General features: G+C 62.8%; 53 protein-coding genes, 1 tRNA gene and 1 pseudogene (1 of these 55 only partly in view). 30 read left to right on the top strand and 25 right to left on the bottom strand.

Features of this window, described 5'->3' with window-relative positions:
• The 11 genes and pseudogenes from IG169_RS12795 to IG169_RS12845 all read left to right on the top strand — a co-directional run.
• Positions 1-475 (top strand): annotated as a pseudogene (locus IG169_RS12795) (hypothetical protein); the annotation flags it as partial.
• 142 nt (positions 476-617) lie between these two features.
• Positions 618-2,531, top strand: a complete 1,914-nt coding sequence (locus IG169_RS12800) for a potassium transporter Kup (protein WP_193176610.1) — start codon at positions 618-620, stop codon at positions 2,529-2,531.
• A gap of 83 nt (positions 2,532-2,614) precedes the next feature.
• Positions 2,615-3,301 (top strand): TetR/AcrR family transcriptional regulator C-terminal domain-containing protein, encoded by a 687-nt coding sequence (locus IG169_RS12805; protein WP_193176611.1) that lies wholly within the window; start codon positions 2,615-2,617, stop codon positions 3,299-3,301.
• Between the two features lie 16 nt (positions 3,302-3,317).
• Positions 3,318-4,337, top strand: coding sequence for a ketol-acid reductoisomerase (ilvC, locus tag IG169_RS12810; RefSeq protein ID WP_193176612.1), 1,020 nt, complete (start codon positions 3,318-3,320; stop codon positions 4,335-4,337).
• Between the two features lie 263 nt (positions 4,338-4,600).
• Positions 4,601-5,497, top strand: a complete 897-nt coding sequence (locus tag IG169_RS12815; protein WP_210325995.1) for a c-type cytochrome — start codon at positions 4,601-4,603, stop codon at positions 5,495-5,497.
• 165 nt (positions 5,498-5,662) lie between these two features.
• On the top strand, positions 5,663-6,877 hold the full coding sequence (locus tag IG169_RS12820; protein WP_193176613.1) for an aminotransferase-like domain-containing protein: 1,215 nt from the start codon (positions 5,663-5,665) through the stop codon (positions 6,875-6,877).
• Between the two features lie 84 nt (positions 6,878-6,961).
• On the top strand, positions 6,962-7,462 hold the full coding sequence (locus IG169_RS12825; RefSeq protein WP_193176614.1) for a heme-degrading domain-containing protein: 501 nt from the start codon (positions 6,962-6,964) through the stop codon (positions 7,460-7,462).
• A 96-nt stretch (positions 7,463-7,558) separates the two neighbouring features.
• Positions 7,559-8,284: a hypothetical protein gene (locus tag IG169_RS12830; protein ID WP_193176615.1), complete on the top strand. Its 726-nt coding sequence runs from the start codon at positions 7,559-7,561 to the stop codon at positions 8,282-8,284.
• Between the two features lie 16 nt (positions 8,285-8,300).
• Positions 8,301-9,209, top strand: coding sequence for a PhzF family phenazine biosynthesis protein (locus IG169_RS12835; RefSeq protein WP_193176616.1), 909 nt, complete (start codon positions 8,301-8,303; stop codon positions 9,207-9,209).
• Between the two features lie 46 nt (positions 9,210-9,255).
• Positions 9,256-9,331, top strand: a tRNA-Lys gene (locus IG169_RS12840).
• Between the two features lie 89 nt (positions 9,332-9,420).
• Entirely contained in the window at positions 9,421-10,050 is a 630-nt protein-coding gene (locus tag IG169_RS12845) for an isochorismatase family protein (RefSeq protein ID WP_193176617.1), read from the top strand.
• A 137-nt stretch (positions 10,051-10,187) separates the two neighbouring features.
• Here the strand turns inward: IG169_RS12845 and IG169_RS12850 are convergent, their stop codons facing one another.
• From IG169_RS12850 to IG169_RS24355, 4 genes are all read right to left on the bottom strand, one after another.
• Positions 10,188-10,976 (bottom strand): aldolase/citrate lyase family protein, encoded by a 789-nt coding sequence (locus tag IG169_RS12850; protein WP_193176618.1) that lies wholly within the window; start codon positions 10,974-10,976, stop codon positions 10,188-10,190.
• Between the two features lie 22 nt (positions 10,977-10,998).
• Positions 10,999-12,855: a TRAP transporter large permease subunit gene (locus tag IG169_RS12855; protein WP_193176619.1), complete on the bottom strand. Its 1,857-nt coding sequence runs from the start codon at positions 12,853-12,855 to the stop codon at positions 10,999-11,001.
• A 73-nt stretch (positions 12,856-12,928) separates the two neighbouring features.
• Positions 12,929-13,954, bottom strand: coding sequence for a TRAP transporter substrate-binding protein (locus tag IG169_RS12860; RefSeq protein ID WP_193176620.1), 1,026 nt, complete (start codon positions 13,952-13,954; stop codon positions 12,929-12,931).
• Between the two features lie 129 nt (positions 13,955-14,083).
• Positions 14,084-14,911, bottom strand: a complete 828-nt coding sequence (locus tag IG169_RS24355) for an IclR family transcriptional regulator domain-containing protein (protein WP_343225652.1) — start codon at positions 14,909-14,911, stop codon at positions 14,084-14,086.
• A gap of 99 nt (positions 14,912-15,010) precedes the next feature.
• On the opposite strand from IG169_RS24355, the gene IG169_RS12870 reads away from it, so the two are divergent.
• The 4 genes from IG169_RS12870 to IG169_RS12885 all read left to right on the top strand — a co-directional run bounded on the left by IG169_RS12870 (position 15,011) and on the right by IG169_RS12885 (position 19,466).
• A complete protein-coding gene (locus IG169_RS12870) occupies positions 15,011-15,943 on the top strand; it encodes a 3-carboxyethylcatechol 2,3-dioxygenase (RefSeq protein ID WP_193176622.1) in 933 nt (310 codons plus the stop codon).
• Between the two features lie 87 nt (positions 15,944-16,030).
• Positions 16,031-16,897: an alpha/beta fold hydrolase gene (locus tag IG169_RS12875; protein WP_210325996.1), complete on the top strand. Its 867-nt coding sequence runs from the start codon at positions 16,031-16,033 to the stop codon at positions 16,895-16,897.
• On the top strand, positions 16,887-17,714 hold the full coding sequence (locus tag IG169_RS12880) for a 2-keto-4-pentenoate hydratase (RefSeq protein ID WP_246717361.1): 828 nt from the start codon (positions 16,887-16,889) through the stop codon (positions 17,712-17,714). Before IG169_RS12875 ends, IG169_RS12880 begins: the two co-directional genes overlap by 11 nt.
• Positions 17,715-17,831: 117 nt before the next feature.
• On the top strand, positions 17,832-19,466 hold the full coding sequence (locus tag IG169_RS12885) for a bifunctional 3-(3-hydroxy-phenyl)propionate/3-hydroxycinnamic acid hydroxylase (RefSeq protein WP_193176623.1): 1,635 nt from the start codon (positions 17,832-17,834) through the stop codon (positions 19,464-19,466).
• Positions 19,467-20,347: 881 nt separating this feature from the next.
• Here the strand turns inward: IG169_RS12885 and IG169_RS12890 are convergent.
• The 9 genes from IG169_RS12890 to IG169_RS12930 are packed head-to-tail and all read right to left on the bottom strand — an operon-like array spanning position 20,348 to position 30,756.
• Positions 20,348-21,112: an SDR family oxidoreductase gene (locus IG169_RS12890; RefSeq protein ID WP_193176624.1), complete on the bottom strand. Its 765-nt coding sequence runs from the start codon at positions 21,110-21,112 to the stop codon at positions 20,348-20,350.
• Between the two features lie 3 nt (positions 21,113-21,115).
• Positions 21,116-22,012: a 2-oxo acid dehydrogenase subunit E2 gene (locus tag IG169_RS12895; protein ID WP_193176625.1), complete on the bottom strand. Its 897-nt coding sequence runs from the start codon at positions 22,010-22,012 to the stop codon at positions 21,116-21,118.
• A gap of 10 nt (positions 22,013-22,022) precedes the next feature.
• Positions 22,023-23,453: an NAD-dependent succinate-semialdehyde dehydrogenase gene (locus IG169_RS12900; protein ID WP_193176626.1), complete on the bottom strand. Its 1,431-nt coding sequence runs from the start codon at positions 23,451-23,453 to the stop codon at positions 22,023-22,025.
• Positions 23,454-23,469: 16 nt separating this feature from the next.
• Positions 23,470-24,807: a biotin/lipoyl-containing protein gene (locus IG169_RS12905; RefSeq protein WP_193176627.1), complete on the bottom strand. Its 1,338-nt coding sequence runs from the start codon at positions 24,805-24,807 to the stop codon at positions 23,470-23,472.
• Positions 24,797-25,795 (bottom strand): alpha-ketoacid dehydrogenase subunit beta, encoded by a 999-nt coding sequence (locus tag IG169_RS12910; protein WP_193176628.1) that lies wholly within the window; start codon positions 25,793-25,795, stop codon positions 24,797-24,799. The genes IG169_RS12905 and IG169_RS12910 overlap by 11 nt, the downstream gene beginning before the upstream one ends.
• A gap of 10 nt (positions 25,796-25,805) precedes the next feature.
• Positions 25,806-26,810, bottom strand: coding sequence for a thiamine pyrophosphate-dependent dehydrogenase E1 component subunit alpha (locus tag IG169_RS12915; protein ID WP_193176629.1), 1,005 nt, complete (start codon positions 26,808-26,810; stop codon positions 25,806-25,808).
• 10 nt (positions 26,811-26,820) lie between these two features.
• Positions 26,821-28,122 (bottom strand): M24 family metallopeptidase, encoded by a 1,302-nt coding sequence (locus IG169_RS12920; protein ID WP_193176630.1) that lies wholly within the window; start codon positions 28,120-28,122, stop codon positions 26,821-26,823.
• Positions 28,123-28,182: 60 nt separating this feature from the next.
• The gene (locus tag IG169_RS12925; RefSeq protein WP_193176631.1) at positions 28,183-28,989 is read right to left on the bottom strand and encodes an SDR family NAD(P)-dependent oxidoreductase; all 807 of its coding nucleotides are present in this window, start codon (positions 28,987-28,989) and stop codon (positions 28,183-28,185) included.
• Positions 28,990-29,010: 21 nt separating this feature from the next.
• Positions 29,011-30,756, bottom strand: a complete 1,746-nt coding sequence (locus tag IG169_RS12930; protein WP_246717362.1) for an ABC transporter substrate-binding protein — start codon at positions 30,754-30,756, stop codon at positions 29,011-29,013.
• Between the two features lie 291 nt (positions 30,757-31,047).
• Here IG169_RS12930 and IG169_RS12935 point away from each other — a divergent pair, with 291 nt between their 5' ends.
• The 7 genes from IG169_RS12935 to IG169_RS12965 all read left to right on the top strand — a co-directional run bounded on the left by IG169_RS12935 (position 31,048) and on the right by IG169_RS12965 (position 38,098).
• The gene (locus IG169_RS12935; protein WP_193176633.1) at positions 31,048-32,010 is read left to right on the top strand and encodes a sugar ABC transporter substrate-binding protein; all 963 of its coding nucleotides are present in this window, start codon (positions 31,048-31,050) and stop codon (positions 32,008-32,010) included.
• 74 nt (positions 32,011-32,084) lie between these two features.
• A complete protein-coding gene (locus IG169_RS12940; RefSeq protein WP_193176634.1) occupies positions 32,085-32,882 on the top strand; it encodes an SDR family oxidoreductase in 798 nt (265 codons plus the stop codon).
• 82 nt (positions 32,883-32,964) lie between these two features.
• Positions 32,965-33,957: an ABC transporter permease gene (locus tag IG169_RS12945; RefSeq protein WP_193176635.1), complete on the top strand. Its 993-nt coding sequence runs from the start codon at positions 32,965-32,967 to the stop codon at positions 33,955-33,957.
• 13 nt (positions 33,958-33,970) lie between these two features.
• Positions 33,971-34,993, top strand: coding sequence for an ABC transporter permease (locus IG169_RS12950; RefSeq protein WP_193176636.1), 1,023 nt, complete (start codon positions 33,971-33,973; stop codon positions 34,991-34,993).
• A complete protein-coding gene (locus tag IG169_RS12955; RefSeq protein ID WP_193176637.1) occupies positions 34,990-36,501 on the top strand; it encodes a sugar ABC transporter ATP-binding protein in 1,512 nt (503 codons plus the stop codon). Before IG169_RS12950 ends, IG169_RS12955 begins: the two co-directional genes overlap by 4 nt.
• On the top strand, positions 36,501-37,373 hold the full coding sequence (locus IG169_RS12960) for an NAD(P)-dependent oxidoreductase (protein ID WP_193176638.1): 873 nt from the start codon (positions 36,501-36,503) through the stop codon (positions 37,371-37,373). Before IG169_RS12955 ends, IG169_RS12960 begins: the two co-directional genes overlap by 1 nt.
• Positions 37,370-38,098 carry a ThuA domain-containing protein gene (locus IG169_RS12965; protein WP_193176639.1) on the top strand — a complete coding sequence of 243 codons (729 nt, stop codon included), beginning with the start codon at positions 37,370-37,372 and terminating at the stop codon, positions 38,096-38,098. The genes IG169_RS12960 and IG169_RS12965 overlap by 4 nt, the downstream gene beginning before the upstream one ends.
• Before the next feature lie 148 nt (positions 38,099-38,246).
• Here the strand turns inward: IG169_RS12965 and IG169_RS12970 are convergent, their stop codons facing one another.
• The 5 genes from IG169_RS12970 to IG169_RS12990 form a co-directional block, all read right to left on the bottom strand.
• Positions 38,247-38,699 carry a nuclear transport factor 2 family protein gene (locus IG169_RS12970; RefSeq protein WP_193176640.1) on the bottom strand — a complete coding sequence of 151 codons (453 nt, stop codon included), beginning with the start codon at positions 38,697-38,699 and terminating at the stop codon, positions 38,247-38,249.
• Positions 38,699-40,402 (bottom strand): dihydroxy-acid dehydratase, encoded by a 1,704-nt coding sequence (locus IG169_RS12975; RefSeq protein WP_210325999.1) that lies wholly within the window; start codon positions 40,400-40,402, stop codon positions 38,699-38,701. Before IG169_RS12975 ends, IG169_RS12970 begins: the two co-directional genes overlap by 1 nt.
• A gap of 16 nt (positions 40,403-40,418) precedes the next feature.
• On the bottom strand, positions 40,419-41,714 hold the full coding sequence (locus IG169_RS12980; RefSeq protein ID WP_193176642.1) for a TRAP transporter large permease: 1,296 nt from the start codon (positions 41,712-41,714) through the stop codon (positions 40,419-40,421).
• Positions 41,707-42,195 (bottom strand): TRAP transporter small permease, encoded by a 489-nt coding sequence (locus IG169_RS12985; protein WP_193176643.1) that lies wholly within the window; start codon positions 42,193-42,195, stop codon positions 41,707-41,709. Before IG169_RS12985 ends, IG169_RS12980 begins: the two co-directional genes overlap by 8 nt.
• 116 nt (positions 42,196-42,311) lie before the next feature.
• Positions 42,312-43,331 carry a TRAP transporter substrate-binding protein gene (locus IG169_RS12990; protein ID WP_193176644.1) on the bottom strand — a complete coding sequence of 340 codons (1,020 nt, stop codon included), beginning with the start codon at positions 43,329-43,331 and terminating at the stop codon, positions 42,312-42,314.
• 117 nt (positions 43,332-43,448) lie between these two features.
• On the opposite strand from IG169_RS12990, the gene IG169_RS12995 reads away from it, so the two are divergent.
• Both IG169_RS12995 and IG169_RS13000 read left to right on the top strand, forming a co-directional pair.
• Positions 43,449-43,742 carry a hypothetical protein gene (locus IG169_RS12995; RefSeq protein WP_193176645.1) on the top strand — a complete coding sequence of 98 codons (294 nt, stop codon included), beginning with the start codon at positions 43,449-43,451 and terminating at the stop codon, positions 43,740-43,742.
• A 16-nt stretch (positions 43,743-43,758) separates the two neighbouring features.
• On the top strand, positions 43,759-44,226 hold the full coding sequence (locus tag IG169_RS13000) for a DUF3237 domain-containing protein (RefSeq protein ID WP_193176646.1): 468 nt from the start codon (positions 43,759-43,761) through the stop codon (positions 44,224-44,226).
• Between the two features lie 287 nt (positions 44,227-44,513).
• Here IG169_RS13000 and IG169_RS13005 read toward each other — a convergent pair whose 3' ends face one another.
• From IG169_RS13005 to IG169_RS13035, 7 genes are read right to left on the bottom strand one after another with little or no spacing between them, the layout of a single operon-like run.
• Positions 44,514-45,044, bottom strand: coding sequence for an NADH-quinone oxidoreductase subunit B family protein (locus IG169_RS13005; RefSeq protein WP_193176647.1), 531 nt, complete (start codon positions 45,042-45,044; stop codon positions 44,514-44,516).
• Positions 45,045-45,051: 7 nt separating this feature from the next.
• The gene (locus IG169_RS13010) at positions 45,052-46,566 is read right to left on the bottom strand and encodes a hydrogenase large subunit (RefSeq protein WP_193176648.1); all 1,515 of its coding nucleotides are present in this window, start codon (positions 46,564-46,566) and stop codon (positions 45,052-45,054) included.
• Between the two features lie 19 nt (positions 46,567-46,585).
• Complete coding sequence (locus IG169_RS13015; protein WP_193176649.1) at positions 46,586-48,037, bottom strand: hydrogenase 4 subunit F; 1,452 nt, start codon at positions 48,035-48,037, stop codon at positions 46,586-46,588.
• Positions 48,034-48,699, bottom strand: a complete 666-nt coding sequence (locus IG169_RS13020) for a hydrogenase-4 component E (protein ID WP_193176650.1) — start codon at positions 48,697-48,699, stop codon at positions 48,034-48,036. Before IG169_RS13020 ends, IG169_RS13015 begins: the two co-directional genes overlap by 4 nt.
• Complete coding sequence (locus IG169_RS13025; RefSeq protein ID WP_193176651.1) at positions 48,699-49,655, bottom strand: respiratory chain complex I subunit 1 family protein; 957 nt, start codon at positions 49,653-49,655, stop codon at positions 48,699-48,701. The genes IG169_RS13020 and IG169_RS13025 overlap by 1 nt, the downstream gene beginning before the upstream one ends.
• Positions 49,646-51,664, bottom strand: a complete 2,019-nt coding sequence (gene hyfB, locus IG169_RS13030; protein ID WP_193176652.1) for a hydrogenase 4 subunit B — start codon at positions 51,662-51,664, stop codon at positions 49,646-49,648. Before hyfB ends, IG169_RS13025 begins: the two co-directional genes overlap by 10 nt.
• The gene (locus tag IG169_RS13035; RefSeq protein ID WP_193176653.1) at positions 51,654-51,962 is read right to left on the bottom strand and encodes a helix-turn-helix domain-containing protein; all 309 of its coding nucleotides are present in this window, start codon (positions 51,960-51,962) and stop codon (positions 51,654-51,656) included. Before IG169_RS13035 ends, hyfB begins: the two co-directional genes overlap by 11 nt.
• 266 nt (positions 51,963-52,228) lie before the next feature.
• Here IG169_RS13035 and trxC point away from each other — a divergent pair, with 266 nt between their 5' ends.
• The 6 genes from trxC to ligM all read left to right on the top strand — a co-directional run.
• Complete coding sequence (gene trxC / locus IG169_RS13040) at positions 52,229-52,675, top strand: thioredoxin TrxC (RefSeq protein ID WP_193176654.1); 447 nt, start codon at positions 52,229-52,231, stop codon at positions 52,673-52,675.
• Between the two features lie 157 nt (positions 52,676-52,832).
• The gene (locus tag IG169_RS13045; RefSeq protein ID WP_193176655.1) at positions 52,833-53,207 is read left to right on the top strand and encodes a hypothetical protein; all 375 of its coding nucleotides are present in this window, start codon (positions 52,833-52,835) and stop codon (positions 53,205-53,207) included.
• A gap of 229 nt (positions 53,208-53,436) precedes the next feature.
• Positions 53,437-53,937 carry a hypothetical protein gene (locus IG169_RS13050; protein WP_193176656.1) on the top strand — a complete coding sequence of 167 codons (501 nt, stop codon included), beginning with the start codon at positions 53,437-53,439 and terminating at the stop codon, positions 53,935-53,937.
• A 120-nt stretch (positions 53,938-54,057) separates the two neighbouring features.
• Complete coding sequence (locus IG169_RS13055; RefSeq protein ID WP_193176657.1) at positions 54,058-54,693, top strand: nucleoside triphosphate hydrolase; 636 nt, start codon at positions 54,058-54,060, stop codon at positions 54,691-54,693.
• Between the two features lie 191 nt (positions 54,694-54,884).
• Positions 54,885-55,643 (top strand): GntR family transcriptional regulator, encoded by a 759-nt coding sequence (locus IG169_RS13060; protein ID WP_246717365.1) that lies wholly within the window; start codon positions 54,885-54,887, stop codon positions 55,641-55,643.
• 117 nt (positions 55,644-55,760) lie between these two features.
• Positions 55,761-56,865: the 5' portion of a vanillate/3-O-methylgallate O-demethylase gene (gene ligM, locus IG169_RS13065; RefSeq protein ID WP_193176658.1), read on the top strand. The gene runs 305 nt beyond the window's last position; the window shows 1,105 of its 1,410 coding nt (coding positions 1-1,105); it begins with the start codon at positions 55,761-55,763; the stop codon falls past the right edge of the window.

The raw sequence follows: 56,865 nt of genomic DNA on the forward strand, positions 1-56,865 counted from the left end.
AGACGGCGATGAAACCGCCACCGCCACCGAAGGCTATTTCAGCGTAAGCGAGCCACTGCGCGAACCGGACGCCATGGAGGCCGAGACGGATTATGCCGCCGAGGGCCTGGCCGGCATGACGGATGCGCCTGCGACGGATTTCGGCGACATCGATCCCGAAGCGGCGGAAACGGATTATTCAGAAGCCGCCAGCGCGGCGCCGGCAACCGGTTACGAGGCGGGTTTCGCGGAAACGACCGGCTATCAGCCGGAACCCACTCCCCCGGCCTCGGCCCATTCTCTCGCCGAGGAAGACCCCGAGGTCTACGAACAGATCCGCCGGAAAGCCGAGGAAGCGCGCGCGCGCATCGCGGCGCGGCTGGAACAGATGCAGGCCGGGGAGGGCGGCGAAGCCCACCAGGAGACCGAAGAACGGCTCGATCTCGGCGAGGATGCGCCACCGATGTATGACGACGGCGAGGACCAATCCGACTAACCCCCTGCCGACCGGGCATGGCGTCAGGGTCTTTGCCCTGACGGCATGCCGGCATCTTCCGAACCCTGCCGTCGCGCGGCACTGCTGCATTGCGAAATGCGATGCGAGGGGGTAATGAGCGGCTGCTCGCATTCGACCGAAGATGACGGCGGAGTTCATGGACGCGAAGACAGAGACCGCCGAGGATCATGGCGGACCGGGGGGCCATTCGACCGCGTTGCTGGCTCTCGGCGCCATCGGCATCGTCTATGGCGACATCGGCACAAGCCCGATCTACGCGCTGCGCGAAACCGTCCGCGCCGCCGCCGGCAGCAAACCTCCCTCCGAAGCCGACATTATCGGCGCTCTGTCGATCATCGTCTGGGCGCTGACCATCGTCGTGACGATGAAATACGCGCTCATCGTGCTGCGCGCCGACAACAAGGGCGAGGGCGGCACGCTGTCGATCATGGCGCTGGCGCGCGGCGTCCTGCCGAAGCACGCGGCGCTGATCGGCGGCATCGGCATGGCCGGCGCGGCGCTGTTCTTCGGCGATGCGGTGATTACCCCGGCGATCTCGGTGCTGTCCGCGGTCGAGGGACTGCACATCGCCGCGCCGTCGATCTCGCATTATGTCGTGCCGATCACGGCGGCGATCATCGTGACGCTGTTCATGGTGCAGCGTTTCGGCACCGGCAAGGTGTCCTCCGTGTTCGGGCCGGTCACGCTGATCTGGTTTTTGACGCTCGGCCTTTCCGGCGCGGCTCATCTTCTCGACGACCTGTCGATTTTCCGCGCGCTCAATCCGTTGCAGGCGGCGGCCTTCATTTCCAATCATTCGGGCGTTGCGCTGGCGGTCATCGGCGCGGCCTTCCTGGCTGTGACCGGCGCGGAGGCGCTTTATGTCGATCTCGGGCATTTCGGCCGCAAGCCGATCCTGCTCGCCTGGTTCGCCGTGGTGTTTCCGTGCCTGCTGCTGAATTATTTCGGGCAGGGCGCGTGGCTCCTGAAGAACGACGTCACTGTCGACCAGCCGCTGTTCCAGATGATGCCGGACTGGGCGTTGCTGCCGGTGGTGGTGCTGGCGACGATCGCGACGGTGATCGCCAGCCAGGCGGTGATTTCCGGCGCGTTCTCGCTGACCCGGCAGGCGACGCAATTGCACCTGCTGCCGCGTTTTGACGTCGTTCACACTTCGGCCACGCAATCAGGGCAGATCTACCTGCCGCAGCTGAACTGGATGCTGATGATCGCGGTGCTGCTGCTGGTGTTCGGTTTCGGATCGTCGGAATCGCTTGCCGCTGCCTATGGCATCTCGGTGACGGGCGAGATGATGATCACGACGATCCTGCTGGCCGTCGTCATGGTCGGCATCTGGCGCTGGAAATGGCTCGCCGTGGCGGCCATCATCGGCGCCTTCCTTGTCGTCGAAGGCGTATTCCTGGGCGCCAATTCGATGAAGATCCCCGACGGCGGCTGGGTGTCCATCCTGATCGCCGCATGCCTGTTCACGCTGATGGTGACGTGGACGCGCGGCAGCGCGCAGCTGTTCCAGAAAACCCGCAAGACCGAGATCCCGCTCGACGACCTGCTGCGGCAACTGGAGGACGCCGAACCGGAATTCGTGCCCGGGACCGCGATCTTCCTGACCAGCGATCCGTACAGCGCCCCGACCTCGATGATGCACAGTCTCAAGCACTACAAGGTGCTGCACGAGAACAACATCATCCTGACGATCGAGACGGCGCCGCAGCCGAGAGTGCCGGCGGCCGAACGCGCCACGATCGAGCAGGTCAATCCGTGGCTGACCCGCCTGATCCTGCGGTTCGGCTACATGGAGGACCCGAACGTGCCGCGCGCGCTCGGGCAATGCCGCAAGCAGGGGCTGAAGTTCGACATCATGCAGACGTCGTTCTTCCTGTCGCGGCGCTCGCTGATCGCCTCGGCGGATATCGGCATGCCGTTGTGGCAGGACAAGCTGTATATCCTGCTGGCGCGCAACGCGGCCGACGCGACGAGCTATTTCCGGCTGCCGACCGACCGCGTCGTCGAGATCGGAACCCAGGTCATCATCTGATTACCCTTCAGGCGGCTTGACGCCGCACCGACAGATCTCTAGAAGAGCCGAACCGTACCGTACGGTACTCAATGGATCCGTTGATGCTGACAGCCACCCAGACAGATAGCCAGACGCCGGGCGATACCGGCGAGGAGCCGTTCGGCGAGCGCCAGACGGCGGTGCTGGAGGCGGCGCTGGCGCTGTTGGTCGAGGGCGGCGACAAGGGTTTCACCACGGCGCGGCTGGCGCGGGCGGCGAATTGCTCCAAGGAAAGCCTCTACAAGTGGTTCGGCGACCGCAACGGCTTGCTGGCCGCGATGATCACCTACCAGGCGAGCAAGGTGCGTGTCGCCGGATCGAGCGACGCGAAACCGAGCGCGGACGGTTTCCGGCGGCAGCTGACGGGCTTTGCGCGCGATCTGTTGACCGTGTTGTCCGGCGCGACGTCGCTGGCGCTCAACCGGCTGGCGATCGGCGAGGCGGGGCGCGAGGACGCGCAGCTCGGCCACCTGCTGATCGAACGCGGACGGCGTGCGATCGAACAGCGCGCCAAGCGCCTGCTCGACGCCGGCAAGACGGCCGGGCTGATCCGTTTCGGCGACCGGGAGGAGGCGTTCAACACGCTCTACGGCCTGATCGTCGGCGACCTGCATGTGCGCATGCTGCTCGGCGACGCCGTGCCGCTGCTCACCGGCACAGACGGCATCGGCGCCCAGGCGGCGCGCGCCATCAACCAGTTCCTGCGGCTGTATGAGGCCGCGGATTCATCCAGGACAATCAACACGTAAAGGGAAGGAACCGAACATGCGTGTCTATTACGATCGCGATGCCGATCTCAATCTCATCAAGTCCAAGAAGGTGGCCATCATCGGCTACGGATCGCAAGGCCGCGCGCATGCGCTGAACCTGAAGGATTCCGGCGCCAATGATGTCGCGGTCGCGCTGCGCGAAGGCTCGGCGACGGCCAAGAAGGCCGAGGCCGACGGTTTCAAGGTCATGAGCGTGGCCGAGGCCGCCGCGTGGGCCGACCTGATGATGATGGCGACTCCGGACGAATTGCAGGCCGGCATCTACAAGGAGCATATCGCCGGCAATATCCGCGACGGCGCCGCGATCGCCTTCGCGCATGGTCTCAACGTGCATTTCGGCCTGATCGAGCCGAAGTCGACCGTCGACGTCGTGATGATCGCGCCGAAGGGCCCGGGCCACACGGTGCGCGGCGAATACCAGAAGGGCGGCGGCGTGCCGTGCCTGATCGCCATCCACCAGGACGCGTCCGGCAATGCGCATGACCTGGCGCTGTCTTACGCCTGCGGCGTCGGCGGCGGCCGTTCTGGCATCATCGAGACCAATTTCCGCGAAGAGTGCGAAACCGACCTGTTCGGCGAGCAGGTCGTGCTGTGCGGCGGCCTGGTCGAATTGATCCGCGCCGGCTTCGAGACGCTGGTGGAAGCCGGCTATGCGCCGGAAATGGCCTATTTCGAGTGCCTGCACGAAGTGAAGCTGATCGTCGACCTGATCTATGAGGGCGGCATCGCCAACATGAACTACTCGATCTCGAACACCGCCGAGTGGGGCGAATACATGTCGGGTCCGCGCATCATCACCGACGAGACCAAGGCGGAGATGAAACGCGTCCTGAAGGACATCCAGTCCGGCAAGTTTACCTCGGAGTGGATGCAGGAATGGCATTCGGGCGCGGCCCGCTTCAAGGCGACCCGTCGCCTCAATGACGAGCATCCGATCGAGCAGGTCGGCGAAAAGCTGCGCGGCATGATGCCGTGGATCAAGTCGAACGCGCTGGTTGACAAGGCGAAGAACTGAGGCGTTTGCTGCCTTTGCGAACCGAAAGCCGGGGAGGAGAACCTTCCCGGCTTTTTTCTTGAATCGCGTTCACCCCGTTCCGGCTTTTCGGGCGGCGCAAGACGATGAATTCGTTTGCCAAATCTGGTGCTTTCGGCTCTACTTCCGTTAGGTCATGAGATCTGAATCGTCATCGAGCCTGCCTGCATTGCGATGCACTGCTCCCGGACTCCCTGGATCCTTCGGGTCCCAGCCTGAAAAACATGGCTCAGGGAGGAGCAAACATGTCTCGATTGCGCGTAACCGCGGTTTCGGCGGTGATTTCCATTGCATTCGTTATGCCGGCAGCGGCCCAGAGTGACGACGCTCTGGTCAAGCGCGGAGCGTATCTCGTGAATGGTCCGGTGGCCTGTTCCAACTGTCACGGAACCCGCAACCCCGACTTCTCGATCGCCGACGGCATGGAATTCGCGGGCGGCTTTCACATCGTGGATCCGGCCTTCGACGTCTACGCGGCGAACATTACGCCCGACAAGGAGACGGGTATCGGCGACTGGACCGACGAGCAGATCATCAAGGCGATCCGCGAGGGCGTCGATCCGGAAGGGGACATCATCTTTCCGCCAATGCCGTCACCGACCTACAACAACATGTCCGACGACGACGCGAAAGCGGTCGTGGCATATCTTCGTACGCTCAAGCCCGTGCGTCACGAAGTCGAGGAATCGCACTGGAATATTCCGCAACAGGCGATGCCGCCCGCCAAGGGCGCGCCGGCACCCGCGATGTCGGACACGGTGGCATATGGCGGCTATATCGTGAATGCGCTTGCGCATTGCTTCGAGTGCCACACGCCGATGGGCCCGACCGGCCCGGACATGTCGAGGATGGGCGCCGGCGGGCTGGAGATAACGCTCGCGCCCGGGATGAGCGTGTACACGTCGAACATCACGCCCGATCCGGAGACCGGTATCGGCAACTGGAGCGACGAGGACATCAAGCAGGCGATCACCGAGGGCATCACCCCGCAAGGCAGGCACGTTTCCCCGCCGATGCCGTTTCCCTGGTTCAACAACATGACGGCGGAGGATCTTGATGCGGTCGTGGCCTATCTGCACACGATTCCGGCCGTTTCGAACAAGGTCGAACGGACCGAATTCCAGATGAAAAACTTTCCGTAAGGACGTTTCAGGAGGCATCGAAGGCCGCGCACAGCCGCGGCCTTTTTTCATTTGTGAGGCAACGGGACCATAAAAGGAAAATTTCTTGCGCATATAGGTCAGTATTATTGACATATATTGCCGACGGGGGCATGTTCGGCCACCGACTTCCCGGAGGAACCGTCCATGAAAGACGATAACCGTTTTGCCTCGCGCGAAACGCGGATGAAGGCATCCGAAATCCGCGAATTGCTGAAGCTGCTCGACCAGCCCGACATCATCTCGTTTGCCGGCGGCATTCCGGACCCGGCGCTGTTTCCGGCCGATGCCTTCCGGCGCGCCTTTGACGATGCGCTTGCGGGCGCAGCCGCGAGCGGCGCGCTGCAATATTCAACCAGCGAGGGCCATGCCGGGCTGCGCGAATGGATCGCAGGTGAGATGGCGCGCATCGGCGTTGCCTGCGGGCCGGAAAACATCGTGATTACAGCGGGATCGCAGCAGGCGCTCGACTATCTCGGCAAGCTGTTCCTGTCGCCGCGCGACACGGCGCTTGTCGGCTGGCCGACCTATCTCGGCGCGCTGCAGGCCTTCAGCGCCTACGAGCCGAATTACGACCGGCTGGAGCCGATGGGCAACCGCGCGCCGGGGGATTTCGCCTGGCAGGCGCGCGAAAAGGGCGGGGCGGTGAAATTCGCCTATGTGTCGCCCGACTTCGCCAATCCGACCGGCGAGACGCTGACGCCCGGCGAGCGCGAGCGCGTGCTCGATCTCGCCGACGCGCTCGATATCGCCGTGATCGAGGACGGCGCCTACCAGGCGCTGCGCTACGACGGCGAGGCGGTCGCGCCGATCCTGGCGCTGGAGATCGCGCGCAAGGGAGACATCGAGAAATGCCGCACGATCTATTGCGGCACCTTCTCCAAGACGCTGTCGCCCGGACTGCGCGTCGGCTGGGTCTGCGCTGCGACGGACATCATCTCGCGGCTGGTGATCCTGATCCAGGCGGGCGGACTGCACAGCGCCACCATCAACCAGGCGGCGATGAATGCGGTGGCGCGGGCGGTGTTCGGCGAGCAGGTGGCGAAAGTGCGGAGCGTCTATGGCGCGCGCCGCGACCACATGCTGGCGGCGCTGCAACGTGAAATGCCGGAAGGCGTGCGCTGGACGAAGCCGGAGGGCGGGATGTTCATCTGGCTGACGCTGCCGGACGGCATGGACGGGGCGGCGCTGCTGGCGCAGTCGCTGGCAAGCGCCCGCGTCGCCTTCGTGCCCGGCGGCGCGTTCTTCGCCGACGGCTCCGGTGCGAACACGATCCGGCTGTCGTTCTCCTGCGCCCCGGAAGCGATGATCGACGAGGGCGTGAAGCGGTTGGGCGACCTGATCCGGCGTGCCGCCGGCTGACCGTTGCGCGCGTTTTGCAGAAAAATACGTGGCATCCACAGCCGGACGAATTGAGTATAAGGGGCCGACCGGAGAGGGAGCGCCATGACGATTGCAGACGACATCGAGATCCTGAAACGCCAGGAAGAGGCGCTGCGGTTCGACGGCTTCAGCGAGGACGACGCGTGGGCGCTCGGGTCGATGATGCGGCAGCGCGCCGCCGACAAGGGCCTGCCGCTCGTCATCGACATCCGCATCGCCGGACGGCCGCTGTTCTATACGGCCCTGCCGGGCACCACGCCGGATAATCCGGAATGGGTGCGCCGCAAGATCAACGTCGTCATGCGCTACCACAAATGCTCGTACCGGGTGGGACGGGAGCTGGCGGTTTCGGGCACGCAACTCGACGAAACGCGCGGTGTCGCGCCGGTCGACGTCGCGCCGCATGGCGGTTGTTTCCCGATCCATCTCAAGGGTACCGGCGTGGTCGGAACGGTCACCGTTTCCGGCGTGCCGCAGCGCGAAGACCACCGTTTCGTGTTCGAATGCCTGTGCGAGTATCTCGGCGTCGATCCGGCCACACTCGCGCTCGGGCCGGAAGACTGAGCCGGGCGGAACCGGAGGTCCTGTCTTTGCGGGTGCACCGCGCGCAAAAATCCTGTTAGGAGAGGCCTCCGCAGGACGGTCCAGCCGGGATTATCGATGAAAGACCAGGACATTCGCAGGCTCAAGACCCTACGGCTCGCGCTCTCCGACGCGCCGCTGCGCTTCGAGAAGGAGAATCGTCCGGCGATCGAGGCGCACTGGGCGGCGGCGGTCGCCGCCAATCCGCGGCTGTGGAACGGTCCGTCCTTCATGTTCGAGGATGTGCGCCTCGAGGGCGGCAAGCTGACCGGAACCGGACATCGCACCGATTTCGCGACCTTCCTTCACTGGCGCGACAATGGCCGTCCGGCGGGCGTCGTCCATATTACCGGCACGTCGCTGCCGGTGACCCGCGACGGCGCGCTGTTCGCCGTCCGGATGGCGCAGCATACCGCCAATCCGGGCGCGATCTATTTTCCCGCCGGATCCTTCGACGCGGCGGATGTCATCGACGGCATGTTCGACGTGACGCGCAACATCGCGCGCGAACTGGCGGAGGAAACCGGGCTCGGCTTCCACGAGGCGGACGCGGAAGCCAGCCTCACGGCAGTCTTCGACCGCGGCGCGATCCATATCACGCGGCGAAACCTGCTGGCGGCGGATTTCGCGGGCTGCGCAGCACGGCTCAACCGGCACCAGGCGGAAACCGGCGATGACGAGGTCGACGGCGCGATCGCGATCCGGCGCGGCGACGGCAGCCTCCGGGCGCTGAAGCCCTATGCGAAAGCGCTTGCCGAATGGCACTTCGAAAACGCGGCGTTTTCCTGTACCGGGGACGTCTGAGAAAAGGGGAAATCGCATGGCACGGCGCTACGCAATCTACGACGTCTTCACCGACCGCGCGCTGGCGGGCAATCCGCTGGCGGTCGTCTTCGACGCCGACGGGCTTGATGACGGCGCGATGCAGCAGATAGCGCGCGAATTCAACCTGTCGGAGACGGTGTTCATCCGGCCGGCGGAAAACTCCGCTCATTCGGCGCGGCTGCGGATTTTTACGCCCGAACACGAATTGTCGTTCGCGGGCCACCCGACGGTCGGCGCGGCGATCGCGCTCGGCGAGAGCGATCCGGCCAACGGCGCCGGCGACAGCCGGCTGATGGTGCTGGAGGAGACAATCGGCGCGGTGCGCTGCGCGCTACGGCTTGGCGATCCGGCCTATGCGGAATTCGACGTGCCGCTGCTCCCCGAGATGGTCGAATACGAGGTCGAGAAGGCGGCGATCGCCTCGGCGATCGGCGTCGACGCCAACGAGATAGGCTTCGAGAACCACAAGATCAGCGTCTGGACGGCCGGAAACAGTTTCGTCTTCGTGCCGCTCGACGGACTCGGGCCGGTGCAGCGCGTCTCGATCGACGCTGCGCGGTGGAACGAGGTCGCGCCGGAGGTGAACGGCCGCACGGCGTGGCTCTATGCCTACACGCGCGACGTGATCCACCACGGCTATGCCTTCCACGCGCGCATGCTGGCGCCCGGGGCAGGGGTGCCCGAAGATCCGGCGACGGGCTCGGCGGCGGCGAATTTCTCCGGCGTGATCGCGCATTTCGACGGCGTCGCCGACGGACCGACGGCCTATCTGATCGAACAGGGGCTGGAAATGGGCCGGCCGTCGACGATCCGGCTCGAAATCACCGGCAAGGGCGGCGAAATCCATGCGGCGCGGATCGGCGGCCACGCCGTCAAGGTCGCCGAGGGCACGCTTCTTGCGTGACCCCCTTTACAAAGCGGCCCGGCCCGACTAGATAGCCGCTTCCTACGGGTGTGTAGCTCAGATGGTAGAGCAGCTGACTCTTAATCAGCGGGTCCACGGTTCGAGCCCGTGCTCACCCACCAAGGTTCCTTTCCCTCGCCGGAAACCCGAATGTCTTCCGAAGCACGAATCGGATATGATTATATGAGGTTTTCTCCGGCGGGAAATCTCGATGAACGAAGCTGAAATTTATCGCGCCCAGGGATTTGGACATCGCCTCGCGCCGGGACGCTGCTCGGCGCTGGTGGTCGTGGACTTCGTTAACGGCTTTGTCGATCCGGACGTATTCGGGGGTGGGAACAGCCTCGATGCTGCCAAACGTTTCGTCCCTGCTCTTGACCTTTGGCGGAATACGAATCTGCCCGTCGTGTTCACGCGGATCGTCTATGCGGATGACGGCTCCGATACAGGGATATGGTGCGAAAAAGTGCCTTCCTTGAAGGGACTTACCGAGGATGCCACCGCAAGCCAGGTCGTCGACTTTCTTGCTCCGCGCGACGGGGAGACGGTCATCCGCAAAACCCAGGCATCGGCCTTTTTCGGCACGGAATTGGCGTCGCTCCTTGCCGACCGCGGCATCGATAGCGTGGTCGTCGCCGGCTGCACTACCAGCGGATGCGTGCGCGCAACCATCGTCGACGCGATCAGCCACAATTTCCGCCCGTTCGTCCTTTCGGACTGTGTCGGGGACCGCTCTGTCGCGGCCCATGACGCGAACCTGTTCGACATGGAACAGAAATACGCCGATTTGCTCGCGGTTTCCGATCTGGACCGGATTCTGGAGGCCGCGGTTTCGAATTGACCGGCGCCTTGTCTTCTCCGGCATTCCGGAGAGACCGGCACAGGATATCCGGTTGCCGCCGGACGCCCGATACCGTCCGATCGGTTTTGATGGTTCGAAATGCAGGGATATTATTTATAGATTACAGCGCGTTGCCGTCATCCTTTGCGTCCGATGCCATTGGACTTGAAGGCCGCTGCGCAGTGCGTCATCGCCTGCGCGTATAGCATGACATCGACCCCGACCCCGAGAAAATTGGCGCCGGCTTCGAAATAGGTTTCGGCGCTTTGCGCGTCACCCGTCAACACGCCGCCGGAGAGCCCGCGATCGCTGATCGTGCGCAGCGCGCCGATTACCGTGTCGCGAACGTCAGGATGTCCCGGATTTCCCAGATGGCCCATGTCCGCCGCCAGATCCGCAGGGCCGATAAAGATGCCGTCGATACCCTCCACTGAAACGATGTCGTCAAGCGCGGCCAGTCCAGCGCGGCTTTCCACCTGGAGGATCAGGCTGATCGAATCGTTGGCTTGGGCAGGGTAGTTCTTGTCGCGCATGAATTTCGAGGCGCGGGCCATCGGATAGCCGACACCGCGGAAGCCGGCGGGCGGATAGCGTGTCGCGCGCAACAGGCGCCCGGCTTCCTCGCCGCTTTCCACCATCGGGATCAACAGGTTGCGCGCGCCGATGTCGAGCAGTTGCTTGATGCGCGCGGGATCGCCGTCCGGAGGGCGCACGACCGGTGCGGACGGCCCGGTTTCGACAGCGCGAATCTGGTCGAGGATCGTGCGCAGGTCGTTGGGGGCGTGTTCGCCGTCGATCAGCAGCCAGTCGAAGCCGGACCCGGCAGCGGCTTCCGCGACATAGGCGTCGGCGAAACCGAGCCAGCAGCCGACGAGCCGCTCGCGCGCGGCGAGAGCCGCCTTGAAGGGGTTTGTGTTTTCGGTCATGGGACTTTTCCGGTCGTGTCGATTATTTAAGGAATTGAGGCAGCCAAAGCGTGATCGCGGGGAAGGTGATCAGGAGGGCGAGTCGCACGCCGTCTGCAACGAGAAAAGGCGCGACCCCCCGGAACATCGTGCTTGTACTCACTTCCTGTCCGAGCAGGCCCTTGAGAATGAAGATGTTCATCCCGATCGGAGGCGTGATCATGCCGATCTCCACCAAGCTGAGTGTTACCACGCCCCACCAGATCAGGTCGTAGTCGAGCGTGATGATCAGCGGAACGACGAAGGGGACAGTGACGACGAGGGCTGCCACCGTGTCGAAGACGCTGCCAAGGATGAGATACATCACGACGAGCAGCAACAGGATTTTCCATGCTGGCGTGACGCCGGGTTCGACGAATGAGAGAATGGCTGTCGTCACGCCGGCAAAGTTCAGGAAGGCTCCGAAAACACCGGCTCCGATGAGGATGAAATAGAGAACGGCGCTGGCCGTTACGGCGTTCCGCGTCGCCTCCATGAGGCCGCGAAGCGAGGCGCGACCCGAAAGGAGCCAGAAGAAGAAGGCGAATCCGCTGCCGACTGCCGCCGCCTCCTGGACGGTGAACAAGCCGCCGTAGAGGCCGCCGATTACCGACATGAACAATAGCGATGGCCGCCAGGCGAGCCGCACGGCATCGAAGGGCCGATATTTCGCCGGTGTCATGTCGGCCGGCGCCCCATCCGAGAACAGGTTGGCCAGGATCAGGATGGTCAGCGCATAGAGCAGGATCGCCAGAAGGCCCGGTAAAAGGGCGGCGACGAAGGCGGCCGCAATCGGCTGCTCGGCGATGACGCAGTAAATGATCAGGATGATGGATGGCGGGATCAAGGCACCGAGCGTCCCGCCGGCGGCAATCGTACCGGTAGCGAATCCGGGCGAGTATCCATGCGCCTTCATCTCTTTGTAGGCGACGCCGCCGACTGTCGCAGTCGTGGCGACCGAGGAACCGGAGATAGCACCGAAGCCCGCACAGCCGATGACAGTCGCAATGGCATGGCCGCCGCGCAACCGGCCGAACAGCGCGTTCGCCGCGCCGAAGATGTCGTCGGCGAACCCGGCGGCGATCGCCAAATTGCCCATCAGGAGGAACAGCGGAAGCGATGCCAGATCGGCGCTGGAAAGCGTGGATGTCAGGTGGTTCGTGGTGACGAGAGATGCCGGGTTCAGCCCGAAGAGGAAGTAGGTTCCGACAAAGCCCGTCAGCGATAGCGCCGCGCCGAGCGGCACCTGTGCCAATGCAAGCGTATAGAGCATTGCGAAGCCGATTCCCACCTTGGCCAGAGAGGGAAGATCGCCGCCTTGCCAGTAGAGGACAAAGGCGCCGAGGCTGAAAATGGCGAACGCGACCAGCTGGGGCGCCAACTTGCGCGTGACCATCCGGCCTGAAAACAGCGCGCGCAAATCTTCCGCCAGAACAGGCAGTTGCGCAATGAAGCTTACAGTCATGAAGACCGTTACGAGATACCAGAAGGGGCCGATCGGAAGCCCTAGGACCATAGTCACCTCATGATAGGCGGTCTTGGCTTCGGCATGCCGCCAGAGCAGGATGACATAGAGGCCGAAGCAGATCGTGGTCAGCAAGCTTCCGAGAATCTGCAGTTCGGGGGACTTCTCGCCGGGAGATCCGAGCAGGTCGAGCGATACGTGCTCCCGCCGATAGTTCGTATAGGCGAGGGCCAGCGCGATTATGGCCGCAAAGGTGAGTTCCGATATCTCGAACAGCCCCTTGATGGGAGCGGAAAACAGCCATCGCAGCAGGACGTCGGATGTGACCGCCAGTGCCGCGACAAGAAGAATGAAGCCGGATACAAGGCTGCTGAGCCGCGAGAGGCGAGAAAGCACGTCGATCTCCAAGATTACTGAAAAGCGGCGAGGGCGGGAAAAGGGAATCCGTCCTCGCCATCAATCGCCGCGGTCAGGCGGCGCGGAATTTTTCGACCGCTGTTTTGTAGACATCGAGGATCTCGGCACCCCTTGCGGTATTCGCGGTCCAGTCAGCAATGACTTCTTCGGCCGCGCCGTTCCACATCGCCAGTTCGGCGTCGCCCAAATTTTCGATGATCTTGTGTCCGTCCGCTGCTTGGACCTCTTCGCGGACGCGGTTGCTTTCCTGCATGATCCGGGCGCTCCAGAATTCACTGAAGGCGCGCGGGGAAGCGGCGTCGAAGGCGGCTTTGGCCGCATCCGGCAGGCGGTCGTAGCTTGCGCGATTCATGACCATATACATGGACGGCGCACCGAGTGCGATGTCCAGATGGGTGCGCGTCACATCCATGAGCCGGAAATTGTCGATGGAGAGCCAGTCGGCCGCCGCGCCATCGATCACGTTCTTGGCGAGGGCCTCGGCAACCGAGGTGATCGGCATGCCGATCGGAACGCCGCCGATTTTTTCCAGCATCATGGATAGCACTCGGCCAGCCGCGCGAACCTTCGCGCCCTTGAAATCCTGAAGGCCGGAAACATCACGGGCATGATGCAGGCGACCGACATCGGCGGAACCGATACCGATGAGCTTCACGTCGTCGAAGCCGTCGAGCATGCCCGCTTCCGTGAGAGCCGCCATGCCGGCAGCTCCTTCATCCGCAGTCCGTGTCAGTACCGGCAGTTCGGTGATGCCGGCGGCGTTGAACCGGCCGGGATTATAGGCCGAAATGCTCCAGCCGATATCGACGAGGCCCGCCGTGACCGCGTCGAACACCTCTTTCGGACCGGCAGCGGACCCACCCGGGAGGAATTCGACACGCACCGTGCCGTTACTGGCTTTCTCGATTTGCCTGAACCACGGCGTGAAAATGTCGGTGTTGATGTATGAGGTGGGCCCAATGAAGGTCGCAAAACGCAGCGTTGTCGTTTTCGCGAATCCGCGCGAGGGCAGCATCGCGGCGGCGGCCGCGCCGCCTGCAAGCAGCGTGCGACGGGTGATGATGGGGCTGGATTTCATGGTTTTCCTCCCGAATTGCATAGCCGCCATTATGGCGGTCCTCCATCCGGGTCGGACTATTCGACAACAGGATAAGCACTTCAAACCGGAATCGCAGATTGTTCACTAAGTGAACAGATGCGCCGCGCATTAGATGAATTGTTCGGCATCGAGCGCTGCCTCGAGGGCGTTGACGCAGGTACTCATCGGTTCGAGATAGCGTCGCACGGCCTCCGCCGAGGTCAGCGCGCTGGTGAAGTAGATGACATTGACCGCGCCGATCACCTTCCGATCGGGCCCGCGTACAGGCAGGGCAATCGCGCTGATCTTGTCGAGGGACTCGCCCTGCGAGATGGCGTAGCCGTCCGCGCGGGTCTTCTGGATGACGTGGCGGACGAGTTCGGTGTCGCGGACATCGTCCGCGTCCTGTCCTGCGAGTTTGCTGACGAAGTCGCGCGCGGCCTCGAGCTCCTGTTCCGTCATGGCAGAGAGAATCGCCTTGCCGAGGGCGGAACGGACAAGCAGGCGGGTTTCGCCGATCACGCCGCGGTAGATCGTCATCGGGCTCTGCCGGTGAGTGGAAAAGCGGATCTTGATCGAGCCGCAGTCGAAGCTCGCGAAATCGCTCGGCCAGAGAATGTGCTCGGTCAGCCTGCGCAGAAACGGAGCCGCGATCTGGGCGTGGATGTCATCCTTTCTGATACCATCCGAAATCTGTGCCAGACGGGGGGTGAGGGCGACCGTGCCGTCTTCCTTGCGCCGGCTGACGTAACCAAGCTCCACCAGCGTGTCGAGCAACCGGTAGACGGACGAGCGGTCGATATCGATCGCCTTGCTGAGCGCCCCCGGAGTGACCCACCCCAGTTCGCCCAGCGCCTCCAGGATCCGCAACCCACGGCCAAGCGAGCGTACATCCTTATAAGGTCTCGTTTGCGAAATCGTCCCGAACCCCTGTTCACGTAGAGAACAATTTGGGATTCCGGATTGTCATAAGTCAAACGGTTTTTCAGTTTCCGGCCCGAGGAGACTCCGGCCGCGCTTTTGGTGGGGGTAGTCGAAAAACGAGGAGAACAAGCAATGATCGTCGGTTCGGTCTGTATTTCGCATAGTCCGCTGATGGACAGCGGGCGCGCGGATCCTGAGACGGAGAAACGCTTTTTTTCGGCGCTCAGGATTGCCGAAGAATATGTGGCGGAAGCCGAACCGGATCTGACGGTCGTCTTCTACCCGGATCATATCAACGGCTTTTTCTACGAGTTGATGCCGTCTTTCTGTGTCGGTATCGAGGGCGCATCCATCGGCGATTTCGGGACCGCGGCGGGCAAGCTGTCTATCCCCGGGGACACGGCAATGGATCTTGCGCGGAGCGTCCTGAACGCCGGGGTCGATGCTGCCGTCTCGATGAAGATAGAAGTCGATCACGGAGCGATGCAGCCAATCGAGCTTCTGTCGGCCAGGCACGATCTTTCCAACATGATTCCGATCTTCATCAATTGCGCGGCCGCACCGCGCCCGACACTCGACCGGGTACGCGCGCTGGGCCGCGCGGTGGGTGACTGGGCGCGGGAGCGGCCCGAGCGCGTGTTGATCATCGGGTCCGGCGGGCTTTCGCATGATCCGCCGATGCCGGCGCTCGATGGCGCCAGCCCCGAGGTGCGCAAGCGCCTGATCGAAGGAGGCGCCCTGAGCCATGCGCAGCGCCACGCCCGTCAACGAAGAGCGCTCGCCGAAGGCGCGAATGTCGCCGCGGGAACATCCAAGCTCCTTCCGCTCAATGCCGCCTGGGACCGCAAGCTGATGGACGCCTTCGTGGCCGGGGATCTTCGCATCCTCGATGAGTCGAGCGATGAAGAGATCACGGCCACCGGCGGGCGCGGCGGACACGAAGTGCGCACCTGGATCGCGGCGCTCGCCGCGCTGGGACAGGAATACCGTCCCAACGAGTTGTTCTACGAGGCGATTGACAACTGGATTACCGGCATGGGGGTCCTGACGGCCGATCCGGCCTGAAGGCCGCGCCTGCCACAAATGTCGTCAGAACGAGATGCACTGCATGCGATGCGCGTCACCCGCACCTAAACCAAGGATTTCAAGACGTTGAGTACACAACATCATTCAATCTGGACCGATTTGACAGGCGTTTCCTTCTGTCAGGGATTTCTGGATGCAGATGGCATCCGCACCCGCTATGTCTCCTCCGGCTCGCCGGACAAGCCACTGCTGATCCTGCTGCACGGTACCGGCGGTCACGCTGAAGCCTATTGCCGGAACATGGCTGCTCATGGCGACCATTTCTGGACGGTCGCCATCGACCTTGTCGGGCACGGCTGGTCGGACATGCCGGCGACTGATTACGAAATCGCCGACTATGGCGCGCATCTTCTTTCCGTGATCAAGGCTCTCGGACGGGACCGGGCGCACATCTCGGGAGAATCGCTTGGTGGCTGGGTGGCTGCCTGGGTGGCATTGCACCATCCCGAACAGGTCGATCGGTTGGTGCTCAATACGTCGGGAGGCTGGACTGCCCATCCGGAAGTCATGGACCGCATCCGGACGCTTTCGATGGAGGCTGTACGCGATCCCAATCCCGACCGGATCCGGACGCGGCTGGAATTTCTCATGCATGACAAGTCGAAGGTGAACGACGATCTGGTCGAGGTGCGGCGGGCGATCTATTCCCGGCCCGGCGCGATCGAAACGATGCAACGGGTCCTGTGCCTGCAGGATATGGAGATTCGCCGTCGAAACATGTTCTCCGATGAGGATTCGACGCAAATCCAGGCGCCGTCGCTTGTGCTCTGGACCTCGCATGATCCGACCGCGACACCGGAGGAAGGGCGCAGAATCGCGAGCCTTATTCCGGGCGCCCGCTACGAGGTGATGAACGGCTGCGGTCACTGGCCCCAGTTCGAGGACGCTGACATCTTTAACCGTATGCATGTGGATTTTCTGCTTGGGCGCTGAAATCGAAAACGAGAACAACAAGGAGATGCCGGTGGCGGGAGAAAACATCAAGGTCATGGCGCAGGCGCTGTTCGAGGCGCGGCGCGACCTGAAACAGATTGCGCCCCTTCGCAAGACAATGGATCTGTCGAGCGTCGAGGCGGCGCAGGCCGTGCAGGAGATGACGACGCAGCTCTGGCTGTCCGAGGGGCGCCGCCTCGTCGGGCGCAAGATCGGTCTGACCGCGAAAGCGGTGCAGCAGCAGATGGGCGTGAACGAGCCGGACTACGGTGTGCTGTGGGCCGATTATGCCTTCACGGAAGGCGAGACCGTGGACATCAAGCGCTTCATGCAGCCGCGCGCCGAAGCGGAAATCGCCTTCGTCATGGAGAACGACATTACCGATCCGCTCGCCGGCATGCAGGACGTGATCCGTGCCATCGCCTATTGCGTTCCGGCCGTCGAGATCGTGGACAGCGCGATCGCGGACTGGGATATCCAGCTTGTCGACACCATCGCGGACAATGCATCGGGCGGTGGCTTCGCGCTCGGAACCGGTCCGCGCCGCATCACCGACATCGACATGCGCCTCTGCGGCATGGTCATGTCCCGCAACAGCCATCCCGTCTCGATCGGCGCCGGCGCCGCCTGTCTCGGTCATCCTCTCAACGCGGTGCTGTGGCTTGCGCGCAAGATGGCGGAACTCGGACGCCCGATCGGTGCCGGCGACATCATCCTTTCCGGCGCGCTCGGTCCCGTCGTTCCGGTTGATCCGGGCGATGTCTTCTCGGTCGAGATACAGGGATTTCAACCGCTGAATATCGGCTTTTCCGCCTGAGGCCATGCCCGCTGCCGCAACGTGCGGCATTTCCGGACCGCGCAAGCGGTCTGCGTCGTAACAATAACACGGAGTGCCTGCCGGCACCTGGAAACAGAAGATCTGGTGGAGGATTACATGGGGGAGAAGGCGGCAACACTGCCCGAGAAAACCAGCGTCGTTATCGTCGGCGCGGGGCCCGTCGGACTGACGATCGCAAACTATATGGGTTTGAGCGGTGTGCCCACCCTGGTCATCGAGCAGCGCGAAGAACTGATCGACTATCCCCGCGGCGTGGGGATGGACGACGAGTGTTTGCGCAGCTTCCAGGCGATCGGCCTTGGCGAAACAATCGCGGCACACACGACACCGGACCAGAAGATGCGCTTCCTGACTGAGGACGGCAGGATTTTCGCATCGATCGAACCGAAAACCCGCGAATTCGGCTGGCCGAGACGCAATTCGTTCATCCAGCCGATGATCGACAAGATCCTGTTCGAGGGCCTGTCACGATACGATTGCGTGACGACCGCCTTCGGTTCGGACCTCGTTTCGTACGAGGACAGGGGCGCGGATGTCCTGCTCAAGGTGGAAAAGGATGGCGAAATCCATCATGTCGCCGCCGACTGGCTGGTCGGATGTGATGGCGGGCGGAGCATCGTTCGCAAGACGATGGGGTCCAGCTTCGACGGGATCACGGATTCCACGCGCTGGGTGGTCATCGATCTGCTGGACGATCCTCTCGGCCGGCCCGACTCCTATTTCGTCTGCATTCCGGAACGTCCTTATGTCTCGATCGCCCTGCCGCACGGAATGCGCAGGCTGGAATTCATGGTGTTTGGCGACGAAACCGAAGAGAAGCTTTGCTCGCCGGAAGGGATAAGGGCTCTGTTGTCACGGGTTCTTCCACGGCCGGAGGACGCGAATGTCCTGAGAAGCCGCGTCTACACGCACAATGCGCGGCTGGCCGGAGAGTTTCGCAAGGGCCGCGTCATGATCGCGGGAGACGCGGCGCATCTCATGCCTGTCTGGCAGGGGCAGGGCTATAACAGCGGCATTCGCGACGCGACCAATCTCAGCTGGAAACTGGCCCTTGTGGCCAAGGGGCTTGCCGGAGGCGGTTTGCTCGATACTTACGGCCAGGAGCGGCGGGATCATTTGAAGGCGATGATCGATCTCTCGGTGACCGCAGGCAAGATCTTCTCGCCAACGAGCCGGATCGTGGCCTGGCTTCGGGACAGGATTGCCCTGGCCCTGAACTTAATTCCGCCGGTCAAGCGTTACATTTTCCAGATGCGTTTCAAGCCGATGCCGCGCTTCGACGAGGGAGTCGTGCTCAAGGACGAGCGCGGCCAGATCCGCGGAGCGGCAACCGGCAAGCTCTTTCCGCAACCCGCGGTGATTGTTCCCGAGGGTAACCGGCAGATGCTCGACGATGCGCTCGGTCCCGGTTTCGCCATCCTTTCATGGGGGAGCGATCCCCAGCTGTTCCTGTCGGAAGACGGCCGGGCGCGCTGGAAGCGGCTTGGTGCCCGTTTTTTCGCGCTGGTGCCCGATACACAATTTGCAAATTTTACGGGAAACATACTGCCCGGAACCGAAATCCTCGGCGATGCCGATGGCAGTCTGCATGAGTGGTTTTCGAGCCAGGGGGCTGACGGCACCATCGTCTTCCTGCGGCCGGACCGGATCGTCGCCGGTATTGTGCCGCCGCAAGAGGCCACGGAGGCAGAATGCCTGATATTGGACATCTTGGGCCAGACGGACGGGTAGATTTCATTCGGGAATCGAGCAAGCACTTCGTATCTGCTCCCGTCGCGGTGTAGCGTCGCCTGACAAAGAACCGCGTGTGTCGGTACTGCCTCCTTTGATTCATCGGCCGAGCATTGGGGGGCACTTGCAGACATCGAACCCGATCAAAAACGTCTTCGCCTCTGTCCGGCGCCGCACCGTGCACAACCAGGGAGTCCCGAAGTGCAAGCCGGTACGGCTCATGGTCTTCAAGTTGCTCATGAGTGCCGCCAAAACATAGCAACGGCTGAAAGGCGAAAATCGATTGCCGATGGTTGTCGCCCGCGTCAAATTCAATGTCGGAGTTACAGAACGGGCCATACCAGCTAACCGCGCTACCTCATTGGCCCACACCTAAGTCTCGTCATAATTCTTCTGAAGGCGATAGAAGCCTTTGGATTGAGATCGCCGCGTCGGTAACTGATCTTTCCGTTACCTCTGGCTCACGCCGAGGCCGTTCGCAACGCGTCGCGCGCTTTGGCCTTGGCCCATTCGTAGGCTGCGATGCAGATGCTCTCCCAACTCCTGGAGGATTGCGAACTTCACGTCGAGGTCCTCGTTCCTGTCATATGCAGACGAGGCCATGGAGCGCCTGCCTTCGTTCGCGTGGGTGATCATCTGCGCATCCGCAGGACCGAGGCGAGCGTGACATCGCGTTCCTTCCGGAATGCCTCGACCAGCGGCACAGGATCCTTTCCGTCAGCCCAGCACGCCCTGACCTTCGGTGTTAAGCTCGCGCAGCAGCGGAATCTCTGCCGCCCTGAAATCATCGATGGCCGCCAAGCGTGCGGAGTTGCGCGTCGGTCAGGCCGCAGCAGCAGTCGATCGAGTCACTTCTGCAGGCAGTTCCGCGTTTGCCCGGGCTACCGCGCCAGCCAGCCGCCATCGACGGGCAGAATCGCACCGTGAACGAAACGGGCGGCGTCGCTCGCGAGAAACACCACCGGCCCGGCGATATCGTACGGGCTTCCCCAGCGTTGCGCCGGTACGCGCGCCATAAGATCGGCCGAACGCTTTTCGTCGGCCTGGAGGGCGGAGGTGTTGTCGGTCGCGACATAGCCTGGAGCCACCGCATTGACGTTGACGCCCTTCGACGCCCATTCATTGGCGAAGGCGCGCGTCAATTGCGCCACGCCACCTTTCGCTGCAGCGTAACCCGGCACCATGATGCCGCCCTGGAAGCTCAGAACCGAGGCCACGAAAACGATCTTGCCGCCGCCGAGCACGATCATGCGGCGGCCAATTTCGCGGGTCAGCACGAAGGGCGCCGAGAGATCGACCTCGACCACGTGGTTCCAATCCTCATCTGAATGCTCGGCCGCCGGTGCGCGCCTGATCGCACCGGCATTGTTGATCAGGATATCGATCGCGTGGCCGTCCGCGCCGAGCCGTTCCACGAATCCATGCAGCGCCGCCCGGTCGGAGAAATCGCATTGATAGGGGACGAAACGGCGTCCCGCCGCTTCCACATCCTTTCCGACATCGCTGCCTTCGGGCTCCAGACTTGCACTGACCCCGACGATATCGGCGCCGGCTTCCGCCAGCGATTTCGCTATCGCGCGCCCGATGCCGCGCCTGCAGCCGGTGACCAGCGCCGTCTTGCCGGAAAGATCGATCGAAAGGGCCATGACTCAGACCAGCATGCGGCGGGGGTCGGCGAGAAGCCGCGCATAGTGCGCGAGAAAACGCGCCGCGTCGGCACCGTTGATCACCCGGTGATCGTAGGACAAATCGAGCGGCGCCGTCAGGACCGGCCGGAACGCCTCGCCGTCCCAGACCGGCCGATGTTCGGCCCTGGTGATGCCGAGAATGGCGACTTCCGGCGGATTGACGATCGGCGTGAAGGCGGTGCCGCCGATGCCGCCGAGATTGGTAATGCTCATCGACGCGCCGCCCATCTCGTCGGGCCGGACCTTGCGGTCATTCGCCCGTTTGGCGAGGTCCGCGATTTCCGCCGCGATCGCCCACAGGCCCTTCCGGTCGACATCGCGGATCACCGGCACCATCAGCCCGTGCGGCGTATCGACGGCGATGCCGATATGAACATAGTGTTTTAAAATCAGAGCCTTGCCATCTTGTGTCAAAGACGAATTGAAGCGTGGAAAGGCGCGCAGGGTCTTCGCCAGCGCCTTGGCGTGAAAGGCAAGCGCGGTAAGCTTCACGCCGCGTTCCGCCGCCTCGGCCTTGATGGAAGCACGGAAGCGCTCCACGGCGCTCATGTCGGCGATGTCATGGTGGGTAACGGCCGGAATCAACACCTGCGCCGCCGCCATGTTGGCAGATGCGACTTGTGCGAACCGGCTCATCGGTTCTTCGGTCACGGCGCCATAGGCGGAATGATCGACATCCCAATAGGCGGTATGCGCCGATCCGCCGGATGGCGCCGGCCCAGCGCCGCCCGATACCTTGCGGTCGATATCCTCGCGGCCGATCGTCTCGCGCCCGAGTTCGGCGGCCAGGGTGTCGATATCGATGCCCTTGCGGCCGGCGAAAGCGCGGGTCGAAGGGCTGGCGATGGCGGAAGTCATGTTCGTTTCCTCACCAGTTGGCCGAGATGTACTGGGTTTCCATGAATTCGAGCATGCCTTCATGCCCGCCTTCCCGGCCGAGGCCGGACTGCTTGACGCCGCCGAACGGCGCCGCCGGATCGGAAACCAGACCGCGGTTCAGGCCGACCATGCCGTATTCGAGCTTTTCGCAGACCTTCATGCCGCGCTTCATGTTCCCGGTGAAGACATAGGCAACAAGGCCGTATTCGGTGTCGTTGGCGCGGCGGATGACATCTGCCTCGTCGTCGAAGGTCTGGATCGCCGCGACGGGACCGAATATCTCGTCATTGACGCAGTCGGCGTTCTCCGGCACGCCGAACAGGACGGTGGGCGGATAGAAGAAACCCTTCCCGTTCGGAATGGTGCCGCCGAGCCGAAGTTCCGCGCCCTTGTTGACCGCGTCCTCAACGAAGGCGACAACCTTGTCGCGGGTGTCCGCGTTGACCAGCGGCCCGACATCGACGTCCTTGTCCAGCCCGTTGCCGAGTTTCAGCGCGGCCATGCGTTCGGTGAATTTCGCGGTGAAGGCTTCCGCCACCTTGTCATGCACATAGAAGCGGTTGGCAGCCGTGCAGGCCTCACCGAGATTGCGCATCTTGGCGAGCATCGCGCCCTCGACGGCGGTATCGATATCGGCGTCCTCGAAGACGATGAGCGGCGCGTTGCCGCCGAGTTCCATGGCCGGTTTGAGAACCTGGTCGGCGGCCGAATGCAGGAGCTTGCGTCCGACAGCGGTCGAGCCGGTAAACGAGATCACACGGACACGCGGGTCGTGCAGCATGTGATCGACGATCTTGCCAGAGCTTTTCGACGGCAGCACGTTGACAAGGCCCTTCGGCACGCCGGCCTCTTCGAGGAGCGGCATCAGCGCCAGCATCGTCAGAGGTGTGTCGGAGGCCGGCTTGATGATGACCGGGCAACCCGCTGCGAGCGCCGGCGCGATCTTGCGCGTGCCCATGGCGGCCGGATAGTTCCACGGCGTCACGAGGACGGCGATGCCCGCCGGCTTGTGCTGGACGACGATGCGGGCGCCGGAGGCAGGCGCATGAGTGATCAGCCCATCGGCGCGTACGGCTTCCTCGGAAAACCAGCGAAAGAATTCGGCGGAATAGGCTGCTTCGCCCATGGCATCGACGCGCGCCTTGCCGTTTTCGAGCGTAATCAGGCGGGCGAAATCCTCAAGCCGCGCGCTCATCAACTCGAAGGCCTTACGCAGCACCTCGCCGCGTTCGCGCGGTTTGCGTCCGGCCCATTCGGCAAAGGCGGCATCCGCGGCGTCGAGCGCGGCATCGGCATCGGCGATCTCGGCCGAGGCGACGCTTGCGAGCACTTCCTCGGTCGCAGGGTTCATGACGTCGAAGCGCTCGCCATTGCCGCCTGGGCGCCATTCGCCGTTTATATAAAGGTCGGTATACTCCATCGGGTGTCTCCGGGGGTCAGAGGATGTGGCGCAACGGCTCTTCCAGCCGCGCCGCCATTTCATGCACAACTGCGATCGCGACCTCGGGTTCCAGCGTGCCGGCCGGAACGTCGAGAACGAGTTCCAGCATATCCGCGCTGTCGGCAATCGTCAGCCTCGGTGCGCGAGCGCCGCCATGCCGTGCGGCGGTGATACGGCTGCCCGTCAGGTTGCGGACGATCAGGGCAGGATCCGCATCGTCGTCCAGCGCGGCGATCCCCGCAAAACCGAAATAGTCGGGATCGCGATAGCAACGGCTCTGCCGCAGAAGCGGCGCCTGCGCCTCGACCACCAGCGAAGCATTGTCCGGCCCGGCCGCCACCCTGAGGCTCGCCGCCGCAAAGGCTGCCCAAATCGCCAGATCGTCGATCGTGCCGCCGGTCTCGACGGCATACCAGTCACGGAATTCCGCATAGCCCGCACTTGTCACCCGCGCTTCGATGCGGTCGGCCGGTGCGGCGGCGGGTATCGCGGATGCAGCCTGCTGCGAAAGGGCAGCCAGGCGGTCGAGATCGGCGACGTGATAGGGCTGCGGATGGCCGGTTGCGGCAAGCCGCGCGAGGTCCAGACCGCGTTGTGCCGCGAGCCGCTTCGCCTTCGGCGAGGCGAGGATGCGTCCGCCTTCGGGGCTTGCCGTCATGCGGGCCGCGCCCGTTTTGGCTGCCGGGGCCGGCGAGGGCGCGCTTTCGGCCTGTTTTCCGGTCTTCGGTTCCGCGACGGGCTTTGCTTCGGGCGCTGCCGGCACGGCTGCCGCGCTGCGCTGCACCGGCGCTGCCGGCTTCTCCGCCGTGATGATCGCGATAATATCGCCGACCGGAACGTTTTCGCCTGCCTCGGCGCGCAATTCGGCGATGTAGCCGTCATGGCCGGCTTCGACTTCCATCGTCGACTTGTCGGTTTCGACTTCGAGCAGGATGTCGCTTGCCGATACGGCATCGCCGGGCGCCTTGCGCCAGGCGACGAGCAGACCGGTATCCTGCGCCATGCCGAGCGCCGGCATGATTACGCTCTTGCCTTCGACAGGCGCCGGGGCTGCCGGTTTTTGTTCCTCGACCGGCGCCTCGGTCGTGTCCTCCGGGCTTTCCGAAATCGTGGCGATGACATTGCCAACCGGCACCGCTTCGCCTTCTGCGGCGCGCACATTGGTCAGGAAGCCTTCGGCCTGCGCCTCGACTTCCATCGTTGCCTTGTCGGTCTCGACCTCCATAAGCACATCGCCCGGCGCGACCTTGTCGCCGGCGGCCTTGTGCCAGGCGACGATCAGTCCGGTGTCCTGCGCCATGCCGAGAGCCGGCATGATGACCTCATGCGGCATGAACAAGCTCCCCGCGGCATATCAGCCGCGCGCGATCGGCGACGCCTTCCGGCGTCGGCACTGTGATGTCCTCCAGCGCCGGCGAGAACGGCACCGGCACGTCCATCGCGCCCATCCGCTGCACCGGCGCGTCGAGGTGGTAGAAAGCCTTTTCCGAAATCCGGCTGGCGATTTCGCCGGTTATACCGAAATTCTGGTGGCCCTCGTCGACGACGATGGCACGCGAGGTCTTCCTGACGGAGTTGAGGATCGTTTCCTCGTCGAGCGGCACGATGGTGCGCGGGTCGATGACTTCCGCCGATATCCCTTCCTTTTCCAGGATCTCGGCCGCCTTCTGGCAGACCTGGACCATGGAAGAGGTGCCGATGAGCGTCACGTCACGGCCCTGGCGCATGACATTCGCCTCGCCGAAGGGGATCAGGTATTCCTCCTCGGGAACCGGCGCCTTGTCGTTGTACATCAGCTTGTCTTCGAAGATGACGACCGGGTTGTCATCGCGGATCGCGGTCTTCATCAGCCCCTTGGCTTCGTAGGCTGAGGAGGGCAGGGCGACCTTCAAGCCTGGAATGTGGGCGACCAGCGCATGCAGCGACTGCGAGTGCTGGGCTGCCGAGCGGCGCGTCGCGCCGAGATTGGTGCGCAGCACCAGCGGTACGGAGAGCTTGCCGCCGGACATGTAGTGCGTCTTGGCCGCCTGGTTGCAGAGCTGGTCCATGACCAGAAAAATGAAGTCACCGAACATCAGGTCCACGATGGGCCGCGAACCGGTCATCGCCGCGCCGACCGCGATACCCATGAAGCCGGGTTCGGCGATCGGCGTGTCGATCACCCGGTCGGTGCCGAATTCCTCGACGAGACCCGACAGCACCTTGAACGGCGTTCCGGCCTCGGCGACATCCTCGCCGATCAGGAAGATCGTCTCGTCGCGCCGCATTTCCTCGGCGATGGCCTCGTTGACAGCCTTGGACAGCGTGATTTCGCGGGTCATTTCAGGTTCCTCAAACGTAGGCCAGCGCGTGGTCGACGCCGGCGAATACATGCATGTCGACTTCGTTTGCCGGCGGGTATCCGGCGTCGAGCGCGTATTGCACCGCAGCCTCGGCATCGGCCCTGATCTCGTCATTGATGGCGACGAGTTCGTCAGCCGTCACCACCCCTTCCGATTCCAGCCATTTGCCGAAATTGGCGATCGGATCGCGTACTTTCTTCCACTCGGATTCCTCGTCCTTCGACCGGTAGTAATCGCGGTTGATGTCGCCGACATGGTGGCCGTGGTAGCGATAGGTTTTCAGTTCGATGAAGAACGGGCCTTCGCCCTTGCGGGCGCGCGCCACCAGCTTCTGCGCGAGATCGTTGACTGCGAGCACATCCTGGCCGTCGACCATATGCGCCTCGATCCCGAACGCCTCGGCACGCGCCGTGATCGAACCGGCGGCGATTTCATCGGTCTTTGTGTATTCCGAATAGCCGTTGTTTTCGCAGGCATAGATGACCGGCAGTTTCCACAGCGCCGCCATGTTCATCACCTCGTACCACAGCCCTTGTGCGGTCGCGCCGTCACCGAAGAAGCAAACCGTGACATCCTTCTTGCCCAGCCGCCTGGCGGAAAGGGCAGCGCCGGTGGCGATGCCCATGGAGCCGCCGACGATCGCGTTGGCGCCGAGATTGCCGTGGCTCTGGTCGGCGATATGCATGGAACCGCCCTTGCCGCGGCAATAGCCTTCTTCCTTGCCCAGCAATTCGCAGAACATTTGCTTGAATTCCGCGCCCTTGGCGACGCAGTGGCCATGCCCGCGGTGCGTGGAGGTGATCTTGTCGGAATCCTCCAGCGCCTCGCAGATGCCCACCGCCACCGCCTCCTGGCCCGAATACATATGCGTCAGGCCCGGCATCTTGGCGGACAGATAGAGCTGGTTCGCATTGTCCTCGAAGGCGCGGATCCGCACCATCTGGCGATACATGCGCAGATAGTCTTCCGTGTTGGTCTTTTTCTTCGGCGCCATGACTGCGTCCTCAATAGCGATGGGAAATCGGGAGCTCTTCCGCCGGGAACAGGCTGATGACCTCGCATCCCCTGTCGGTCACCACGACCTCTTCCTCGATGCGGGCGGCAGAGTAACCGTCGCTCGCCGGGCAGTAGGTCTCCAGCGCGAAGACCATGCCGGTCTCGATCTCCATCGGATTGTCGAGGCTGACGGCGCGACTGATGATCGGGCGCTCGTGCAGCGCCAGGCCGAGGCCGTGGCCGAATTGCAGCCCGAAGGCAGACAGTTCGTCCGGGAAGCCGAATTCCTCAGCCTTCGGCCAGACCTTGGCGACGGTGTCGGTGGTTACGCCCGGCTTGATCAGCGCGATTGCGGCATCCAGCCATTCGCGGCAGCGAATATAGGCGTCCGTCTGCGACGGCGTGGCCCGGCCGATGTTGAAGGTGCGATAATAGCAGGTCCGGTAGCCCTGATAGCTCTGCAGGATGTCGAAGAACGCCTGGTCTCCCGGCCGGAAATAGCGGTCGGTGAAATTGTGCGGATGCGGATTGCAGCGTTCGCCGGCGATGGCGTTGATCGCCTCGACGTCATCCGACCCCATCTCGTAGAGCATCTTGTTGGACATTGCGACGATGTCGCTCTCGCGGATGCCCGGCCTCAGCTCCTGCCATATCATGTGATAGACGCCGTCGACCATCGAGGCGGCCTGGTTGAGCAGCTGTATCTCGTCGACATTCTTGATTTCGCGCGCACCCAGCATGATCTGCTGGCCGTCGATGACCTTCAGGCCCGCGTCCTGCAATGCAAAGAACATCGCGGTTTCCGCGTAGTCGACACCGACGGGCATGTCGGCGACGCCGGCCTTCTTCAGCAGGCTGAAGATTTCCTCGGCGTAGCGCTTCATCAAGCCGAAGGACGGCGGGATCGTACCGCGCATGCCGACGACCCCGGCGCGCATGCGCTCCGGGTCCAGCCAGTCGCAATAATCACGGTGATGGACCGCGGCCGAGCCGAAGTCCCAGACGTATGGCTCCTCGTCGCCGGCCAGAAGCGCGAAGCGGCACATCTTGTCGCGTTCCCATTCGCCGATCTTCGTGCCGGAGACGTAGCGGATGTTGTTGACGTCGAAGAGCAGCAGCGCGCCGCAGTCCGACTTCTTCAGAGCGTCCTTCGCCCGGCTGAGCCGGTAACGGCGCAGCCGGTCATGGTCGACACGGCGTTCGAAATCGACCGCGGTATGGCCGAGGGCGGGGATATGCCGGTCCCAGCGCCAGTTCGGGTCGATATCGCCGGGTTGCAGGATGCGCGGATTGAGTGCGGTCGTATTCATAATAGCCTCTTCTGCGCCGCGTGGGCGCCGTTCAGTCTGGATTCGTGGGGGTAAGGCCGGCTACTGAATGCACCAGCCGCCGTCGATATGGATCATCTGGCCGGTCATGTAGTCGCTCTCGGGACTGGCAAGGAACGCGGCGGTTCCCTTGATGTCGTCGGGATAGGAAACGCGTTTGATTTTCAACTCGTTGGCGACGATGTCCTCATAGGCCTGCCCCTCGCGCTGCTTGAAGCCAATATCGACGAGGTCCTTGTCGAGCTGTTCCCACAGCGGTGTCACGACGACGCCCGGCGCGTAGCCGTTGACGGTGATGTTGTGCTCGGCCAGCGCGATGGCGCCGCAATGGGTGAGCGCCAGGCAGCCATATTTCGACGTGCAGTAGACGGTGACATCGATGAGCGGCTTGCGCGAGGCGATAGAGCCGACATTGATCAGCTTGTAGGGATAGTCCTGTGGCCCCTGTGCGATCATCTGCCGGGCTGTCTCCTGCATGCCCAGCCACATGGCCTTGGTGTTGACGTTCATGATGAGATCCCAGTTTTCCTCGTCGATATCCATGAAAAACCGGGGTTTGTTCAGGCCGGCGTTGAACAGGCCGACATTGATCATGCCGAAAGCGTCGACCGTCGCCTGCACGGCCGCCGCGTTGTCCTCGCGTTTGGTGACATCGAGCTTGACGGCGATCGCCTTGCCATTGCCTCGCTTGTTGATCCGTTCGGCCACTTCCTTGACGCCGTCGAGATCGACGTCGCCGAGGCAGATATTCGCGCCCTGTTCGGCGAAATGCTCGGCATTCGCCGCGCCCATGCCGCGCGCCGCCCCCGTAATGAGGATGTTCTTTCCCTTGAGCCGTTCCGGATCCATTCTTTCCTCCCTTGGGATTTCTCAGGTTTTCATGACTTCTTCGGCCCGGGCCTGGGCCTTTTTGAGCGCGTCGCGCGGCGTGACGATGCCGCGCAGCATGTCGTGCAGTTCCTGCCCGCAGATATTGATGATGTCGCAAATCTGGGGCACCGGGGGGCGCGGCCAGAACTGCAATTCGTCGCGCCATGACATCCCGTCGACAGCTTCGAAAATCGGCGACAGGCGCCGGACTTCCGGATCGGCTCCCACCGAATAGCGCGGTGCCGTCCGGCTTCCGTTTTCGACATAGAGCTTTTGGGCTTCCGGCGACGTGAAGGCGATGAGCGCTTCGACGGCGTCGGCGCGACGGTCTTCCGGCAGGTTCGAGGGAATTCCAAGCACATAGCCGCCCACGGGAGCGACCGGCGACCCGCTCGGCCCGGCCGGATGCGGCAGGTAGCCCGTCTGGCCGTGAGCGGGCGAGGAGGGATCGAGTTCGAAATAGGGGGCGAGAAGCGTGTAGCCATAGGCCATCGCGATCCTGCCCGCCGCATAGGGGCGAATGCGCTCATACCAGGACATCGAGAGGATGTCCGGCGGCGAGAACCGGACCAGCGCCTTCAGATATTCGGCCGCCTCAAGCCCGCCGTCGCTGTCGATGGTCGGAACGACCGTATCCCGGTCGAGGTGATCGGCATCGAAACCGCCTGCGATCTCGCGCAGGTCGAACACCGGTTGCCCGAATCCGGCGCATGTCATCATGAAGGTGTGGCCAAGCGCCGTGCCGCGCGCGGCGTTCCAGGCAATGCCGTATCTCCCTTGCGCCGGATCATGGAATCGTTCCGCCGCGCGCAGGACCGCTTCGGTGGTTGTCGGCGGTTCCAGCCCCTCCTCGGCAAACAGGTCCTTGCGAAAGAACAAGAGCTCCGGCGTCGTCTGGCTCGGGACGCCGTATGGACGCCCGCCCCAGTGCGCCGCGCGCCAGCCCGCGGTGTGGAAATCGCTCGGATCGAGCCGGTTCACGTCCATGATTTCGTCGAGCGGGAGCAGAACGCCCTTGGTCGCGAACTCGCCGATCCAAGGCAGGTCGACAGCTATGATGTCATAGCGGCTGGTCTTGCGCTGGGCGTTGCGCAACGCCTCCTCGTGCAGGCGATCGATCGAGAAGGCGCGTTGGTTGATTTTTGTTCCGACAACCTGTTCGAACTGGCGCTTGAGTGCGTCCATCACCATGAAAGTCGGATCGCCGTGCACCAGAATGCGCAATCCACCCGGCAGCGTAAGCGGCTCCGACAGAACCTGCGGCGGCTGGATCGAGTGTCCGGCCATGTAGGAGCCGCCAAAATAATAGTCCCGGGTGCCGGGATCGCGAACGCCGGACCCGAAGGCTTGCGCGACCAGGCGCTTCATCCGACCGCACATCTGCGTCCAGTTCTCGATCAGCTCCGCGCTGGGATGCAGTGTGAAGCTCTTTCCGGTACGCGTGCGCGGACGCTGCTCGATCATCCCGGCCTGCAACATCTCGTTCAATCGCCGGACCGCCGTGGCGTAGGGAACGCCGGCCGCCGCCGTCAGCGATGACGGCGTCACGGCCTTCGCTTCCAGGTGATTGCGGATGAGACAGGTTGCCATTTTGAAATAGGGGTCCGGGGTGGAAAGCTCCAGCGTCGTTTCGATTTCGAGACCGAAATCGTCCAGAAACGCGATAACTTCCAAAAGCTCGGCGCGTGCATGCGGCGAGATCGGGAATTCCGTCGGACCTTTTCCTCCATAGATTGGCGTGGTCATTGTTCCGTTGCCCGCGGGTCGCAAACTCGACAAGATCGGATTGTCCAAACTGGATTTTTTGACACCGCTCATGGCAACTCCATTTCCAAACTGTTCATTTTGAGGATTTGGCGATACGCACAATATATCCATTGCGGACATAAAATTGTCCAATCCGGATATTTTTACTGGCGATCCAAAGTCGTGAAGCAGGCAGTTATTGCTTACCCGCATTGCTGCCGGGCATCTGATCTGTCGCCGTCGCGGCGATGGGTGCAGCAAGTCGCAAAGTTTATGGGAGGAAAACACTCAATGAAGTTCGCACTCAAAAGACTCATCGCGGGCACCACTGCGCTCGCCGGCGTCGCGTTGGCCGGCACGGCCTTCGCGGAAACGATCACCATCGGCATCACGCAGAACAATGTCGGTGTCGACAGCTATCAGACGACTTACGAAAAGGCCTTTATCGAGGCCGCCAACGCCGATCCCGAGGTTGAGGCCGTCGTGCTGGACGCCGCCGGCGACGTGGCCCGCCAGATCGCGCAGATCCAGGACCTCGTCCAGCAGAAGGTCGACGCCATCATCATCTGGCCGACCAACGGCAAGGCTGTCGTTCCCGCCGTTCGCGCTGCCGACAAGGCGGGCATTCCGGTCGTCATCACCAATTCCAACATCGCGAAAGAAGGCTTCGACTTCATCAAGTCCTTCTCCGGTCCCGACAACATCACGCAGGGATCGCGCGCGGCCGAAATCATGTGCGACAAGTTCAAGGACATGGGTATCGAGAAGACGGCCCAGATCGTGCAGATTTCCGGCCAGCCGGGCTACACCACGGCGATCGAGCGGGCCAAGGGTTTCGAGGACCGCCTTCCGGAGGTCTGCCCGGACGTGAAGCTCATGGAAACCCAGCCTGGCGACTGGAACCGCGAAAAATCACAGCGCGTCATGGAGGCTTTCCTCGTCAAATATGACAAAATCGACGGTGTCTATGCCGGCGACGACAATATGGGCGTGGGCGCCCTGAACGCCGCCAAGGCGGCGGGCCGCGACGGGATCATCTTTGTCGGCGCGACGAACTTCGCCGTTGGCTACGAGGCGATGGCGCGGGGCGAGTACTGGGGTTCGATCTACCAGTCGCCGGTCGATGACGCGAAAAACGCGCTGGCGACCGCCAAGGCCGTCGTCAAGGGCGAGGATGTGCCGTTCCTCAACTATTTCGACACACCGAAGATCACCCAGGACAACATGGACAAGTTTACCAAGCCGGTATTCTGATCCTCCCGCCTGAAGGCGCGGGACTTCGGTTCCGCGCCTTTTTCAGTTGATTTCGTTAGATTTGGGAGGGCGCTATGGGACGGATGTCTGGGCGTTCCTGTATCGTAACCGGTGCTGCGCAGGGTATCGGCAGGGCCATAGGCGAGGCGTTGCTCGACGAGGGCGGAGATGTTTGCTTTGCGGATATCGACGGGCCGGCGGCGGAACGTGCCGCCGCTGAAAACCGCGACAGAGCGGGCGAAGGCGGCGGAAATGTTACCTGGTCCGAGGTCGATGTGACCAAACGCGATCAGGTTCGCGAGATGATCGCGAAGACGGTTTCGGAATTCGGCAAGCTTGACGTCAAGTTCAACAATGCCGGCATCAACAAGCCGATGAACCTGCTGGATGTGACCGAGGAGAACTGGCACGCCATCATGACCGTGAACGGGCTTGGCGTTTTGATCGGCATGCAGGAAGCGGCGAAACAGATGATTGCGCAGGGTACGGGCGGGAAAATCATCAACACCGCATCGATCGCCAGCCGTCAGGGCTTCGACAATGTTGCGCCCTACTGCGCCTCGAAATCGGCCGTCGTTTCACTGACCCAGTCCGGGGCGCGCGACCTTGCCAAGCACAACATCACGGTGACCGGTTTCGCACCCGGCGTTGTGGCGACGGAAATGTGGAGCCAGCTCGACAAGGACCTGATGGAAATCGGCGCGTCTGAACGCGAGGGCCAGGCCATGGCGGAATTCTCCGCCGATATTCTGCGCGGCCGGGTCGCGACGCCAAGGGACATAACCGGCACGACCACATTTCTTGCCGCGAAGGACAGCGACTACATGACCGGCCAGATCGTCATGATTGACGGCGGCATGGTTCTGGTGTGACCGATTGCGCGGAGGCGCGCCGGAGTCCGGAGCGCCAAACGCCTCGCAGCCGCGGCTGTGGGATAGCCAGGGAGGAACGAGCATGGCCGGAATCGCGGACAGAATTGGAGGCGGCGATCTGAAGGGCGTGATTGCCAAGAACGGTATTTTCATCGCCTTCATCGCCTTCATGATCGCGTTCGGATTCGGATCCGACAAATTCCTGACCTTCGACAATCTGGAAAGCGTCGTGCGATCCTCGGCGATGATCGGGGTCATGGCGCTCGGCGTCACGATTGTCGTGATCTCGGGAAATCTCGATCTGTCGGTGGGCTCGATGCTGTCCTTCGGCACCGTCATGGTCGTCGATCTGCACGACAAGATCGGACCCGGTCCGGCGATCATGGTCATGATGGCATGCGTGCTGTTGCTTGGCGCGGTGAACGGCTTCCTGATCGGTTATGTCCGATTGAATTCGCTGATCGTGACGCTCGGGATGCTTTCGGCGATCCAGGGGCTGACCCTGATCTATTCCGGCGGCAAGAATGTCGATGTCGATCCCAGCACCCAGGATATCACGTGGTTCCGCATATTCGGGCGTGGCGAGATCGCCGGCATCGACATGCCGATCATCATCTTTTTCGTCCTGGCGCTGATTATCGGATTCATCGTTGCGTTCACGCCCTACGGCCGCCGGGTCTACGCGGTCGGCGGCAATCCGACGGCCGCGGTGTTCTCCGGCATCCGGCGCAGCCGCGTTGTGTTTTCGACCTATCTCGTCTCGTCCTTCTGCGTCGGGATTGCCTCCGTCATTCTGGGCAGCCGGGTGATGGGATCGCAGAACAATGTCGGCCAGGGTTACGAACTGCTGGTGCTGGCCTCCGTCATCCTTGGCGGGACGTCGCTGCTGGGCGGGTCCGGCAGCATCCTGAAGACCGTGATCGGCGTGCTGATCCTGGGTTTCATCCAGAACGGGCTGCTTCTTCTCGGGTATCCGTATTTCGCCCAGTGGATCGTGACCTGGATCGTCATCATCCTCGCGGTCTGGCTCGACGTCGCGGCCAAGCGCGGCCGGTTGCTGTCACCCATCGCCTGAAGTGGAGGAAAGAATGTCGCAGACATCTGTGGAACACGCTCCCGTGCAAACCGCCAATAGTGCGAAGGGGAACTTCCGATGGCTGGTGCGCCATCCGATCTGGGCTTTCGTGGTGATCGTATTCGTTTTCTTCTCGGTGATGACCGAAAATTTCTTCTCCACCGGGAACCTTGAAAACATTCTGGTGCAGACCTCGACGCTCGGCCTGATCGCACTCGGCATGACGATCGTGATGATCAACGGCAATATCGACCTCTCCGTCGGCGCCGTGGTCGCGCTGGCGGCCAGCCTGACCGTCGACATCATGGGCTGGCCCGTGTTCGAGAGCTGGGGCAACTGGCAGATTCTCCCGGCCGTCCTGGCCGGTCTCGCTTCAGGGGTTGTCCTCGGCGCGTTCAACGGGCTGATCGTCTGGAAGACCGGCGTCGACGCCTTCATCGTCACGCTCGGCGCGATGCTGGGCGTGCGCGGACTGGTGTTCGTCTACACCGGCGAGCAATCCTTTTTCGCGGCGAATTTCGCCTATTCGGATTTCGGCGCCAGCCGTTTCCTCGGACTGCCCACTCTGGCCTGGATCTTTCTGGTCTTTACGCTTCTGGTGCACATTCTGCTGTCGCGCACCGTGCACGGTTCCAACACCTATGCGGTTGGCGACAACCGCGAGGCGGCGGTCAATGCGGGCATACGGGTAGGGCCGCACATGATGATCAATTTCATGATCGTGGGCTTTTTCGCGGCGCTGGCCGGGATCACCTTGTCAACGCAGATGGGCGCGTCGACCCCGAATCTGGGCCGCGACTACGAGCTCTGGGTCATCACCGCGACCGTTCTCGGCGGCACCAAGCTGACCGGCGGTGCCGGAAACATCATCGGCACGTTTGGCGGGGTGCTGGCGATCGGCATCCTGCGCAACGGCATGAACCTGATGCAGGTGCCGGCGTTCTACGTGCTGGTTACGCTCGGCGTGATCCTGATTGCGGTCCTCTTCCTCGACAAGCAGTTGAACCGGAAGGGCGAAGAGGAGTTGCGGATATGAGCGAGGCAAAACCCGTCCTGCGCCTGGAGAGCATCGTCAAGACGTTCCCCGGCGTGCGCGCCCTCGATGGCGTCGATTTTGAAGTGCGCCCCGGCGAGGTTCACGCACTGATGGGCGAGAACGGCGCCGGCAAGTCAACCCTGATGAAGGTGCTCGCCGGCATCTATCACCCCAACGAGGGCCGGATCATGATCGACGACCGGCCGGTCGTCATGGCGAATCCGATCGAAGCCAAGGAAAACGGCGTCATCCTGATCCACCAGGAACTGTCGCTCGCCGAGCAGATGACGGTCGCCGAAAACGTGTTTCTTGGAGAACTGCCGCGTTCCCGCTGGGGCTTTGTCGACCGGAAGGTCCTGGATGAGCGCGTCGGCGCGATCCTCGCAAAACTCAACTGCGATTTCGGTCCGCGCCAACGGGTCGGAGACCTGTCAATCGCGAAGAAACAGATGGTCGAGATTGCCCGTGCGCTGACGCACGAAGCAAAGGTTGTCGTGTTCGACGAGCCGACCGCTTCGCTGACCGATGCGGAGAAGGTCGTTCTTTTCGACGTCATCAACGATCTCAAGGCCGACGGTGTCGGTATCGTCTACATATCGCACAGGATGGAGGAGATCTTCACGATTTCCGACCGCATCACCGTGCTGCGCGACGGGACCTACCGCGGAACACTGATCGCGGCCGAGACGAACGAGGACGAGATCACCCAACTGATGATCGGCCGAAGCCTCGACTATTCACGCAATGTCGAGCACGGCGAACTCGGCGATGTCGCGCTCGAGGTCGATGGTCTTTCCTGCGGAAAGCTCTACCACGACGTCAGTTTTTCCGTTCGCGCCGGCGAGGTTGTCGGCTTCTATGGCCTTGTGGGCGCGGGGCGCACCGAGATCGCCGAAACGCTTTTCGGCCTGCGCGAGCCATCCGCCGGAACCATCCGCCTCGGCGGCCAGAAGATTTCGATCAACTCGCCGGCCGAAGCGATTGCCAACGGTATTTCGCTGGTCCCCGAAAGCCGCAAGGAACAGGGCCTGGTGCTCGGCATGAACTGCCGCGACAACATCACGCTTCCCCAGGTTGACGACATGACGGCGGGTCCCTTCGTCTCAAACGGGGCCGAGATCGCGATCTACGACATGTACCGCGATCGGCTGGACATCAAGGCGCCGAGTTGGCGGAGCCTGGTGGGCAATCTCTCCGGCGGCAACCAGCAGAAAATCGTGATCGGCAAGTGGCTTGCCATGAAGCCGCGCGTTCTGATCGTCGACGAGCCGACGCGGGGCATCGATGTCGGCTCGAAGGCGGAGATCCACAACCTCATCCGCGAACTTGCCCATTCCGGCTACGCCGTGATCGTTATTTCGTCCGAAATGCCTGAAATCCTGCGTGTCTCCGACCGCGTCATTGCGATGTACCAGGGCCGGATCATGCGCGAATTCACCGCCGATGAGGTCAATGAGGACAATCTCGTCCAGGCGATCTCCGGGATCGGGAACGGCAAGGCGGCGTGATGCGTATCGGTTTTACCGGCCTCGGGCGCATGGGAGCGCCGATGGCTACCAATATTGCCGCGGCCGGATTTCCGCTCACCGTGTGGAACCGTAATCGAACCCGCGCTGAAGCCTTCGCGGAAGACACCGCCGCCGCCGTTGCCGACACACCGCGCCTTCTTGCCGAAGCGAGCGATGTCGTCGTCACCATGCTCGCCGACGATGCGGCATCGCAGGAGGTGTATTGCGGAGCGGAAGGACTGTTCTCCGGCAAAGCCGGCGCGACGACTTTCATCGAGATGGGCACGATGAGCCCGGACCACATCGAGGATCTTGCGCGCGCCGCGGGTCAAAACCGTCGGGTCATAGACGCGCCCGTATCGGGATCGACGGGAGCGGCGCAGAACGCGGCGCTAATGATCATGGCCGGTTGCGACGAGACGGTTGCCTTGCCGGTGATGCCGCTCTTCGAAGCGGTCGGACGGAAAACAATCTGCCTCGGTCGAAGGGGCGCCGGCGCAGTGATGAAACTCGCGGTCAACTCGATCATTCACGGCCTGAACCAGACTTTCGCCGAGGCGCTGACGCTTGCGGAGGGAGCGGGGATCGACGCGGCTGCGGCGTTCGACGCGATCGAGGCGTCGGCCGCAGCCGCACCGATGCTTTCCTATCGCCGGCCGCTCTATCTCGACGAGGCGGCGCACGATGTGACCTTCACGGTCGCGCTGGCGCGAAAGGACATGGCGCTCGCCGTCGGGCTTGCCGAGCGCTTCGGGGTCGCCATGCCGCAGGCGCGTCTCAATCTGGAGCGCCTGCTGGATGCGGAAACAAAAGGTTTCGGCGGTCGGGATATGGCGTCGATTGTCAGTTACATGAGAAAGGAAAAACCATGAAGGCAGTCCTGTTTGCCGGCGGCTGGGAAGGACATAGTCCGAAAGACTTCGCCGACTGGGCCGAGGCACTGCTCATCGGAGAAGGTTTCGAGGTCGAGGTTTACGACACGCTGGCTCCGCTTGCGGATCCGGACAGCCTTGCCGATGTCGATCTGATCGTTCCGGTCTGGTCGAGCGCGCGGTCGGCACACCGGCCGGAATTCGGCAACATGACCAAGGACGAGGAGGACGGCCTGCTCAAGCTCGTGGGGGATGGCTGCGGCATTGCCGGCTGGCACGGCCATATGGGGGATGCTTTCCGTGATCGTCCGACCTATCACTTCCTGATCGGAGGCCAGTTCGTGGCACATCCGCCGGGCTGGCCCGACAATCCGGTACCGTCTGACGATTTCGTCGACTACGACGTTACGATCACACGTCCGGGCGACCCCATCGTCAAGGGTATCCGCAGCTTCCGGCTGTTCTCCGAACAATATTACATGCTCACCGATCCCTCCAACGAGGTGCTGGCGACGACGACCTTTTCGGGCGATCACCTGTGGTGGATCGAAGGCACCGTGATCCCGGTCGTCTGGAAAAGGCGCTGGGACAAGGGCAGGGTGTTCTACTGCTCCATCGGCCATCGCCTTGATGACCTGAAGGTACCTCAGGTGACCGAAATCATCCGTCGCGGCATGCTGTGGGCAGGTTATCGTGGCGGAGACGAAGCTACCGCCAGATTTTGATGCAACTCGAAGTAAGGCTCAATGTCAGGAGTTGACGGTGGATTTAAATGTTAATGTAGGAAAAATTCCAGACTGCGCATTTCCCTGTTCGCACTTGAGCGTGTCAGACCAGATCCAAGCATAGGCTTGGCACTCTTTTTGCGAATGCTCATCCATTGCCCGGATCGATCCTGAACACCGCATCAAATCTCTGCAGATTCTCACTCGAACGGCGCATGGGGTCATAATCCGGTTCGGGAAGCGGCGCGACGACATCCCAGTGCTCCGCCATCTGGCCCTGCTCGTTGAACCGGATGAAATCTGCGATCGCATGCGTGGCGATCAGCTTGTGCAGGATCACCATGTCGCCGCTGGCGAATATCTGGACCGGTCGCCATTGCTTGCGGTTCGGGCGTTTGCGCGCGACTTGCAGGATGTAACGGCGCAAGCCCTCGCGGCCCTGCGCGATACCGGGCGTATGCTGGATATAGTCTTCGGCCACCGACCGGTCGATCAGCGTGAGATCGTCGCCGTGCATGCAGTCGCGCATGAATTCCAGCACCGTCTTCTCATTTGCCGTCAGGTCTGCGCGCACCCATGGATCGTAGGGGTTGTGTTCCATCAGTCTATGTCTCCGCTGGTATCGACCGCACCGGAATGGGTGACCGCGCCCCGGTTGGCGCCACCGACGACCGCAGCGTATTTTTCGAGTACGCCGGATAGCCGCCGGTACGCCGGCTCTGGTAATCCGGCGCGGCGTTCGGCGAGAGTTTCGTCGTCCACTTCAAGCGTGATCGCCGCGGCATCGGGCGTCGCGTCGATGGAGATCATGTCGCCGTCGCGGACGAGCGCGATCGGTCCGCCGATTGCCGCCTCCGGACCGGCATAGCCGATACAGAGGCCGCGCGACGCGCCGGAGAATCGCCCATCGGTCAGAAGCGCGACCTTCTCGCCCATGCCCTGACCGTAAATCAGTGCGGTGATGCCAAGCATCTCCTTCATGCCGGGCGATCCTTTCGGACCCTCATGGCGAACCACGATGACGTCTCCCTCCGAGTAAAGGCGGTTTTCGATGGCGCTTTGGCAGGCTGCCTCGCCATCGAACACGCGTGCAGGCCCGCGGTGTCGCAGTTTCTTCAGGCCCGCAACCTTGATCAGCGCGCCGTCGGGGCAGAGATTGCCTTTCAGGACGATTACGCCGCCATTCGGCGCCAACGGGGCGGAAACGGTCCTGACCACCTCGCCGTCCGGCGCCGGCAGGTCAGCGACTTCCTCGGCAAGAGGCCGGCCGGTAAGCGTGAGCGCCGACCCGTCGATATGCCCGCTGCGGATCAGTTCCGCGATGATCACACCCGTTCCGCCGATTTCGTGAATATCGCGGGCGAGATATTTCCCGCCCGGCGACAGATTGCCGATCAGCGGCGTACGGGCGAAAACGCGCGCCGCGTCGTCGAGGTCGAAATCAATACCGGCCTCATGGGCAATTGCGGGTATGTGCAGCGCGGCGTTTGTCGAACCGCCCGTTGCGGCAACGAGCGCACAGGCATTTTCCAGCGCTGTCCTCGTGACGATCTCGCGCGGCAGGGGCGCATCGCCGGCGATCGCCGCCATGACGAGCCTGCCCGCCTGGCGAAGATGCGTCAGACGCTCAGAATAGACGGCCGGAACCATCGACAATCCGACAGGCGCCAGCCCAAGCGCTTCGGAGACCATTGCCATGGTGTTGGCCGTGAACTGACCGGCACACGACCCGGCGGTCGGGATGCTCTTGTTCTGGAGTTCATCCAACTGTTCGCGGGTTGCCGTGCCGGCGATCATTTTTCCGACGGTCTCGAATGCATCGAGAACCGTCACGTCGCGGCCATTCACGCGGCCCGGTATCGCGGCGCCGCCGAAGATGAATGCTCCGGGCGCATTGACACGCAGAATGCCCATCATCAGGCCCGGCAGGTTCTTGTCGCATCCGCCGATTGCGACCACCCCGTCGAAGCAATGCGCGCGCATCGTGGTCTCGACGCTGTCGGCGATTAGTTCACGCGATACGAGCGAGAACCGCATGCCCGGATGTGCCATCGTCAAGCCGTCCGAGACGGAGACCACAGGCGTTTCATGCGGATATCCGCCGGCGCCGTAGATGCCGGTTTTCACCTGCTGCGCCTGATCGCGCAGGTTCATGTTGCATGGACTCATATCGCCGCCGGTATGGACGACAGCGATATGCGGGCGTTCGATTTCCTCTTCAGAAAGGCCCATCCCCTTCAGGAACGCCTTTGAATTCTCCCGCATGAGCGTTGAGTAGATTGTCGGGAATTGCCGCCGCCGCATGGTCATGACCGGCTTCTCATTTCATCGTCGTCGGCAGGAACATCACGATCCAGGGAAACATGATCAGCAGGACAAGCCGGATGATATCCGCTCCGACGAAGGGCAGAACGCCGCGGAAGATCTTCGGCAGGCTGATGTCGCGCGCGATCGAATTGATGACAAACACATTCATGCCGACCGGCGGCGTTATCAGGCCGAGCTCGACGGTCATGACGATGATGACGCCGAACCAGATTGGATCGAAACCCAGTTGGGTAACGACCGGATACACGATCGGCACCAGCAGTATGATCATCGCCATGGCATCGAGGATGCAGCCCATGAAGACGAAGAAGACGAGGATCAATGCCAGCGTGCCATGCGCGCCAAGGTCGAGACTGGTCAGGAACGATGTGATTTTCTGCGGCGTCTGGGTAACGGCCAGAAAATAGCCGAAAAGGATCGCGCCGATCAGGATCGTGTAGATCGCGACCGATGTACGCAGCGCTTCGACAAGGCTTTCCATCAATCGGCGCGCGGTCAGCCTGCCCCGCATTATGCCGATCAGCGCAGTCAGGAAGGAGCCGACGGCCGCCGCCTCGGTTGCGGTGGCGACGCCGAAATAGATGCTGCCGATGATCGCAATGAACAGCAACAGCACCGCCCAAACGCCGCTCAGCGACCGGATCGCTTCGCCGAAATTGAACGGTGTGCCCTCCGGGAGGCTTCGCGCATAGGCGATGCGAACAGTCAGCATGTACATGATGATTGCCAGCAGGCCCGGCAGAATTCCCGCGATAAAGAGCTTGCCAACATCCTGCTCGGTGATGAAGCCGTAAACCGCGAGCACTACGGAGGGCGGGATAAGAATGCCCAGCGTTCCGCCGGCGGCGATCACCCCGGTGGCGATATCGTCGCGATAGCCGACGCGTTTCATTTCCGGCAAGGCGATTTTGGTCATGGTCGCGGCGGTCGCGACGGATGAGCCGCAGATGGCGGCAAATCCCGCACAGGCGCCAATGGTCGACAATGCCATGCCGCCGCGAAAGACCCCGAACCATGCCTGACCGGTCCTGAACAACTCCGCCGACATGCCGGAATTGGTTGCCAGCACGCCCATCAGCACGAAGAACGGGATCAGCGTCAGGTTGAAGTCGGTCACCGTGCGGATCGGCGATTGAGCGAGCAGGTTGAGCGCGGGACCCCAGCCGACAATGGCGGCGAAACCGCCGACGCCGACAAGCCCCATCGCAACGCCGATCGGCACCCGCAGGATCATCATTGCGAACAGGGCGAGAAAACCGAAAAGCGCGATCAGATCGGCGTCACTCATAACCGGCTTTTTCCTCCACGGATCCGTCTCCGGCCGCCACGTCGGCGGAATCGAAATGATCGAGCGATCCGCGTCCGGTCGCAACGAGTATCAGCCGGGCAAGAACCGTGACGATGCTGACGGCCACACCGGCCAGGGTAAGCGCCATGATCCACCAGGCCGGAATGCGAAGATCCATCGTCGCCTCGCCGCTGCGGCTGGCGCTGAGCACCCGGCCCAGCATCTTCCAGGTCAAAAGACAGGTGAAGATCAAAAGGATCGTCCAGGCGAAAGTGTCCACCCAGCGACGCATTTTTGCCGGCAGTATCTCGGCGACAATGTCGACCTTGATGTGAGAGCCGCGAAATCCGACGCTGGCAAAGCCCCACATGATAGCGGCTCCAAGCAGCAACCGCGACAAGTCGAAGGCATCGGGTATGGGAAACGCGAACAGGTACCGGCTGACCGCGGAAATCACGACCAGTATCGTGATAAGCGCCATCAGGACTCCGGCAATCTTTTCGATCGCCAAAGAAAATCGTTCGAGGATGATCTGAAGTTTGAGCAAGGCAGCGGGAGCCGGACGGCCATCGCGGGCCGTCCGGCGTCATCCATTCGTTACTGGAAACGGGCGTTGTGACGATCGAGCGCCGCCACGTAGTCGGCGTAGATCTTGTCGGCGTCATAACCGGCGGCGGTCACATCCTTTTTCCACTGGTCCAGTAGCGGTGCCGCTGCGTCTCGCCACATCTGGACCTGCGCTCCGGTCGGCACGTTCAGCGTATGCTCGCCCGAATCGATCATCTTCTGCCGCCCCGAAGCCTCGTTTTCGGCCCAGCCGGTCGAGAATTTCTTCGACCACTCCGGCGTGCAGTGATCGTCGATAACCTTCTTCAGATCATCCGGCATGCTTTCGTATTTCGCCTTGTTGATCAGCATGATCTGCGCCGAGACATAGAAGGGCATGTCGAGATGCTGCTTCGTCTCGGAATCGATCCCGAAGATATAGATCGAGTTCCAGGGAAAGGTGATCGCATCCGCCGTGCCGTTCGCAATGGCCTCGCGCGCTTCCGGCGCCGGGACCTGGACCGGGCCGCCGCCCAGCATGCTGACGAACCGAGCTATGGTGGCGTTGGCCGGGCGCACGTTCATCCCCTTGATATCGCCGGGCTCCAGCACCGGAGTCTTGGAATGGATCGTGCCCGGATCATGCGGATTGGCCAGACAGAACTTGACGTCCGACATCTCCTTCTTGGCGAGTTCGGCGTACCACTCATGCATTGCCTGTGCGCCTTCGGCGGCGTTGTTCATGTGGAACGGGATTTCGACAAGGCTCATGACCGGGAACCGGCCCGCCTGATAGCCCGGGTTCGTATAGGTGATGTCGGCGATCCCGTCGCGCGCCATATCGTAGTGGTCCGGCGCGGCGCCCAACTGCTGCGCGGGGAATATCTGGATATCGATCCGGCCGCCCGAAGCCTCCTTGATCGACTCGACCCATGGTTCGATACCGAGCTTCTGAATCGGATGCGAAGCCGGCACCCAGTGTGAAAGCCGAAGCGTAACCTCCTGGGCATGGGCTGCGCCGATCGTAAGCGCGAATGCCGCAACGCCTGCGATAAGATTTCCTAGTTTCATGATTTCCTCCCTTTAATCCGAGCCAGAACCATCCGCCGGACCGAACGCAGCAATCGGGCAAAACGCCAAATCCACCAATCCGCCGCGGATAGAACCCTCCCAAAGGTCAATTAGCCATTGTCTCGACTAATTTGTCCATCGTCCACGGCCCAATTTCGTAAATTTGTTAACTACCTTGCCTGGCCCGGCTTGTTTCATCCAGATGCTCGCGGCAACGATCCCGAACCCGCTGAATATGGGGCATGCCGGGAGCCGGACGAAGGGAAGCCATTGCCGTCGGATGATTGCGACGGCATCATCCGGCCGATGGCGAAAGCCATCCTTGCTTTCGCGCCTTACCGTGTGTTTGCTCTCGATGCGATTGCTCCGGTTCGCAATTCACTGCACGCCACGATCACCGGGCAAGTCTGAGGAGGGACTCCAGGAAATGGCCAAACCGCTGGTGCCGAAACTCGACCATGTCTGCGACCTGACAGTCGAACTCGATCCGATCCGCGAAATGGGCGCCGGGCGTGCCGGCAAACGCAGGATCATTCCGATCATTGGCGGGACCGTGAGGGGTGAGCGAATAAACGGTCGCATCCTCGATCTCGGCGCCGATTGGCAGACGATTTTCGAGGACGGGCTCGCGGAACTCGATACACGCTACGCGATTGAAACCGACGATGGAGCGACGATCGAGATCATCAACTACGGCTACCGGCACGGCCCGCCAGACGTCATCGCAGGCCTGGCGCGCGGTGACGACGTTCCGCCGGACGCTTACTATATGCGCACCCACGCAAGGCTGGAGACGGGCGACCCCAAATATGACTGGGTGAACCGAACGCTTTTTGTCGGCTCCGGAGCGCGGTTTGCCGACAAGGTGATCGTTTCCCTGTTCTCACTTCTCTAGCGGGGATCAATTTCGCAACTCGTCTGTTTCGGTTGCCTGGAGCCCGGCGGGGTAGTGGGTGATGAATGGCGACCGCTCAAGCCATGTCTGCTTTGGATCAGAAATGTCCGATGCGGTTGCTTGATGACACGGAAAGGATTCGAAGTCGCAATTCGGCAAGATCTGACAAAAGTCATGGCTCCGCATCGCGAAGCTTTGCCTGTCGCTCACGGCGGTCGGGGTCAGATCGAATAAAGCTTCTCCGGCTCACCCCAATCTTCCGACCTGATCGTCGGGTTCCAGCTTCTTCAGGACCGGGCTGGCCGGTTCGTCTCGTCCAGCAGGGCGAGCAGTCCGGCCAATATGTCGGACGGGGAAGGCGGACAGCCGGGGATGTGGAGATCGACCGGGATGACGGCGGATACGCCGCCCGCCACCGCATAGCTGCCGGCGAAACATCCGCCGTCGAGCCCGCAGTCGCCGACGGCGACGACCCATTTCGGCCCAGGCGTCGCGTCATAGGTCCGCTTCAGCGCCTCGGCCATGTTCTTCGTGACGGGGCCGGTAACCAGCAGCATGTCGGCGTGGCGGGGCGACGCGACGAAACGGATGCCGAAGCGTTCGACATCGTAAAAAGCGTTATTGAGCGCGTGGATTTCCAGTTCGCAGCCGTTGCAGGACCCGGCGTCGACCTCGCGGATCGACAGGCTGCGGCCGAGGCTCCGACGCGCCTGTTTGCCGAGCGTCTTTGCCAGTTCCTCCACGGCGGCATCCGCCGGCGAGGGCGGCGCTTCGGTCAGCGTCGGTTTGATCAGGCTTTCGAACAGGAGCTTGCGCATCGCGGACCTACAGATCGTGACCGGAATAGGAACAGTTGAACGACTTGTTGCAAAGCGGGAAGTCGGCAACGATGTTGCCCTCGATCACCGCTTCGAGCAGCGGCCACTGGAACCATGACGGATCGCGCAGATGGCAGCGCCCGACGTGTCCGTCCTCGTCGATCCGCAGCCAGGCGAGCACGTCGCCGCGAAATCCCTCGACAAGCGCCATGCCCTCTCGCGGTCCGGAGGGTTTGCCCGGTTCCGCGAGGATCGGGCCCGCCGGCATGCGATCGAGGATTTGTTCGACCAGCGACAGGGTCTGCTCGACTTCGCGGATGCGGATCCACACGCGGGCGTCGACGTCTCCGGCCATGAGGACGGGCACCTCGAAGGAAAGCGTGTCGTATGGCGCATAGGCACATGCGCGCCGGGCGTCGAAAGCGCGGCCCGACGCCCTGCCGACGAAACCGCCGGCGCCGAAGCGCCGGGCAAGGGCAGGGGAAAGACTGCCGGTCGTGACGGTGCGGTCCTGCAGCGAGGCCGTATTGTCGTAGAGTTCGACCAGTGCCGGAAAACGCCGCCGGATTTCGCCGAGCATCAGGCCAATGGTGTCGATACCCTCGTCGTCGAGATCTGTCGTGACGCCGCCCGGAACGATGCGGTCGCGCATCAGTCTGTGGCCGAAGGCGGCTTCGGAAGCGCGCAGGACGCGCTCACGCAGCACGCCGCAATGCGCGAGCATGAGCGCGAAGGCCGCATCGTTGCAGATCGCGCCGATGTCACCCAGATGGTTGGCGAGGCGCTCTATCTCGGCCATCAGCGCGCGCAGCCAGACCGCGCGCGGCGGCGCTTCCACCCGCAATGCGTCCTCGACGGCCCGCGCGAAGGCGAGGGAATAAGCGACGGTGCTGTCGCCGGAGGTTCTGGCGGCGAGACTGGCGGCCCGATCGAGGCTCGCGCCGGCCATCAGCCCTTCGATCCCCTTGTGGGTGTAGCCCAGCCGCTCCTCGAGGCGGACCACCGTTTCGCCATTGGCCGTGAAGCGGAAATGGCCCGGCTCGATAATGCCGGCATGGACCGGACCGACGGGGATCTGGTGCAGGCCTTCGCCCTCGGCGGCGAGAAATTCGTAGGCGGCACCATCGGCCGGTTCCGCCGCTGCTTCGCCGAGCGGGTGGCGGAGGTCCCAGCGGCCATGGTCGAACCACGGTCGCGGGTCGGGGCAATCGCGCGGCGTCAGGCCGAACAGGTCCCGCGCCGCCCGTTCCAGCCGCTGCGCCGGCGCATGGTGCTTGCCGATAGACGGATAGGTGCCGTCCGGACAGGCAAGCGCGAGGACTACGACGTCGTTCGTCGCCTCGTCGAGAAGCGCCATGCGGATCGTTCCCCGATCGCCCCAAAGGCCGAGCAGGACGGCGGTTTCGCCGTCGAGAGCTTCGGCCGTTTCGGTCCACTCGGATTCGTCGATCGCGTGGTGCTGCCAGCCGCCGTGCGGTTCCGCCTCGCGGTCCTTCAGAATGTCTTGCCAAAACGCTGCCATGATCGACGCTCCCGTTCCCTCAGCCCAGAATGCCGGCGATGTTCTGGAACCATCCTACCAAAGCGGAGGGCAAGTACAGGCCCGCGCCGAAGACCAGCGCCAGATGCGCATACATCGGTAGATAGGATGCCTGGACGGGTGCGGTGTTGCCGGTCGGCTCGCCGAACGCGATGCTCGTCAAGCGCATCAACAGAGCGCCGAATGCGACCAGCAGGCCGAAGACGAGCGGAATGGCGAGCAGCGGATGGACGGCGAATGTCGAACTGACGATCAGGAACTCGCTCATGAAAATGCCGAGCGGAGGCATGCCGGCAATCGCGATCACCCCGATCAGCAGGCCCCAGCCGAGGCCGGGATGGGTTTCGGTCAGTCCGCGAATTTCCGAGAGCTTCTGGGTGCCCTTGATCTGCGCGACATGGCCGACGGCATAGAAGATCGCCGACTTGGTCAGGCTGTGCATCACCATGTGGAGAAGGCCGGCGAAATTCGCCAACGGCCCGCCGAGGCCAAATGCGAAGACGATGATGCCCATGTGCTCGATGGAGGAATAGGCAAACAGGCGTTTGATATCGCGGCGGCGATACAGCATGAAGGCGGCGAAGATCAGCGAGGTGAGGCCCATGGTCATCATCAGCGGTCCGGGCCCGATGGCTTCGGGATTGGCCGCGAGCAGGATCTTGAAACGCAGGACGGCGTAGAGGGCGACATTCAGCAGCAGTCCGGAAAGCACGGCCGAGATCGGCGTCGGGCCCTCGGCATGGGCGTCGGGAAGCCAGGCGTGCAGTGGCGCGAGGCCGACCTTGGTGCCGTAGCCGAGGATGAGGAAGATGAAGGCCAGATTGAGCAGGGCGGGGTCGAATGCCGCGGCATGCTCGACGAGGAGCGTCCAGACCATCGCGTCATGGCCCTCGCCGATGAAGGGGCGCGCGGCCAGATAGACGAGAATCGTGCCGAACAGGGCGAAGGCGATACCGACGCTGCCGAGCAGGAAATATTTCCATGCCGCCTCGAGCGCCTCATGCGTGCGGTAGATGCCGACCATCAGCACGGTGGTCAGTGTCGCCAGTTCCACCGCCACCCACATCAGACCGATATTGTTGGCGACGAAAGCCAGGTTCATGCCGAACATCATCACCTGGTACATCGCGTGGTAGAAACGCAGGTTCGCCGATGTCAGCCGGCCGGTTTCCAGTTCGTGGGCGATGTAGCTGGCGGAAAACAGGCTGGCGGTGAAGCCGACGAAGGTGTTGAGGACGATGAACACGATGTTGAGATCGTCGACGAACAGATACTGGCCCGTTTCCGGCCGGTCCGTCACGAAGAGCGATGCGGCGGCGAGGAATGTCAGGAAGCTGGCGAGCACGTTGATGCGCGCGGCCGCGCGATAGCCGGGCAGCGCGGCGAGAACCGCGGCGGCGACAATCGGAATGACGAGGACTGCGGTTACCGCTTCGAAGGGCAGCGCGATCATTGGCGCTCTCCGCGGAATTCGTCGAGCGCACCGACATCGACGGTGTCGAATCGCTCGCGGATTCGGAACAGGAAGATGCCGATGACGATGAATGCGATCACGACCGAGAAGGCGACGCTGATCTCGACGACCAGCGGCATGCCACGCGCGCCGGTGGCTGCGAGGATGAGGCCGTTTTCCAGCGCCATGAAGCCGATCACCTGGCTGACGGCGTTGCGGCGCGTGACCATGACGAGAAGGCCGAGAAGCAGCACCGAAAGGGCGAAGGCGAGATCCTCGCGCGCCAGCGGGTCGGCATCGGGTGTTATGCGCAGGATCACGACCATCGACAGCGCGACAAGGCCCATGCCGGCGAGCATGGTCGGGCCGATGCCGACGACCGTTTCGATGTCGCGATGGATGCCGAGCCTTTTCACGATGCGGTGGAGCGCGACCGGAATGACGATCGCCTTGAAGCCGAGCGCGATCGCCGCTGTGACGAAGAGATGCGGCGCGTGCTGGACAAGCGCCTGCCATGCGACGGAAAGCGAGAGAACGAGGGCGTGCAGCGCGTAGGTGTTGATCAGGGCGTAGAGCCGGTCCTGATAGAGCATCATGAAGCTGACCAGGACGAGCCCGCCGGCCAGGAGATGCGCGATGTCGAATGAGAGGTTGCCGTACATCACAGACTCCTCGAAACGAAAAGCAGCAGCGTGCCGAGAAGGCCGAGCATGAGCGCCGCGCCGAGAAAGTCCGGCACCCGGAACACCCGCATCTTGGCAATAGCGGTCTCGAACAGAGCAAGACAGAAAGCGCCGATGCCGATCTTGGCGAGGTAGGCGGCGGCGCCGAGCGCGAAGCGCGCCGGGCCTTCGCCGGGGGCGGCGATGCCCCACGGTATGAAAATGCAAGCGATCAAAGACAGATAGAGCAAGAGCTTGAGGGATGCCGCGAACTCGATCATCGCCAGGTGGCGTCCGGAATATTCGAGGATCATCGCCTCGTGCACCATGGTGAGCTCCAGATGCGTTGCGGGATTGTCGACGGGAATGCGGCCGTTTTCGGCGACCGCGACCATGATCAGCGCGACCAGCGCCATGCCGAGCGAGACGCGCAATCCCACCTCGGGCGAACTCATCAGCGCGGCGACCGTCGACAGCTGCGTCGAGCCGGCGACGAGCGCCAGGGTGAAGACGGTGAGAAGCATCGCCGGTTCGGCGAGCGAGGCGATCAGCATCTCGCGGCTCGATCCGATGCCGCCGAAACTGGTGCCGACATCCATCCCGGCTAGCGCCAGGAAGAATCGCCCGAAGCCGAGCAGCGCGATGATGGCGATCAGGTCGGCCGTCCAGCTGAATACGAGCCCGCCGGCAAAGGTCGGAACCAGCGCGGCGGCGACCCATGTGGATGCAAAGATGAGGTAAGGCGCGACCCGGAACAGCCACGACGCGTTTTCGGCGAGTACCGCTTCCTTGCGCAACAGGCGGGCGAGATCGCGATAGGGCTGGATCACGGAGGGGCCCTGCCGGCGCAACAGGCGCGCCTTGATCTTGCGCACGAAACCCGTGAGCAGCGGCGCAAGCAGCAGAACCACGGCCATCTGCATTCCCTGCACAAAGAGATCGCGGATCAGGTCCATAGGGCGAGCACCAGCAGAAGGGCGACAAGCGCGAGGAAGACGAGGCTCAGATATTGCCGGATGGTCAGGAATTGCAGGCGGTTGAGCCGGATGGCGGCAAAGCCGATCCCCCGGGCAATCGGCGTGTAGATCCAGTCCCAGGCGAGATCGCGTGTCTCGACGGTCAGCCGTGCGGCGCGCATGTCGCCCGGCGGCGGCATGTCCACCGTCTCGCGGGCGTGGAAGACCAGCGTTCCGAAGACGCGGCGGATCGGCTGCGCGAAGCTGCCGGCGGTATATTGCGTTTGTGGCCGCGCGTCGGGGAAACCGCAGTCCCATGCCGCGCTGCGCCGGACATCGCGCGAGGCCAGGCGATGGACTAGGAGGGCCGCTCCCCATGCCGAGACCGCGATGAAGACGAAGACGAGCAGGCCGTTATAGGAACTGCGCGATTCCGCGATCGGCGCGATCGACAGCCACGGAGCGTTCGATTGCGGCGGGATGCTGCCGCCGACGAGGGCCTGCGTGATCGGAGAAAGCGCGTCGATGACGAAACCGGGCAGGATCCCGGCGGCAAGGCACAGGGCGGCAAGGATGAACATCGCCGACAGGGAAAACCGGTCGACTTCGTGCGCCTGATCGGCGGCCGGAGACCGCGACCGGCCGAGGAAGGTGATGCCGAAGGCCCTGACGAAGCAGGAGGCGGCAAGCGCGGCGGAAAACGCGAGCAGGCCGCCGACGGCCGGAACGATGATCTTCAGGCCCCATTCGGGCAGGTCGGGGCTTTGCAGTACCGCCTGGAAGGTCAGCCATTCCGACACGAAACCGTTCAGCGGCGGCAGGGCCGAAATCGCCACGCATCCGACGAGGAAGGCGAAGCTGGTCCAGGGCATGCGGTGGATCAGGCCGCCGAGCTTTTCCATGTCGCGCTGGCCGGTGGCGGTGATGACGGCACCGGCGCCGAAAAACAGCAGGCTCTTGAACAGCGAGTGATTGACGATGTGGAAGAGCGCGGCGGTGAAGGCGAGGGCTGCGGCCCAGCCCATCGCGTTCGACCGGAAGGCCAGCGCGAGGCCGAGACTGACGAAGATGACGCCAATATTCTCGATCGTCGAACAGGCCAGCAGGCGCTTCAGATCCGTCTCCATCAGTGCGTAGAGAATGCCGAGCACCGCCGTCGCGCCGCCGAGCATGATCAACACGGCGCTCGACCACCAGGCCGGTTCGCCGAGCAGGTCGAACACCACGCGGATGAATCCGTAGATCGCCACCTTGGTCATGACGCCGCTCATCAGCGCCGAGACGTGGCTTGGCGCGGCCGGGTGGGCGAGCGGCAGCCAGACATGCAGCGGCACGAGCCCTGCCTTCGATCCCGCGCCGAACAGCATCAGGATGAAAACGATCGCGACGGTGAGCGGCGCATGCGTCATTTCGCGGATGGTGTCGAAGGCATAGCCGCCCGTCGGTCCGGCCATGAGCCCGAAGGCAAGCAGCAGCGAGAGCGTTCCGAAACTTGCCATGACGAGATAGACGAAGCCGGCGCGCCGGCTGTCCTCGGAGCGATGGTTGGAGACGACCAGCGCCCATGAGGCGAGCGACATGAACTCCCAGGACAGAAGGAAGGTGAAGGCGTCGTCGGCGAGGACGACGAGGTTCATGCCGGCGAGAAAGGCGGCGAAAAACGGCAGGACGCGGTGCGGCGCGTCCTCGTGCCGGCCATAGCCAATGCCGTACAGGCTGGCGATGGCGCCGCCGAAATTCACGATCAGCAGGAACAACGCTGAAAGCGCGTCGAGACGGAAGCCCGCGCCGATCCATGGCAGCCCGAGGGGCAGCCTAACCATGGAAATCTCACCGGGCGCCGAAACGAGGTGGGCCATGAGCATGACAACCGCCACGACCGAGATGCCGAGCGTCGCACCATAGACCAGCCGGCTGGCCGAGGCCGACCGGCCCAAGGCAACGGCAACGACGGCCGTGGCGAGCAGCGCCGCGACGGCCCACAGGAAGAGCGAGACATCAATCGTCACAGCGTCCTTCCCCTTCAGCCCGATCGCTCCCGGAGATCTTCGCGGGGTCCATGTCCGGCTTCAGGCGCACTCCGCGCCCGCCGGTGTTGCTCACCGCGCCTTCGGCGATCAGCTCGATGCCGGCCGAATCGAGCGCGGCGATCAGCTTCATCAGCGAATCGACATTTCCGCGTATGACAGCCTCGCTCGCCTCCATGCGCTGAATTGTCGGAACCGACAGGCCGGCCAGTTCCGCAAGCGTTTTCTGGTCGATACCGAGAAGCGCCCTCGCGGCGCGTAGCTGTGCAGCAGTGATCAAGGAATCGCCCGAACCGTTTTGATATCTGACTATTAACGGTATCAATATGCTTTCAAGTGTAAATTAGTCAATAAGTGATGTTTGAGATATCATTATTGATGGCCGGTGTATGGGCGGGCGAAAACTGACGGGGCGGGCGCGCAATTGGCGTCCACCGGCCATTCGCCGCTCGGCCCGTCCGCCTGTTTCCATTTGACGCCGATCAAGAACGCGCAGCGCGGTTGCTGTAGACTTCGGCCATCTTAATGGTAACCGGAGTTTCGCTCATGCCGGATCGATCTCAGGTCGTGTGCCCCAAATGCGCGGCCGTCAATCGCCTTCCCGCCAACCGGCCTGCCGGAAAGGCCAAATGCGGGGTGTGCCACGAAAACCTCTTCACCGGACATCCTGCCAGCGCCGATGCGGCGATGTTCGAAAAACAGGTGGCGCGCAGTTCGGTGCCGGTCGTCGTCGATGTCTGGGCGCCGTGGTGCGGCCCCTGCCGGATGATGGCTCCCGCCTTCGAGAAGGCGGCGCAGGAACTCGAACCGGAAGTGCGCTTCCTGAAGCTCAACTCCGACGAGGAGCAGGCCGTCTCGGGACGGCTCGGCATCCGCGGCATCCCGACGCTGCTGCTGTTTCACGGCGGCAAGGAGATCGCGCGCCAGTCGGGCGCGATGACCGCAAGTCAGATCACGGGATGGATCCGGCAGCATCTTCGCGCCTTCGCCTGATCCCCCCCAGGCCCAGAACGCCAGCCTCGCGTTGAACCGCGTCCGGCCATGCATAACGATCCGCATGATGAAATCACGCCTTGGAAAGATGGTTCGACGTGATTAGGTTTCCGGCCGAACCCTGTTTCGGGCGCATCGCATTCGGGCATGAAGAACGATGAAGAAGCCATATCTGCTGCTGTTTCTTGTCCTGGCCGGCTGCAGCACGGAATCCGGCGGCGACAAGAATGCCGATGCGGCCCGGAAGGTGACTCCGCAGCAGGCGGCGCTGGTCAGGATCGTCGACGGGATTCCCGCAAACATCACGCGGTTTTCCAACCTGTCGGCCACAATATGCAGGGAAGGGCCCCTGGGACCCCCTCCGACCCGCGAGGCGACACTGCTGCTGCTGAAAACACGGACGCTGCAAAACGGTTATCTCACCCTTCACAGCGTCACGGTCGGCCCCGTGCAGGGGTCGCTTGCCAAAAGCTGTCCAGGTGGCATACAGGCGAGGGGTGTCGGATTTTCCACCGGCAAGCCGAAAGGCTGACCGGTTCGATCTGGCCGGCTTCGGGCGCCGCGATCTTTCCGGGGGCGGGAATTTGCGCGCGAATTCGGTTCACCGTGCTTATCGCCGCTGGTTCGCATCGCAAGCTGCGTGGAGAGGAATGCCGGCAGCCGGATCAGCGCGGCAATTAATTAAAAGTGCGGCACGATATGTGCCATGGCGTAGTTCACTCCGATAGACTAGTTCAATCCGATTGAATTGGGAGGGGCGCATGCAGTTACTGATCGACGATGGTGTTCATCTCGACATCAAGTCGCATCTGCGGACGAAACAGTCGATCGAGGCGATCGGCCTCGAAGGCGTCGATCTGCTGAACACGCTGGCGCAGTTCGACCCCTACGGCGTCTGGCGGCTGAACCTCGATACAGCGGCGATCCAGTGCACGGGCGATTGCACGCATATCTTGGGAATCGATGGCGGCGATGGCGGATTGGGTCTGTTGACGCTGTTAAGAGCGTTTCATCCCGATGACCGCAAGGCGGCGGCGCTGTGCATCGAAAACGCGATCGAGAACCACACCAGTTTTCGTTTCGTGCTCCGCGTTCCGCGAGGAGACGGCTCGGAAAAGTTCGTCAAGATGATCGGTCAGTACCGCGATGGCGCGTCCGGTTTGCCGGAACTGTTCGGAACCCTGTCGGAATTCCAGGACAGGAGCCGGACCGCAGCCTTTTGCGTACCGCTGGTCGAAAATTCGGCGCTTTCGGCGTCCTGACACGGTCAAACGGACAGGTCGCCCTCGTTCGGGGGGCGTTCCCCGCTCGACCAGGATGGCCCGGGGACCTGAATTCGAGCTAAGCTTCCGTTGAGCCGGCGCAAGACAACGGAGGCAGACTTGGCGACGACTGATATCGAACTGTCCGCGCTTGCGGATCTCTTGACCGAACGCGCCGGCGCGGGTCGGATCGTTGTCGCCATTGCCGGTGCGCCCGGCTCCGGAAAATCGACGCTTGCCGACCGGCTCGCCGCCCTGATCGATACGAGGATGCCGGGCGCGGCGGTGGTCCTGCCGATGGACGGTTATCACTATGACGATCGGCTGCTCGACGCGCTCGGACGGCGCGCGCGCAAGGGAGCGGCGGACACGTTCGACGTCGCCGGCTTCCGCCACATGCTGGCGCGATTGCGCGACAATCGCGAGGAAGCGGTCGCCGTTCCGGTCTTTGACCGGGACATCGAGATCGCCCGGGCCGGCGCGCGTTTCGTGCCGCAATCTGCGCGCATCATTATCGCCGAGGGCAACTATCTCCTGCTCGATGAGGAGCCGTGGAGCGCGTTGCAGCCGCTGTTCGACGTCACGGTTTTCATCGATGTCGACGAGGCGACGTTGCGCGCCCGTCTGGAGGAGCGCTGGCGCGGTTACGGCCTCCGGGAAGAGCAGATACGGGCCAAGGTGGAAGAGAACGATCTGCCAAACGGGCGGCATGTCATCACCGGCAGCGTCGTGGCCGATTACCGCGTCAGGACGTGATTGTCCCGCCATATCTCGACAGGCATGTATACACAATCCGGATTTTCGCTGACTTTTTTGCGCCGGAACGGTATTATTCACCCGTAAACATTCGCGGAAGCATACATGCCGGCCATGCCGCGCCATGAGAGGCTGCGGACGCTGATGGCGATGAGACGCAAAACGGCGCATAGTCGAGGGAAACCGGAGCGATGGGGAAAAGAACCGAGATGAAGGAAGCGGCGAGCAACACGCACGCGACGCGCACGGTGATCGAGCTGCGCAAGAAGATCCTCGGCGGCGAACTGACGGGCGGGACCCGGCTTTTCGAGGTACCGCTTGCCGAGGAACTGGAAATTTCGCGCACGCCGCTGCGCGACGCAATGTCGAGGCTCGCGGAGGAAGGGCTGCTGGAGCGCGCCAGGAGCGGCGGTTTCGTGGTGCGCAAATTCACCTTCGCCGACGTGATCGACGCGATCGAGTTGCGAGGGGTCCTGGAAGGGACCGCGGCGCGGCTTGCCGCCGAACGCGGTGCGCCGGCCGATGCCATGGCGCGTATGGAAGAGATTGTCGCCAAGCTCGACACCTGTTTCGGCGAAGCGCCGGGCGACGTCGATTTCGAAGCCTATTCCGATCTCAATGCGCAGTTCCACGACGGGCTGGCGGGACTCGCCGGCAGCGACATCATCCGCCGCGAGGTCGACCGGGCGACGCGGCTTCCCTTCGCATCACCGTCGGCTTTCCTGCCGGACAAGGAGGATATCGCTTCCTTCCGCCGGTCGCTCAATTTCGCGCAGGAACAGCACAAGGTGATCGTCGAGGCAATCGGCGCGCGCGAGGGCTCCCGCGCTGAATCCGTCGCGCGCGAACACGCCCGCACGGCGCGGCGCAATCTCGAATACATGCTGGACGAGGACCGGAGCCTGATGGAGCGCGTGCCCGGTATCGCTCTGGTCGTCGCGCAGGGCTGATTTTCGAAGGGCTGTGCGACATTTTCGGCGTGAATCGGCGCGGGAATCCGCTTGCATGTCGCTCCGATTTGGGTCAAACAATGTATACATGAAACTAGCCCATTGGGAGGAACAATCATGTCAAATAGCAATCTAGAAGCCGTTTTGCGGGATTCCGGCGGGGCTGTGCAGCACCTGCGCAATTCGAAAATCGGTATGTATGTATACCCTGTGGTGGCGCCGGAATTCTCCAACTGGCGCGATGAGCAGCGCGCCTGGCGCGATTCCGCAGTGTTGTTCGACCAGTCGCATCACATGGACGAACTGATCGTCGAAGGTCCGCAGGCGGAGGAATTCCTCGCCTATCACGGCATCAACTCGTTCTCGAATTTCAACCTCAACCGCGCCAAGCACTTCGTTCCGGTCACCCCGAACGGCCACGTGATCGGCGACCACATCATTTTCCGCGAGCGTGAGGACAAGTTCATTCTGGTCGGCCGCGCGCCGACCTCGAACTGGCTGCAGTTCTGCGCCGCCTACGGCAAGTGGAACGTGCGCATCAAGCACGATCCGCGGTCGCCTTCGCGTCCGGACGGCGAGCGCGTGTTGCGCACCCATTACCGCTACCAGATCCAGGGCCCCGAGGCGCCGAAGATCTTCGAGAAGATGAACGGCGGCCCGGTGCCGGACATCAAGTTCTTCCACGTCGACTGGATCAATATCGGCTCCAAGAAGGTACAGGCGCTGCGTCACGGCATGTCCGGCGCGCCGGGCCTGGAAATCTGGGGTCCCTACGAGGACAAGGCCTATATCCACGCCACCATCATGCAGGCGGCCAGGGACGCCGGCGTCGACCTCGTCCGGTGCGGCAGCCGCGCCTACTCGACCAACACGCTGGAGTCGGGCTGGATCCCGTCGCCGCTGCCGGGCATCTATACCGGTGACGGCATGCTGGCCGAATACCGCCAGTGGCTTGGCGCCGATTCCTACGAAGCGGCAGGCTCGATCGGCGGTTCCTTCGTGTCCGACAATATCGAGGACTACTACGTCAATCCGTTCGAGCTCGGCTACGACTTCTATATCGGCTGGAAGAAGGACGATTTCGTCGGCAAGGAAGCGCTCGCCAAGATGAAGGGCGCCAACAACCGCAAGAAGGTCACCTTCGAGTGGAATCCGGAAGACGTGATGAAGGTCATCGCTTCGGGCTTTGAAGACGGCACGCCGTACAAGTGGATCGACTTCC

It is taken from the genome of Oricola nitratireducens (genome assembly GCF_014904745.1).
GTDB lineage: Bacteria > Pseudomonadota > Alphaproteobacteria > Rhizobiales > Rhizobiaceae > Oricola > Oricola nitratireducens.

What these genes read in the sequence shown, in the direction of transcription:
- IG169_RS12920 (WP_193176630.1), bottom strand. Translation starts at nt 28,122, where the DNA reads ATGAATACGACCGCACTCAATCCGCGCATCCTGCAACCCGGCGATATC.
- IG169_RS13005 (WP_193176647.1), bottom strand. Translation starts at nt 45,044, where the DNA reads ATGCGCAAGCTCCTGTTCGAAAGCCTGATCAAACCGACGCTGACCGAA.
- IG169_RS12950 (WP_193176636.1), top strand. Translation starts at nt 33,971, where the DNA reads ATGTCGCAGACATCTGTGGAACACGCTCCCGTGCAAACCGCCAATAGT.
- IG169_RS13015 (WP_193176649.1), bottom strand. Translation starts at nt 48,037, where the DNA reads ATGATCGCGCTGCCCTTCGAAGCGGTAACCGCAGTCCTCGTCATTCCG.
- IG169_RS13010 (WP_193176648.1), bottom strand. Translation starts at nt 46,566, where the DNA reads ATGGCAGCGTTTTGGCAAGACATTCTGAAGGACCGCGAGGCGGAACCG.
- IG169_RS12900 (WP_193176626.1), bottom strand. Translation starts at nt 23,453, where the DNA reads ATGGAGTATACCGACCTTTATATAAACGGCGAATGGCGCCCAGGCGGC.
- IG169_RS12965 (WP_193176639.1), top strand. Translation starts at nt 37,370, where the DNA reads ATGAAGGCAGTCCTGTTTGCCGGCGGCTGGGAAGGACATAGTCCGAAA.
- IG169_RS12845 (WP_193176617.1), top strand. Translation starts at nt 9,421, where the DNA reads ATGAACGAAGCTGAAATTTATCGCGCCCAGGGATTTGGACATCGCCTC.
- ilvC (WP_193176612.1), top strand. Translation starts at nt 3,318, where the DNA reads ATGCGTGTCTATTACGATCGCGATGCCGATCTCAATCTCATCAAGTCC.
- IG169_RS12860 (WP_193176620.1), bottom strand. Translation starts at nt 13,954, where the DNA reads ATGAAATCCAGCCCCATCATCACCCGTCGCACGCTGCTTGCAGGCGGC.
- IG169_RS12985 (WP_193176643.1), bottom strand. Translation starts at nt 42,195, where the DNA reads ATGGCGCTTATCACGATACTGGTCGTGATTTCCGCGGTCAGCCGGTAC.
- IG169_RS12830 (WP_193176615.1), top strand. Translation starts at nt 7,559, where the DNA reads ATGAAAGACCAGGACATTCGCAGGCTCAAGACCCTACGGCTCGCGCTC.
- IG169_RS12815 (WP_210325995.1), top strand. Translation starts at nt 4,601, where the DNA reads ATGTCTCGATTGCGCGTAACCGCGGTTTCGGCGGTGATTTCCATTGCA.
- IG169_RS12930 (WP_246717362.1), bottom strand. Translation starts at nt 30,756, where the DNA reads ATGACCACGCCAATCTATGGAGGAAAAGGTCCGACGGAATTCCCGATC.
- IG169_RS12915 (WP_193176629.1), bottom strand. Translation starts at nt 26,810, where the DNA reads ATGGCGCCGAAGAAAAAGACCAACACGGAAGACTATCTGCGCATGTAT.
- IG169_RS12975 (WP_210325999.1), bottom strand. Translation starts at nt 40,402, where the DNA reads ATGCGGCGGCGGCAATTCCCGACAATCTACTCAACGCTCATGCGGGAG.
- IG169_RS12940 (WP_193176634.1), top strand. Translation starts at nt 32,085, where the DNA reads ATGGGACGGATGTCTGGGCGTTCCTGTATCGTAACCGGTGCTGCGCAG.
- IG169_RS13020 (WP_193176650.1), bottom strand. Translation starts at nt 48,699, where the DNA reads ATGTACGGCAACCTCTCATTCGACATCGCGCATCTCCTGGCCGGCGGG.
- IG169_RS12910 (WP_193176628.1), bottom strand. Translation starts at nt 25,795, where the DNA reads ATGACCCGCGAAATCACGCTGTCCAAGGCTGTCAACGAGGCCATCGCC.
- IG169_RS12820 (WP_193176613.1), top strand. Translation starts at nt 5,663, where the DNA reads ATGAAAGACGATAACCGTTTTGCCTCGCGCGAAACGCGGATGAAGGCA.
- IG169_RS12890 (WP_193176624.1), bottom strand. Translation starts at nt 21,112, where the DNA reads ATGGCCCTTTCGATCGATCTTTCCGGCAAGACGGCGCTGGTCACCGGC.
- IG169_RS12955 (WP_193176637.1), top strand. Translation starts at nt 34,990, where the DNA reads ATGAGCGAGGCAAAACCCGTCCTGCGCCTGGAGAGCATCGTCAAGACG.
- IG169_RS12895 (WP_193176625.1), bottom strand. Translation starts at nt 22,012, where the DNA reads ATGACTTCCGCCATCGCCAGCCCTTCGACCCGCGCTTTCGCCGGCCGC.
- IG169_RS12885 (WP_193176623.1), top strand. Translation starts at nt 17,832, where the DNA reads ATGGGGGAGAAGGCGGCAACACTGCCCGAGAAAACCAGCGTCGTTATC.
- IG169_RS12960 (WP_193176638.1), top strand. Translation starts at nt 36,501, where the DNA reads ATGCGTATCGGTTTTACCGGCCTCGGGCGCATGGGAGCGCCGATGGCT.
- IG169_RS12800 (WP_193176610.1), top strand. Translation starts at nt 618, where the DNA reads ATGACGGCGGAGTTCATGGACGCGAAGACAGAGACCGCCGAGGATCAT.
- IG169_RS12825 (WP_193176614.1), top strand. Translation starts at nt 6,962, where the DNA reads ATGACGATTGCAGACGACATCGAGATCCTGAAACGCCAGGAAGAGGCG.
- IG169_RS12935 (WP_193176633.1), top strand. Translation starts at nt 31,048, where the DNA reads ATGAAGTTCGCACTCAAAAGACTCATCGCGGGCACCACTGCGCTCGCC.
- IG169_RS12835 (WP_193176616.1), top strand. Translation starts at nt 8,301, where the DNA reads ATGGCACGGCGCTACGCAATCTACGACGTCTTCACCGACCGCGCGCTG.
- IG169_RS13050 (WP_193176656.1), top strand. Translation starts at nt 53,437, where the DNA reads ATGCAGTTACTGATCGACGATGGTGTTCATCTCGACATCAAGTCGCAT.
- IG169_RS12990 (WP_193176644.1), bottom strand. Translation starts at nt 43,331, where the DNA reads ATGAAACTAGGAAATCTTATCGCAGGCGTTGCGGCATTCGCGCTTACG.
- IG169_RS12980 (WP_193176642.1), bottom strand. Translation starts at nt 41,714, where the DNA reads ATGAGTGACGCCGATCTGATCGCGCTTTTCGGTTTTCTCGCCCTGTTC.
- IG169_RS12905 (WP_193176627.1), bottom strand. Translation starts at nt 24,807, where the DNA reads ATGCCGCATGAGGTCATCATGCCGGCTCTCGGCATGGCGCAGGACACC.
- IG169_RS12970 (WP_193176640.1), bottom strand. Translation starts at nt 38,699, where the DNA reads ATGGAACACAACCCCTACGATCCATGGGTGCGCGCAGACCTGACGGCA.
- IG169_RS12850 (WP_193176618.1), bottom strand. Translation starts at nt 10,976, where the DNA reads ATGACCGAAAACACAAACCCCTTCAAGGCGGCTCTCGCCGCGCGCGAG.
- IG169_RS13060 (WP_246717365.1), top strand. Translation starts at nt 54,885, where the DNA reads ATGGGGAAAAGAACCGAGATGAAGGAAGCGGCGAGCAACACGCACGCG.
- IG169_RS12945 (WP_193176635.1), top strand. Translation starts at nt 32,965, where the DNA reads ATGGCCGGAATCGCGGACAGAATTGGAGGCGGCGATCTGAAGGGCGTG.
- IG169_RS12925 (WP_193176631.1), bottom strand. Translation starts at nt 28,989, where the DNA reads ATGGATCCGGAACGGCTCAAGGGAAAGAACATCCTCATTACGGGGGCG.
- IG169_RS12870 (WP_193176622.1), top strand. Translation starts at nt 15,011, where the DNA reads ATGATCGTCGGTTCGGTCTGTATTTCGCATAGTCCGCTGATGGACAGC.
- trxC (WP_193176654.1), top strand. Translation starts at nt 52,229, where the DNA reads ATGCCGGATCGATCTCAGGTCGTGTGCCCCAAATGCGCGGCCGTCAAT.
- IG169_RS12805 (WP_193176611.1), top strand. Translation starts at nt 2,615, where the DNA reads ATGCTGACAGCCACCCAGACAGATAGCCAGACGCCGGGCGATACCGGC.
- IG169_RS13045 (WP_193176655.1), top strand. Translation starts at nt 52,833, where the DNA reads ATGAAGAAGCCATATCTGCTGCTGTTTCTTGTCCTGGCCGGCTGCAGC.
- IG169_RS13025 (WP_193176651.1), bottom strand. Translation starts at nt 49,655, where the DNA reads ATGGACCTGATCCGCGATCTCTTTGTGCAGGGAATGCAGATGGCCGTG.
- IG169_RS13000 (WP_193176646.1), top strand. Translation starts at nt 43,759, where the DNA reads ATGGCCAAACCGCTGGTGCCGAAACTCGACCATGTCTGCGACCTGACA.